The sequence below is a fragment of the Nocardioides malaquae genome, assembly GCF_015070385.1.
Classification (GTDB): domain Bacteria; phylum Actinomycetota; class Actinomycetes; order Propionibacteriales; family Nocardioidaceae; genus Nocardioides; species Nocardioides malaquae.
Map to the genome: position 1 here is coordinate 1 of NZ_JADCSA010000005.1, position 56110 is coordinate 56110.

The 56110-nt window shown below is 69.4% G+C and carries 59 protein-coding genes, 1 tRNA gene and 1 rRNA gene (1 of these 61 cut by a window edge); 47 read left to right on the forward strand and 14 right to left on the reverse strand.

The window, feature by feature from the left end; all coding sequences use genetic code 11:
- Positions 1-70: ribosomal RNA gene (gene rrf, locus IEQ44_RS18485) — 5S ribosomal RNA — on the forward strand; the annotation flags it as partial.
- Positions 71-197: 127 nt separating this feature from the next.
- Here rrf and IEQ44_RS06190 read toward each other — a convergent pair.
- The gene (locus IEQ44_RS06190; protein WP_193637582.1) at positions 198-1346 is read right to left on the reverse strand and encodes a DUF1015 family protein; all 1149 of its coding nucleotides are present in this window, start codon (positions 1344-1346) and stop codon (positions 198-200) included.
- Between the two features lie 48 nt (positions 1347-1394).
- Between IEQ44_RS06190 and IEQ44_RS06195 the strand changes: the two genes are divergently transcribed.
- From IEQ44_RS06195 to IEQ44_RS06305, 23 genes are all read left to right on the forward strand, one after another.
- The gene (locus IEQ44_RS06195; RefSeq protein ID WP_319804523.1) at positions 1395-2435 is read left to right on the forward strand and encodes an HAD-IIA family hydrolase; all 1041 of its coding nucleotides are present in this window, start codon (positions 1395-1397) and stop codon (positions 2433-2435) included.
- Between the two features lie 10 nt (positions 2436-2445).
- Positions 2446-2691 (forward strand): hypothetical protein, encoded by a 246-nt coding sequence (locus IEQ44_RS06200; RefSeq protein WP_193637583.1) that lies wholly within the window; start codon positions 2446-2448, stop codon positions 2689-2691.
- A gap of 6 nt (positions 2692-2697) precedes the next feature.
- On the forward strand, positions 2698-3537 hold the full coding sequence (locus IEQ44_RS06205; protein ID WP_193637584.1) for a TlyA family RNA methyltransferase: 840 nt from the start codon (positions 2698-2700) through the stop codon (positions 3535-3537).
- A 5-nt stretch (positions 3538-3542) separates the two neighbouring features.
- Complete coding sequence (locus tag IEQ44_RS06210) at positions 3543-4532, forward strand: NAD kinase (RefSeq protein WP_227487051.1); 990 nt, start codon at positions 3543-3545, stop codon at positions 4530-4532.
- Positions 4525-6297, forward strand: a complete 1773-nt coding sequence (gene recN / locus IEQ44_RS06215) for a DNA repair protein RecN (RefSeq protein WP_193637586.1) — start codon at positions 4525-4527, stop codon at positions 6295-6297. The genes IEQ44_RS06210 and recN overlap by 8 nt, the downstream gene beginning before the upstream one ends.
- 52 nt (positions 6298-6349) lie before the next feature.
- Positions 6350-7543, forward strand: a complete 1194-nt coding sequence (gene steA / locus IEQ44_RS06220) for a putative cytokinetic ring protein SteA (RefSeq protein ID WP_193637587.1) — start codon at positions 6350-6352, stop codon at positions 7541-7543.
- Positions 7540-8427, forward strand: a complete 888-nt coding sequence (locus IEQ44_RS06225) for a copper transporter (RefSeq protein WP_193637588.1) — start codon at positions 7540-7542, stop codon at positions 8425-8427. The genes steA and IEQ44_RS06225 overlap by 4 nt, the downstream gene beginning before the upstream one ends.
- A gap of 11 nt (positions 8428-8438) precedes the next feature.
- Positions 8439-10103 (forward strand): CTP synthase, encoded by a 1665-nt coding sequence (gene pyrG, locus IEQ44_RS06230; RefSeq protein WP_193637589.1) that lies wholly within the window; start codon positions 8439-8441, stop codon positions 10101-10103.
- A complete protein-coding gene (locus IEQ44_RS06235; protein ID WP_319804524.1) occupies positions 10100-10696 on the forward strand; it encodes an NUDIX domain-containing protein in 597 nt (198 codons plus the stop codon). The genes pyrG and IEQ44_RS06235 overlap by 4 nt, the downstream gene beginning before the upstream one ends.
- Before the next feature lie 7 nt (positions 10697-10703).
- The gene (xerD, locus tag IEQ44_RS06240) at positions 10704-11630 is read left to right on the forward strand and encodes a site-specific tyrosine recombinase XerD (RefSeq protein ID WP_193637590.1); all 927 of its coding nucleotides are present in this window, start codon (positions 10704-10706) and stop codon (positions 11628-11630) included.
- Positions 11627-14224: a DEAD/DEAH box helicase gene (locus IEQ44_RS06245; RefSeq protein ID WP_193637591.1), complete on the forward strand. Its 2598-nt coding sequence runs from the start codon at positions 11627-11629 to the stop codon at positions 14222-14224. Before xerD ends, IEQ44_RS06245 begins: the two co-directional genes overlap by 4 nt.
- Before the next feature lie 344 nt (positions 14225-14568).
- Positions 14569-15411, forward strand: a complete 843-nt coding sequence (locus IEQ44_RS06250) for a ParA family protein (RefSeq protein ID WP_227487055.1) — start codon at positions 14569-14571, stop codon at positions 15409-15411.
- Positions 15396-15779 carry a hypothetical protein gene (locus IEQ44_RS06255; protein WP_193637592.1) on the forward strand — a complete coding sequence of 128 codons (384 nt, stop codon included), beginning with the start codon at positions 15396-15398 and terminating at the stop codon, positions 15777-15779. Before IEQ44_RS06250 ends, IEQ44_RS06255 begins: the two co-directional genes overlap by 16 nt.
- Positions 15776-16717, forward strand: coding sequence for a segregation and condensation protein A (locus tag IEQ44_RS06260; RefSeq protein WP_438861841.1), 942 nt, complete (start codon positions 15776-15778; stop codon positions 16715-16717). Before IEQ44_RS06255 ends, IEQ44_RS06260 begins: the two co-directional genes overlap by 4 nt.
- Entirely contained in the window at positions 16714-17418 is a 705-nt protein-coding gene (scpB, locus tag IEQ44_RS06265) for an SMC-Scp complex subunit ScpB (protein ID WP_193637593.1), read from the forward strand. Before IEQ44_RS06260 ends, scpB begins: the two co-directional genes overlap by 4 nt.
- Positions 17418-18197, forward strand: a complete 780-nt coding sequence (locus IEQ44_RS06270; RefSeq protein ID WP_193637594.1) for a pseudouridine synthase — start codon at positions 17418-17420, stop codon at positions 18195-18197. Before scpB ends, IEQ44_RS06270 begins: the two co-directional genes overlap by 1 nt.
- Positions 18194-19297, forward strand: a complete 1104-nt coding sequence (locus tag IEQ44_RS06275; RefSeq protein ID WP_193637595.1) for a prephenate dehydrogenase — start codon at positions 18194-18196, stop codon at positions 19295-19297. Before IEQ44_RS06270 ends, IEQ44_RS06275 begins: the two co-directional genes overlap by 4 nt.
- Before the next feature lie 21 nt (positions 19298-19318).
- Complete coding sequence (gene cmk, locus IEQ44_RS06280; RefSeq protein WP_193637596.1) at positions 19319-20008, forward strand: (d)CMP kinase; 690 nt, start codon at positions 19319-19321, stop codon at positions 20006-20008.
- Complete coding sequence (locus IEQ44_RS06285; protein ID WP_193637597.1) at positions 20005-20748, forward strand: lysophospholipid acyltransferase family protein; 744 nt, start codon at positions 20005-20007, stop codon at positions 20746-20748. The genes cmk and IEQ44_RS06285 overlap by 4 nt, the downstream gene beginning before the upstream one ends.
- Positions 20745-22097: a ribosome biogenesis GTPase Der gene (gene der / locus IEQ44_RS06290; RefSeq protein WP_193637598.1), complete on the forward strand. Its 1353-nt coding sequence runs from the start codon at positions 20745-20747 to the stop codon at positions 22095-22097. Before IEQ44_RS06285 ends, der begins: the two co-directional genes overlap by 4 nt.
- A 90-nt stretch (positions 22098-22187) precedes the next feature.
- Positions 22188-22261, forward strand: a tRNA-Pro gene (locus tag IEQ44_RS06295).
- Positions 22262-22443: 182 nt separating this feature from the next.
- Positions 22444-22674: a helix-turn-helix domain-containing protein gene (locus tag IEQ44_RS06300; RefSeq protein WP_193637599.1), complete on the forward strand. Its 231-nt coding sequence runs from the start codon at positions 22444-22446 to the stop codon at positions 22672-22674.
- Positions 22675-22680: 6 nt separating this feature from the next.
- Positions 22681-23895, forward strand: a complete 1215-nt coding sequence (locus IEQ44_RS06305; RefSeq protein WP_193637600.1) for a tyrosine-type recombinase/integrase — start codon at positions 22681-22683, stop codon at positions 23893-23895.
- 45 nt (positions 23896-23940) lie between these two features.
- Here the strand turns inward: IEQ44_RS06305 and IEQ44_RS06310 are convergent, their stop codons facing one another.
- Entirely contained in the window at positions 23941-25017 is a 1077-nt protein-coding gene (locus tag IEQ44_RS06310) for a hypothetical protein (protein ID WP_193637601.1), read from the reverse strand.
- Between the two features lie 149 nt (positions 25018-25166).
- On the opposite strand from IEQ44_RS06310, the gene IEQ44_RS06315 reads away from it, so the two are divergent.
- The gene (locus IEQ44_RS06315) at positions 25167-27176 is read left to right on the forward strand and encodes an ATP-dependent DNA helicase (protein WP_193637602.1); all 2010 of its coding nucleotides are present in this window, start codon (positions 25167-25169) and stop codon (positions 27174-27176) included.
- Positions 27177-27447: 271 nt separating this feature from the next.
- Entirely contained in the window at positions 27448-27663 is a 216-nt protein-coding gene (locus IEQ44_RS06320; protein WP_193637603.1) for a hypothetical protein, read from the forward strand.
- Between the two features lie 508 nt (positions 27664-28171).
- Here IEQ44_RS06320 and IEQ44_RS06325 read toward each other — a convergent pair.
- From IEQ44_RS06325 to IEQ44_RS06340, 4 genes are all read right to left on the reverse strand, one after another.
- Positions 28172-28768, reverse strand: a complete 597-nt coding sequence (locus IEQ44_RS06325) for a cadmium resistance transporter (RefSeq protein ID WP_193637793.1) — start codon at positions 28766-28768, stop codon at positions 28172-28174.
- A complete protein-coding gene (gene cmtR, locus IEQ44_RS06330; protein WP_193637604.1) occupies positions 28765-29124 on the reverse strand; it encodes a Cd(II)/Pb(II)-sensing metalloregulatory transcriptional regulator CmtR in 360 nt (119 codons plus the stop codon). The genes IEQ44_RS06325 and cmtR overlap by 4 nt, the downstream gene beginning before the upstream one ends.
- Before the next feature lie 298 nt (positions 29125-29422).
- Positions 29423-30058 (reverse strand): vitamin K epoxide reductase family protein, encoded by a 636-nt coding sequence (locus IEQ44_RS06335; protein WP_193637605.1) that lies wholly within the window; start codon positions 30056-30058, stop codon positions 29423-29425.
- Positions 30055-30717, reverse strand: a complete 663-nt coding sequence (locus IEQ44_RS06340; RefSeq protein WP_319804525.1) for a DsbA family protein — start codon at positions 30715-30717, stop codon at positions 30055-30057. Before IEQ44_RS06340 ends, IEQ44_RS06335 begins: the two co-directional genes overlap by 4 nt.
- Positions 30718-30865: 148 nt before the next feature.
- On the opposite strand from IEQ44_RS06340, the gene IEQ44_RS17860 reads away from it, so the two are divergent.
- From IEQ44_RS17860 to IEQ44_RS06360, 4 genes are all read left to right on the forward strand, one after another.
- Positions 30866-31651 (forward strand): DUF3152 domain-containing protein, encoded by a 786-nt coding sequence (locus IEQ44_RS17860; protein WP_193637606.1) that lies wholly within the window; start codon positions 30866-30868, stop codon positions 31649-31651.
- Positions 31652-31742: 91 nt separating this feature from the next.
- Positions 31743-32192, forward strand: coding sequence for a hypothetical protein (locus IEQ44_RS06350; RefSeq protein ID WP_193637607.1), 450 nt, complete (start codon positions 31743-31745; stop codon positions 32190-32192).
- A gap of 3 nt (positions 32193-32195) precedes the next feature.
- Positions 32196-33512 (forward strand): hypothetical protein, encoded by a 1317-nt coding sequence (locus tag IEQ44_RS06355; RefSeq protein WP_193637608.1) that lies wholly within the window; start codon positions 32196-32198, stop codon positions 33510-33512.
- Between the two features lie 184 nt (positions 33513-33696).
- A complete protein-coding gene (locus IEQ44_RS06360) occupies positions 33697-34269 on the forward strand; it encodes a TlpA family protein disulfide reductase (protein ID WP_319804526.1) in 573 nt (190 codons plus the stop codon).
- 9 nt (positions 34270-34278) lie between these two features.
- Here the strand turns inward: IEQ44_RS06360 and IEQ44_RS17865 are convergent, their stop codons facing one another.
- Complete coding sequence (locus IEQ44_RS17865; RefSeq protein WP_193637610.1) at positions 34279-35250, reverse strand: M56 family metallopeptidase; 972 nt, start codon at positions 35248-35250, stop codon at positions 34279-34281.
- A 2-nt stretch (positions 35251-35252) separates the two neighbouring features.
- Positions 35253-35624, reverse strand: coding sequence for a BlaI/MecI/CopY family transcriptional regulator (locus IEQ44_RS06370; RefSeq protein WP_227487036.1), 372 nt, complete (start codon positions 35622-35624; stop codon positions 35253-35255).
- Between the two features lie 89 nt (positions 35625-35713).
- Here IEQ44_RS06370 and IEQ44_RS06375 point away from each other — a divergent pair, with 89 nt between their 5' ends.
- Both IEQ44_RS06375 and lnt read left to right on the forward strand, forming a co-directional pair.
- On the forward strand, positions 35714-36514 hold the full coding sequence (locus IEQ44_RS06375; RefSeq protein WP_319804527.1) for a cytochrome c biogenesis CcdA family protein: 801 nt from the start codon (positions 35714-35716) through the stop codon (positions 36512-36514).
- Entirely contained in the window at positions 36496-38286 is a 1791-nt protein-coding gene (gene lnt / locus IEQ44_RS06380; protein ID WP_227487037.1) for an apolipoprotein N-acyltransferase, read from the forward strand. The genes IEQ44_RS06375 and lnt overlap by 19 nt, the downstream gene beginning before the upstream one ends.
- Here lnt and IEQ44_RS06385 read toward each other — a convergent pair.
- Positions 38211-40223: a bifunctional copper resistance protein CopD/cytochrome c oxidase assembly protein gene (locus IEQ44_RS06385; protein ID WP_193637612.1), complete on the reverse strand. Its 2013-nt coding sequence runs from the start codon at positions 40221-40223 to the stop codon at positions 38211-38213. The two genes, lnt and IEQ44_RS06385, sit on opposite strands and share 76 nt — an antisense overlap.
- 7 nt (positions 40224-40230) lie before the next feature.
- Positions 40231-40893, reverse strand: coding sequence for a copper resistance CopC family protein (locus IEQ44_RS18030; protein WP_369074437.1), 663 nt, complete (start codon positions 40891-40893; stop codon positions 40231-40233).
- A 138-nt stretch (positions 40894-41031) separates the two neighbouring features.
- On the opposite strand from IEQ44_RS18030, the gene IEQ44_RS06395 reads away from it, so the two are divergent.
- On the forward strand, positions 41032-41943 hold the full coding sequence (locus IEQ44_RS06395) for a cation diffusion facilitator family transporter (protein WP_193637614.1): 912 nt from the start codon (positions 41032-41034) through the stop codon (positions 41941-41943).
- A 9-nt stretch (positions 41944-41952) separates the two neighbouring features.
- Here the strand turns inward: IEQ44_RS06395 and ccsB are convergent, their stop codons facing one another.
- Both ccsB and resB read right to left on the reverse strand, forming a co-directional pair.
- Positions 41953-42936 (reverse strand): c-type cytochrome biogenesis protein CcsB, encoded by a 984-nt coding sequence (gene ccsB, locus IEQ44_RS06400; protein WP_193637615.1) that lies wholly within the window; start codon positions 42934-42936, stop codon positions 41953-41955.
- 8 nt (positions 42937-42944) lie between these two features.
- Positions 42945-44423, reverse strand: a complete 1479-nt coding sequence (resB, locus tag IEQ44_RS06405; RefSeq protein ID WP_227487038.1) for a cytochrome c biogenesis protein ResB — start codon at positions 44421-44423, stop codon at positions 42945-42947.
- A gap of 242 nt (positions 44424-44665) precedes the next feature.
- Here resB and IEQ44_RS06410 point away from each other — a divergent pair, with 242 nt between their 5' ends.
- The 4 genes from IEQ44_RS06410 (at position 44666) to IEQ44_RS06425 (ending at position 47858) form a co-directional block, all read left to right on the forward strand.
- A complete protein-coding gene (locus tag IEQ44_RS06410) occupies positions 44666-45049 on the forward strand; it encodes an ArsR/SmtB family transcription factor (RefSeq protein ID WP_193637617.1) in 384 nt (127 codons plus the stop codon).
- Positions 45007-45828, forward strand: a complete 822-nt coding sequence (locus tag IEQ44_RS06415; protein WP_319804528.1) for a cation diffusion facilitator family transporter — start codon at positions 45007-45009, stop codon at positions 45826-45828. Before IEQ44_RS06410 ends, IEQ44_RS06415 begins: the two co-directional genes overlap by 43 nt.
- The gene (locus tag IEQ44_RS06420; protein WP_193637618.1) at positions 45828-46499 is read left to right on the forward strand and encodes a methyltransferase family protein; all 672 of its coding nucleotides are present in this window, start codon (positions 45828-45830) and stop codon (positions 46497-46499) included. The genes IEQ44_RS06415 and IEQ44_RS06420 overlap by 1 nt, the downstream gene beginning before the upstream one ends.
- A gap of 492 nt (positions 46500-46991) precedes the next feature.
- Positions 46992-47858: a hypothetical protein gene (locus IEQ44_RS06425; RefSeq protein ID WP_193637619.1), complete on the forward strand. Its 867-nt coding sequence runs from the start codon at positions 46992-46994 to the stop codon at positions 47856-47858.
- 28 nt (positions 47859-47886) lie between these two features.
- Here the strand turns inward: IEQ44_RS06425 and IEQ44_RS06430 are convergent, their stop codons facing one another.
- On the reverse strand, positions 47887-48693 hold the full coding sequence (locus tag IEQ44_RS06430; protein WP_319804529.1) for a GTPase domain-containing protein: 807 nt from the start codon (positions 48691-48693) through the stop codon (positions 47887-47889).
- Between the two features lie 172 nt (positions 48694-48865).
- On the opposite strand from IEQ44_RS06430, the gene IEQ44_RS06435 reads away from it, so the two are divergent.
- The 10 genes from IEQ44_RS06435 (at position 48866) to IEQ44_RS06480 (ending at position 56055) form a co-directional block, all read left to right on the forward strand.
- Positions 48866-49198, forward strand: coding sequence for a hypothetical protein (locus tag IEQ44_RS06435; RefSeq protein WP_193637620.1), 333 nt, complete (start codon positions 48866-48868; stop codon positions 49196-49198).
- Between the two features lie 85 nt (positions 49199-49283).
- Positions 49284-50039 (forward strand): hypothetical protein, encoded by a 756-nt coding sequence (locus IEQ44_RS06440; protein ID WP_193637621.1) that lies wholly within the window; start codon positions 49284-49286, stop codon positions 50037-50039.
- Between the two features lie 129 nt (positions 50040-50168).
- Entirely contained in the window at positions 50169-51281 is a 1113-nt protein-coding gene (locus IEQ44_RS06445) for an alcohol dehydrogenase catalytic domain-containing protein (RefSeq protein ID WP_193637622.1), read from the forward strand.
- Positions 51278-52750, forward strand: coding sequence for an NAD-dependent succinate-semialdehyde dehydrogenase (locus IEQ44_RS06450; RefSeq protein WP_193637623.1), 1473 nt, complete (start codon positions 51278-51280; stop codon positions 52748-52750). The genes IEQ44_RS06445 and IEQ44_RS06450 overlap by 4 nt, the downstream gene beginning before the upstream one ends.
- A complete protein-coding gene (locus IEQ44_RS06455; protein ID WP_193637624.1) occupies positions 52747-53202 on the forward strand; it encodes an acyl-CoA thioesterase in 456 nt (151 codons plus the stop codon). Before IEQ44_RS06450 ends, IEQ44_RS06455 begins: the two co-directional genes overlap by 4 nt.
- Positions 53203-53642: 440 nt before the next feature.
- Entirely contained in the window at positions 53643-54254 is a 612-nt protein-coding gene (locus IEQ44_RS06460; protein ID WP_193637625.1) for a hypothetical protein, read from the forward strand.
- Positions 54255-54258: 4 nt separating this feature from the next.
- Positions 54259-55041 carry a M23 family metallopeptidase gene (locus IEQ44_RS06465; protein WP_319804530.1) on the forward strand — a complete coding sequence of 261 codons (783 nt, stop codon included), beginning with the start codon at positions 54259-54261 and terminating at the stop codon, positions 55039-55041.
- 181 nt (positions 55042-55222) lie between these two features.
- The gene (locus IEQ44_RS06470) at positions 55223-55390 is read left to right on the forward strand and encodes a DUF8730 family Cys-rich protein (protein ID WP_193637626.1); all 168 of its coding nucleotides are present in this window, start codon (positions 55223-55225) and stop codon (positions 55388-55390) included.
- Positions 55391-55393: 3 nt separating this feature from the next.
- Entirely contained in the window at positions 55394-55744 is a 351-nt protein-coding gene (gene trxA / locus IEQ44_RS06475) for a thioredoxin (protein ID WP_193637627.1), read from the forward strand.
- The gene (locus tag IEQ44_RS06480; RefSeq protein WP_193637628.1) at positions 55741-56055 is read left to right on the forward strand and encodes a rhodanese-like domain-containing protein; all 315 of its coding nucleotides are present in this window, start codon (positions 55741-55743) and stop codon (positions 56053-56055) included. Before trxA ends, IEQ44_RS06480 begins: the two co-directional genes overlap by 4 nt.
- A gap of 43 nt (positions 56056-56098) precedes the next feature.
- Here IEQ44_RS06480 and IEQ44_RS06485 read toward each other — a convergent pair whose 3' ends face one another.
- A protein-coding gene (locus IEQ44_RS06485; protein WP_193637629.1) for a universal stress protein crosses the window boundary here: on the reverse strand, positions 56099-56110 show its 3' portion. Its footprint extends 858 nt past the window's final position; the window shows 12 of its 870 coding nt (coding positions 859-870); its start codon lies beyond the right edge, outside the window; it ends in the stop codon at positions 56099-56101.

Sequence of the window (56110 nt, forward strand, 5' to 3'; positions counted from 1 at the left end):
GGAAGTTAAGCCTTTCAGCGCCGATGGTACTGCGACCGAGAGGTCGTGGGAGAGTAGGACGCCGCCGGACATACCTTGAAGACCAGGAGAGGGAGCACCCCACGTGAGAGTGCTCCCTCTTCTGGCATTTCTGCGTCCGCATATGTTGCTGGCCCCGCGTCGTCACCTCACGGGGTGGCGGTCACTGAGGTGGCGGGTCACTGGGGCGGTGCCATGAGCTCGGAGTCGACCGAGCGCATGAGGACCCCCAGGCTGGGCTTCGGCTGGAAGGACGTGGCCTTCTCCGGCAGCAGGTGGCCACGGTCCATGGCGCGGTCGAGCAACGAGTAGTCAGGTGCCGGCAAGAGCACGGCGACCTCGGTGTCGTGGGCGGCGGCCAGCGCGTCTTCCACACTGTGGTGGTGGACGACGTCGTCGGAGGCCACCCGCCGCAGGAGGGTGTGGTGGAGGTGCTCGACTGCGCTGACCTCCTCGGGGTCTGGGACCTCCACGGTCATCCAGCGCGTCCCGTCGGTGACCACCACAGTGCCCGGGTGGAGCGCCTGGAGGGCGCTCGACTCGTCGACGACGCGCGGGGGCACACCGGCGGTCGCTGCGGCCTCGGCGAAGAGGTCGAAGGTCAGGCCGGGAAAGGTCCGGTGGATCGCGCCGAGGAAGAAGGGCGTGTCGTCCTGGTCGACGACCATGGTGAGGCCTCGGTCCCACGGCGTGCCGGGGTGCTGCTGCTGGAGCCGGAGGTAGGCGGCGTAGCGATGGTGGCCGTCAGCGATCATCAGGCGCGCCTGCGCCAGAGCCCCGTTGATGGCGGCCAGGTGAGCATCCTCGGTGATGCGCCACAGGCGGTGGTGCTGCCCGGCGCGGTCGACGTAGTCCTGGTCGGGCGCCAGCGCCATCACGCGTTCCTGGACGTCGCGCACCGCTTGGGGTCCGTGGTGGACGAGGATGATGGGCGCGGGGTTGATCCCCATCTCCTCCATCCTCTCGGCGAGCTCGTCCGCCTGGTCCGGGTGGATGGCCTCGTGGGCGAAGACCGTGCGCGCGTCCCCCGGCTCGGCCCGGGTGGACAGCTCGAGGCCTCCCACCAGTCCTCGGATCGTCATCCCGTGGACCGTGTACTCGTGCAGGTAGAGCGCGGGCGTCACGTCGAGATCGACGTATCCCTCCTCCTGCCAACGCACCAGACGCCGGGCCACGTCGCGGTAGGGGCGGGAGAAGGCGCGCGCGGTGGCGGGGTTGGCGACCTTCTGGGGAGAGAGACGTACGCCGCGGAAGGGGCGCAGCTCCACCGGACGCGTCGGTGACGCCGGGATCTCCACCTGCGGGGCCTCCAGTCCGTGAACGTGCATCGAAGCATCGTAGGGTGCCCCGAGGGCGGAGAGCCAAGGAGGCGGAGCGTGTTGCAGGAATCGGTGGTGCCGCTGTCGCAGCGCCACGACCTCGTCATGTTTGACCTGGACGGGGTCGTCTACATCGGTGGCGAAGCCGTTCCCGGCGTGGCTCCGGCCATCGCTGCGTTACGTGAGGGCGGCACCCACGTCGCGTTCGTGACCAACAACGCCTCGCGACGGGCCGAGGCGGTGGCGGAGCACCTGGTCGCGCTGGGCGTGCCGGCGCGCCCCGAGGACGTGGTCACCTCGGCCCAGGCCGCCGCGCGGGTGCTGCTCGCCACACACGGGCATGGCGCTCCCGTGCTCGTGATGGGCGCCGACGGACTGGTCGACGCGGTCCGCACGGCAGGGCTCGTGCCGGTGACTGACCCGGAGGCCTCGGAGGTCGTTGCGGTGGTCACCGGGTTCGGTCCGGACGTGGTCTGGAAGGACCTGATGCGTGTCGCGGTCCGGATCCGGGACGGGCTCCCGTGGGTGGCGAGCAACACCGACCTCACGTTTCCTGCGTCGTTCGGGCTCGCGCCTGGCCACGGGACCCAGGTGGAGATGCTCCGACGGTTCAGCAACCGAGAGCCGGTGGTGGCCGGCAAGCCGGCCCGCCCCCTGCTCGACGAGACGATCCGCCGGGTGGGCGGCGCGCGTCCCCTGATGGTGGGGGACCGGCTCGACACCGACATCGAGGGTGCGCGGGCGGTCGAGGTCGCCTCGCTGCTCGTCCTGACCGGGGTCAGCGGCCTGGTGGAGGTCGTGGCGGCCCAGCCCCGTGAGCGCCCCGACTTCATCGCCAGCACGCTGGAGGGCCTCTTCGAGGCCCATCCGGCACCGACGGTCGAGGAGCGTCCAGAAGCTGGCGTCGTCTCGACGCTCGACGGGTGGCGGGCCGCGGTCGGCCCCGACGGTGTCCTCCAGGTGGAGGGAGTCGGGAGTGTCGACGACTGGTGGCGTGCGGTCTCCGGGGCCGCTTGGGGCCACCTCGACCGCACGGGCCGCGTGGCCGACGTGGCGAGGCTCCTGCCGCCTCACGAAGACGTCGGGACCCGACGGTAACCTCGGAGCCATGAACGAAGAGCACCCTGACGACCTCGACGAGGTCACCGCTGCGCCCACCGGGCTCGGTGACGAGACGGAGCGCGGTGCCGCCTCCGACCGGACCGGGCTCGCCGCGGTCGACCGGGTCCTGGGTCGGGTCGAGACCGTGGGTGAGCTTCCCGTCGCCGAGCGGGTGCCGGTCTTCGAGGCTGCCCACGAGGAGCTGCGTCGCGCCCTGGAGGCGCACCCTGCCCACGACGTGGCAGGACGGTGACCCGGGGTGCCTCCGCGTCGCCTGAGGTTGGACCAGGAGCTGGTCCGACGAGGACTCGCCAGGTCCCGGGAGCACGCCAGCTCCCTCGTCGGGGAGGGGCGGGTCAAGGTCCGCGGTGTGGTCGCGACGAAGCCGGCCACCGGCGTCACCACTGACGTCGCCATCGTGGTGAGTCACGACCCGGACGCGCCCGAGTACGCCTCGCGCGGTGCCCACAAGCTCGTCGGGGCTCTCGAGGCCTTCGCCGCCCACGGCGTCGACGTGAAGGGTGCTCGGTGTCTCGACGCCGGCGCCTCCACCGGGGGGTTCACCGACGTGCTGCTGCGGCAGGGCGCCCGCGAGGTGGTGGCGGTCGACGTGGGTTATGGCCAGCTCGTCTGGCGCCTGCGCAACGACCCGCGGGTGGTGGTGCACGACCGCACCAACATCCGCGACCTCGACCTCGAGCTCATCGGCGAGCCGGTCGACCTGGTCGTCGGGGACCTGTCGTTCATCTCCCTGCGCCTCGTGCTGGACGCTCTTCTGGCGGTCACCTCTCCGGAGGGGGCCCTGGCGCTCATGGTGAAGCCGCAGTTCGAGGTCGGCAAGGACCGGGTCGGCAAGGGTGGCGTGGTGCGCGACCTCGACCTGCGGGCCGAGGCCGTGCTGGCGGTGGCGGACGCCTCCGCCGAACGAGGCTGGGGGGCTGTGGCAGTGACCACCAGTCCGCTGCCCGGTCCGTCGGGCAACGTGGAGTTCTTCCTTCTCCTGCGCCGCGGCAGCCCGCTGGTCGGGGCCTCGGAGATTCGCGACGAGGTGGAACGCTCCGCCTCATGGGGTGCGTCGGGTGAGAGGGTGGAGCCGTGACTGACCTGACGACCCCCCGCCGCGTGCTGCTGCTGGCGCACACCGGCCGCGAGGCCGCTCGGGAGGTGGCGCTGGAGTTCGTGCGCGCCCTCACCGGACACGGCATCGTCGTGCGGATGATCGACACCCAGGCCTCCGAGCTGCACGTCGCCGCGGACGACTACGACCCCGCCCTCGAGCTGGTGCCCGAGGGGGAGGACGTGGGGCACGACTGCGAGGTGGCCCTGGTCGTGGGCGGCGACGGCACGATCCTGCGCGCCGCGGAGTACACGCACCGCAGCGGGACTCCGCTGCTCGGGGTCAACCTGGGCCACGTGGGCTTCCTCGCGGAGGCCGAGGTCGACGACGTGGAGACCACCATCGAGGCCTTGGCCCACCGGCGCTACACGATCGAGGACCGGCTGACCATCGACGTGGACGTCTACCAGGGCAAGGAGCTGGTGACCCGGACCTTCGCGCTCAACGAGGCCAGCATCGAGAAGGCTGCCCGGGAGCGGATGCTGGAGGTCGTGGTCGGCGTCGACGGCCGTCCGCTGTCGCGCTGGGGGTGCGACGGAGTCGTGTGCGCGACGCCCACGGGGTCGACGGCCTACAACTTCAGCGCCGGCGGACCGGTGGTCTGGCCCGGTGTCGAGGCCCTGCTGATGGTGCCGATCAGTGCGCACGCGCTCTTCGCCCGGCCGATGGTGGTCGCGCCGACCTCCGTCCTGGCGGTCGAGGTGCTGGCCGGCAACGAGAGCGCCGGCGTGCTGTGGTGCGACGGCCGGCGCGCGGTCGACCTGCCGCCCGGCGCCCGGATCGAGGTGCGACGTGGCAGCAGCCCGGTGCGGCTGGTGCGACTGCACGAAGCACCCTTCACCGATCGGTTGGTGGCCAAGTTCGGTCTCTCGGTCGAGGGGTGGCGAGGCTCGGCCGAGCGCCGCCGCCGCGTGGCCGAGGAGCAGGCCGGCGACGAGACCGAGGCCCTGCGGGTCACGGAGGGCCACGGTGTTTGAGGAGATCCGGATCAGTCACCTGGGGGTGATCGAGGAGTCCACCCTGGAGCTGGGCCCGGGTCTGACCGTCATCACCGGTGAGACCGGGGCGGGCAAGACCATGGTCGTGACCGCCCTCGGGTTGCTGCTGGGTGGACGGGCCGACAGCGGCGCCGTCCGGCGCGGCGCCAGTCAGGCTCGCGTCGAGGGCGTGGTCGCCGCGGAGCGCCTGCCCGACTTCGCCCGAGACGTCGCGGACCACGGAGGAGACGTGGAGGACGGCCGCGTCGTCCTCGCCCGCAACATCTCTGCCGAGGGGCGCTCCCGCGCCTGGGTGGGGGGAGCGACCGTGCCTGCCAGCAAGCTCGCGCTGGTCACGGAGCCCCTCGTCGCCGTGCACGGCCAGTCCGACCAGCACCGACTCCTGCGTCCTTCGGCGCAGCGCCGCGCGCTCGACCGCTTCGCGGGGCCGGAGCTCGCAGAGGTGCTGGAGGAGTACCGCGCGGTGTGGCACCGGTTGCAGGCGGTGGAGCGTGAGCTCCACGAGGTGGTCACCTCGGCCCGGGAGCGGGCTCGCGAGGCCGACCAGCTGCGCTTCGCCCTCGAGGAGATCGAGCGGGTCGACCCGTCGCCGGGGGAGGACGTGACGCTCGCCGCGGAGGAGACGCGACTCGGTTTCGCCGACACCCTGCGCCTGGCCGCGGAGACCGCGAGGGAGTCCCTGTCGTCCGAGCACGGCACCCCCGACGCGCTCGCGGCTGCCGCGGCCGCCCGGGCCGCGCTCGAGGGCGTACGGGACCACGATCCGGAGGCCGCCTCCCTGGCGGAGCGCCTCGCTGAGCTGACCTACCTGCTGTCCGACCTGGCAGCGGACGTCTCGTCCTACGCTGCGGGGCTCGAGACGGACCCGCTCCGGCTGGCAGCCGTCAGTGAACGGCGCTCGGCCCTGCTGGCGCTCACCCGCAAGTACGGCGAGACGATCGACGAGGTGCTCGCCTGGAGCGGCGAGGCCGCGACGCGGCTGCTCGCACTCGACGACACCGACGAGCTGGTGGGCCAGCTGCGGAGCGAGCGTGAGGAGCTCCGACGCCGCGTCGCCGAGGTCGGTGCGCACCTCACCGAGCTGCGCACCGCCGCCGCCGTGCGTCTGGCCGCGGAGGTCTCCGACGAGCTGACGCTGCTCGCCATGCCGCACGCCCGCGTGGAGGTCGTGGTCCGCCAGCAGGAGGTCACCGATGCGGCGCGAGAGGCGACGGAGGCGTCGGCCGAACCAGGCCCCGGCACCGGGGCCGTGGAGGTCGGCGGACGCCTGCTGCGCTGTGGCGCGTGGGGCCTGGACGAGGTCGAGTTCCTCCTCGCGGCCAACGCCGGCATGCACCCTCGACCGCTCGACAAGGGTGCCTCCGGGGGTGAGCTCTCGCGGGTGATGCTGGCTGTCGAGGTGGTCCTGGCGGCCACGACCACGGTGCCCACCTTCGTCTTCGACGAGGTCGACGCCGGGGTGGGGGGCAAGGCGGCCATCGAGATCGGCCGCCGCCTCGCGCAGCTCGCGCGCCGGGCGCAGGTGCTGGTCGTGACGCACCTGCCCCAGGTCGCCGCCTTCGCGGACCGCCACATCGTCGTGGCGAAGGCGAGTGACGGGTCCGTGACCACCTCGGGTCTTCGTACGCTCGCTGACGGCGAGCGTGAGCGTGAGCTCTCCCGCATGCTGGCGGGGCTCGACGACTCCGACACGGCCCTGGCCCACGCCCGTGAGCTGATCGAGACGGCCAGGGCGACGCGCTGAGGCCCCCCGGGTGCGGCATTGACGCACCCATCTTTGGAACCATGGGTTGGCCATGAAGTTTGCCCCCAGAAATCGCCCGACTCCCGCCGGCTCCGGCGTCAGCGGACCCGCCAGGGTCGAGCGGCGTACCCGTGCCCTGCTGCGCCGTCTGCAGCCCGGGGACGTCGCCGTCATCGACCACCTCGACCTCGACCGTGGCACCGCCCAGGCGCTGCTCGACGCCGGGGTGGCCGCCGTGCTCAGCGCCTCACCCCTGATGTCGGGCCGCTACCCCAACCAGGGGCCGCAGGTCCTGGCTGCTGCGGGCATCCCCGTGGTCGACACCTTGGGGGAGGAGCTCTTCGCCCAGGCGCGGGAGGGGTCGCAGGTCAGCGTCGAGGGTGACGTCGTACGCCTGGCGCCCGACGCCGTGCTGTCCGGTCGAGTTCTGGACGAGGCCACCGTGCGCGAGCTGGCCGAGGAGGCGCGCGTCGGCCTGACCCACCAGCTCGAGAGCTTCACCCACAACTCGACCGAGTTCCTGCGTCGCGAGCAGGAGCTGCTGCTGCACGGGCACGGTGTCCCGGTGCCTCGCACCCGGTTCGCCGACCGCCCGGTCGTGGTCGTGGTCCCGGGGCGCGACTTCCTCCAGGAGCTGCGTGAGATCCGCGGTTTCATCCGCGAGCAGCGCCCGGTGCTGGTGGGTGTGGACCGTGGTGCCGAGGCGCTGCGTGAGGCGGGGCTGCGTCCCGACGTCGTCGTGGTCTCGGCGGACGCCGGTGACGACGAGCTGCCGAGCCCCCGCACCCTCAAGACCGCGCGCGACGTCGTGCTGCGCGTCGACCGTGGCTCGACCCGGGCCGCGGGCGAACGCTTCTCCCGGTGGGGCGTCACGCCGCTGCTGCTCGAGTCGACCGCGACCACCGAGGACGCCGCACTGATCCTGGCCGACGCCCAGGACGCAGCGGTGATCGTGGGGGTCGGCATGCATGCCACCCTCGACGAGTTCCTGGACCGTCAGCGTGCGGGGTTGGCCTCGACCTACCTGACGCGGTTGAAGGTGGGCCATCGACTGGTGGACGCCACCGCGGTCCGCACCCTCTACTCCGGGAGGACCCGGCCCCGTCACCTGGCCGCCGTCACGCTCGCCGGCGCGGTCGCCCTGCTGGCAGCGATCGGCACCACCCCGGTGGGCCAGGAGTGGGCGGACGCCCTCACCGACCAGCTCTCCTCCTTCTACGACCTGATCCAGGGGATGTTCACGTGATCTCGTTCCGTACCCATGTCGTCACCCTCGTGGCGGTCTTCCTCGCCCTCGCCGTCGGCGTGGTGCTGGGCGGTGGCCCCCTCAGCGAGATCGGGCGCGGTGACGACGACACCGCAGCGCTCGAGGCGGAGGTGTCCCAGGTCCGGGCCGAGGCCGACTTCGCGGAGCGCTTCGCCTCGGACGTCTCCTCGACCCTCCTCGACGGTCGTCTCGACGGGCGTGACGTCGCCCTCGTGACGCTGCCCGGGGCAGAGACGTCCGTCGTGGACGGCCTCGCCGACCAGGTCTCCGAGGCGGGCGGCAACGTCACCGTGACCCAGGCCCTCGGCACGAGCCTGGTCAGCACCGCGGAGAAGTCGCTGGTCGACACGTTGGGCAGCCAGCTGATGGCCCAGCTGCCCGACGGCGCGGTGACCGAGGGAGCCAGCACCTACCAGCGGGCCGGTGAGCTGCTGGGCCTGACGCTGGCCACGACGGGTGAGGACGCCGAGGACGTGCCGGCCCGCACCGAGTCGGTGACCGAGGGGCTGCGTGGCGCCAACCTGGTGGAGGACGTCGAGCCGCCCTCGCGCCGGGCGCCGCTGGTGCTGGTCGTCCTCGGTGACGAGGTGACCGGCGACGGGGCCGACGCCCTGCTGTCCGGGCTGCTCACCGGCCTGGCCGAGCAGTCCCGCGGCCTCGTGGTTGCCGCGCGCACGTCCGACGGCGAGGACCAGGTGGCCCGGCTGCGCGAGGCCGACCAGCTCGGGAGCGCCACGTCGGTGGACGGTGTCGAGAGTCCCGCGGGGCAGGTGGCCGCAGTGGTCGCGCTCGCACGGGCGTACGACACGCAGGGCGGCGCCTTCGGCGCCGCGGGTGCGGACGGAACGGTCCCGCTCGGGTAGCATCGAAGCCCGTGAAGAGTCGTAACGCCACCAAGCACGTGTTCGTCACCGGAGGCGTCGTCTCCTCCCTTGGCAAGGGGCTCACCGCGTCCAGCCTGGGAAGCCTGCTGAAGGCGCGCGGCATGCGCGTCACGATGCAGAAGCTGGACCCCTACCTCAACGTCGACCCGGGCACGATGAACCCGTTCGAGCACGGCGAGGTCTTCGTGACCAACGACGGCGCCGAGACCGATCTGGACGTCGGCCACTACGAGCGTTTCCTCGACACCGACCTCAACGCGATCGCCAACGTCACGACCGGTCAGGTCTACTCGACGGTCATCGCCAAGGAGCGTCGTGGCGACTACCTGGGCGACACGGTCCAGGTGATCCCGCACATCACCAACGAGATCAAGGACCGCATCCTCGCCATGGGCGGCGACGACGTCGACCTGGTCATCACCGAGATCGGCGGCACTGTCGGCGACATCGAGTCGCTGCCGTTCCTGGAGGCCGCTCGTCAGGTGCGCCACCAGATCGGGCGCGACAACTGCTTCTTCATCCACGTCTCGCTGGTGCCCTACATCGGCCCCTCGGGCGAGCTGAAGACGAAGCCGACCCAGCACTCGGTCGCCGCGCTGCGCAACATCGGCATCCAGCCCGATGCAATCGTCTGCCGTGCCGACCGCGACCTCCCGGCCGGCATCAAGCGCAAGATCGCGCTGATGTGCGACGTCGACGACGAGGCCGTCGTGACGTGCCCCGACGCGCCCTCGATCTACGACATCCCCAAGGTCCTGCACCGGGAGGGCCTCGACGCCTACGTCGTGCGCCGCCTCGACCTGCCGTTCCGTGACGTCGACTGGACCACGTGGGACGACCTGCTGCGCCGCGTGCACCACCCCAAGGAGCACGTCACGATCGCGATCGTCGGCAAGTACGTGGACCTTCCGGACGCCTACCTCTCGGTGGCTGAGGCTCTGCGTGCCGGCGGCTTCGCCCACGAGGCCAAGGTCAAGCTGCGCTGGGTCGCCAGCGACGAGTGCGCCACGCCCGAGGGCGCGCGCAAGCACCTCGGTGACGTCGACGGCATCTGCGTGCCCGGCGGCTTCGGCATCCGTGGTCTGGAGGGCAAGCTCGGCGCCCTCACCTTCGCCCGGACCAACGGCGTTCCCGCGCTCGGGCTGTGCCTCGGCCTGCAGAGCATGGTCATCGAGTACGCGCGCAACGTCCTGGGTCTCGAGGGTGCCGACTCCACGGAGTTCGACCCCGAAAGCCCGACCCCGGTGATCGCGACGATGGAGGAGCAGAAGTCCATCGTCTCCGGCGGCGGCGACCTGGGCGGCACCATGCGCCTGGGCTCCTACCCGGCCACCCTCGCGCCCGGCTCCCTGGCCCGCGACCTCTACGGCGCCGAGGTGGTCGAGGAGCGTCACCGCCACCGCTACGAGGTCAACAACGCCTACCGCGACCAGCTGGCCGAGGCAGGCCTGGTCTTCTCCGGCGTCAACGAGGACCTCGGCCTGGTGGAGTACGTCGAGCTCCCGCGCGACGTGCACCCCTTCTACATCGGCACCCAGGCACACCCCGAGCTCAAGTCGCGCCCCACCCGGCCGCACCCGCTCTTCGCCGGACTGGTCGGCGCCGCGCTGGCGCGCCAGAAGGAGACCCTGATCCCCGTTGACCAGGACGCGTGAGCGTGACCGGTGAGCTGGCGGACCGGCCGGAGTCGTGGCCGGTGCACAGTTCCCGGGTGCTCCACGCCGACGCGTGGGTGGTCACGGTCGTCGAGGACGAGGTGAGCCGCCCCGGTCACCCCGAGGAGACCTTCGGCCGCATCGCGGTGCGTCACCCCGGCGCCGTGATGATCCTGGCCGTCGACGACGACGAACGCGTGCTGCTGATGCGGCAGTACCGTCACACCTCGCAGCACGTCTTCGTCGAGATCCCCGCCGGCGTACGCGACAGCGAGGGTGAGCCGGCGGAGGAGACCGCGCGACGCGAGCTGCGCGAGGAGGCGGAGCTGGCCGCCGACGAGTGGCGGTTGCTCCTGTCGACCTATCCATCGGCGGGCATCCTCAGCGAGACCCACGACATCTTCCTCGCCCGCGGGCTCCGCCACGCCCCACGTGGTGACTTCACCCTGGAGCACGAGGAGGCCGAGATGGAGCTCTTCTGGGCGCCCTTCGACGACCTGCTCGACGCCGCGCTGCGCGGGGACGTGCGTGAGGGCCCGCTCGTGCAGGCGGTGCTCGCGTACGAGGTGCTGCGGCGCCGCGGCGAGCTCTGAGGGCCCCGTGAGCATCGACCCCTCGCGCGCGGCGCGCACGTACCTCGACCACCTGGCGGTGGAGCGGGGCCTGGCCGACAACACCCTCCAGTCCTACCGGCGTGACCTGCGCCGCTACCTCGACTTCCTGGCCGCCCACGACGTGACCGACCTCGACACGGTGGCCGAGCAGCGCGTGCTCGACTTCGTATCGCACCTGCGCCAGGGCGACGACGACCACCCGGCGCTGGGGGCGAGCTCTGTCGCGCGCACGGTCGTGGCGGTGCGCGGCTTCCACAAGTTCGCGCTGCGAGACGGCATGACGGCGCACGATCCTGCCGCCGCCGTGCGGCCGCCCGCCCAGGAGAAGCGGTTGCCCAAGGCGCTGCCCCTCTCCGACGTGGAGGCGATCCTCGAGACCGCCGGTGCGCCCGGCACGGTGCTGGCGTTGCGTGACCGCGCGCTGCTCGAGGTGCTCTACGGCACCGGCGCGCGGATCTCCGAGGCGGTCGGACTCGACGTCGACGACGTCGACCTGGTCGACCGCACGGTGCTGCTGCGCGGCAAGCGCAACAAGGAGCGGATCGTGCCGGTGGGGTCGTACGCCGTCGAGGCCGTCGAGGCCTACCTCACCCGGGCGCGGCCCGAGCTGGTGACGGCCGGAGGCGGTACACCCGCGCTCTTCCTCAACGCGCGCGGCGGCCGGCTGTCGCGGCAGAGCGCGTGGTCGGTGCTGGTCAGGACCGCTGACCGTGCCGGCGTCACCCGTGACGTCTCGCCGCACACCCTGCGCCACTCCTTCGCGACCCACCTGCTCGACGGTGGGGCCGACGTCCGCGTCGTCCAGGAGCTGCTGGGGCACGCCTCGGTCACGACCACGCAGGTCTACACCCTGGTGACGGTCGACAACCTGCGTGAGGTCTTCGCGACGGCCCACCCGAGGGCGCGCGGATGAGCCCCTCGACCCCGTGGTGGCAGCAGCACGGCGACGACCCCGACGCTCTCCTCGACGCCTTCACGTCCTGGACCGAGGAGCAGTCACTCAGCCTCTACCCGCACCAGGAGGAGGCGGTGATGGAGCTGCTGTCGGGCAGCAACGTCGTGCTCGCCACCCCCACCGGGTCGGGCAAGTCGTTGGTCGCCCTGGCAGCCCACGGGGTGGCGCTGGCAGGCGACCGGGTCTCGTTCTACACCGCCCCGATCAAGGCGCTGGTCAGCGAGAAGTTCTTCGCCCTCTGTGAGCAGCTGGGCGCCGACAACGTCGGGATGCTCACCGGCGACGCATCGGTCAACGCCGACGCCCCGGTGATCTGCTGCACTGCCGAGGTGTTGGCCAACATCGCCCTGCGGGAGGGTGCGGACGCCGACGTCGGCCTGGTGGTGATGGACGAGTTCCACTACTACGGCGAGCCCGACCGCGGCTGGGCCTGGCAGGTGCCCCTGCTGGAGCTGCCGCAGGCGCAGTTCCTGCTGATGTCGGCGACGCTGGGCGACACCACCGAGCTGCGCGAGGACCTCACGCGTCGCAACGGGCGCGAGACCGCGCTCGTCGACGACGCCGAGCGGCCGGTGCCGCTCCACTTCACTTGGTCCACCGAGCACCTCGACGAGACGTTGCGCGAGCTGGTGGAGACCAACCAGGCGCCCGTCTACGTCGTGCACTTCACCCAGGCGGCGGCCGCCGAGCACGCCACCTCGCTGCTGCGCCCGCTCGGCAAGTCGCCGCAGGCGGCCGAGATCGCCGAGCGGCTGGTCGGCTTCCGGTTCGGCGCCGGCTTCGGCAAGACCCTCTCCAAGCTGGTGCGCGCCGGGATCGGCGTCCACCACGCCGGCATGCTGCCGAAGTACCGACGCCTCGTCGAGCAGCTCGCGCAGGCCGGTCTGCTCCGCGTCATCTGCGGCACCGACACGCTCGGGGTCGGCATCAACGTGCCGATCCGCACCGTGCTCTTCACGGGCCTGGCGAAGTTCGACGGCAGCCGGCAGCGGATCCTGCGCAGCCGCGAGTTCCTCCAGATCGCCGGCCGCGCGGGCCGCGCGGGCTACGACACCGCGGGCTACGTGGTGGTCCAGGCACCCGAGCACGTCATCGACAACGAGAAGGCCAAGGCGAAGGCGGAGGCCAAGAACGCGGCCAACCCCAAGAAGAAGTCGAAGGCGCAGCTGCGCAAGCCGCCCGAGGGCAGCGTGGTGTGGACCGAGCAGACCTTCGACAAGCTCGTCGAGGGCCGTCCCGAGCCGCTGCAGTCGCGGATGAAGGTCGACAACTCGATGATCCTCAACGTGGTGGCCCGCGAGGAGGATGCCTTCGTCGTGCTGCGCCGTCTCCTCAACGACAACCGCGAGGACCGCCGCAGCCAGCTGAAGCTGTCGCGCCGGGCCCTGCGGCTGGCCCGGAGCCTGGTGCGCACCGGAGTCCTGACGAGGCTCGACGAGCTCGACGAGTTCGGCCGCCGCTACGTCCTGACCGCGGACCTGCCGGCCGACTTCGCGCTCAACCAACCGCTGAGCCACTTCGCCCTGGCGGCACTCGAGGTGCTCGACCAGGAGTCGCCCGACCACGTGCTCGACGTGGTCTCGGTGATGGAGTCGGTCCTGGAAGCACCCCGGCAGGTCCTCTTCGCGCAGCAGCACGCTGCCCGCGGCGAGGCGGTCGCGGAGATGAAGGCCGATGGCATCGAGTACGAGGAGCGCATGGCGCTGCTCGACCAGGTCACCTGGCCCAAGCCGCTCGACGAGCTGCTGACCGCGCTCTACGAGACCTACCGCCAGACCCACCCGTGGCTGCCCGAGGACGGTCTCGACCCGAAGTCGGTCGTGCGGGAGATGTACGAGCAGGGCATGGGGTTCACCGACTTCATCTCCCGCTACCAGCTGGCCCGCTCCGAAGGCCTGCTGCTGCGCTACCTGACCGACGCCTACCGCGCGCTGCGCCACTCGGTGCCCGAGAGCGTCCGCACCGAGGAGTTCGAGGGTCTCGTCGAGTGGCTCGGCGAGGTCGTGCGCCAGACCGACTCGTCGCTCATCGACGAGTGGGAGGCCCTCTCCGACCCCGAGCACGCGCCGGACCGGGTGACCCACCACGAGCCGCCGACCAGCCCTCGTCCGCTGAGCCTGCGGGAGCGGGCCTTCTCGGTGATGGTCCGCAACGCCATGTGGGCACGGGTGCAGGCGGTCGCCCGCGACGACCTCGACGCCCTGGTGCGGCTGGAGCGCGAGGCCGCCGACCGCTTCGACCCGCCGCGCACCGTCGTGATGGGACGTTCGGCGTGGGACGAGGCGCTCGAGGCCTACTACGACGAGCACGAGCAGGTGCTCACCGACGCGGACGCCCGCGGGCCCTCACACCTGACCGTGGGCCCTGAGGAGCAGGGGGAGCCCGTCGGCGCCGAGGAGGGCGTACGCAGTCGCGTGCGCCGAGTGGTGCAGACGCTCGCCGACCCCGAGGGTCACCGCGACTGGGTCGTCGAGGGAGTGGTCGACTGCGACGCCTCCGACGAGGCCGGGGAGCTCGTCCTGGCGATCGCCGCCATGCGTCGCCTGGGCTGACGAGCGACGCTCGCCCGCGCTCCACAGGCCTCTCCACAGCGCCGAGCCGCCTGTGGACCCGACGGGGGAGCTCTGCACAGATTTGGACCTCGGGTTGTGGCTTTCGGAGGTCGCCTTGTGAGCCCCGAAGCGTGGCCCCTAGAGTCGCGACCACAAGGCGAGATGTCGCCGTGTCGACAATGGAGCGAGTGTGATGACGCGTGGACGGGTCGATCCCAGGTTTTCCCGGCAGCAACGCGGCCGAGATGCCCCCGTCCGTTCCCGCCGTCCCGACCCGCACCCCAACCGGAGACGAGACCCGCGTGAGTGATCCCATCGCCTTTCCCATCCCCGTGACGCGGGAGATGGAGATCGGCCCGACCGGTCGCCCCATGCCGGAGTTCCCGGAGCCCACGCCCGTGACCGAGCACGGTCCGGCGCGCGTCGTGGCGATGTGCAACCAGAAGGGTGGGGTCGGCAAGACGACCACCACCATCAACCTGGGGGCGTCGCTGGCCGAGTACGGCCGCAAGGTGCTGCTCGTCGACTTCGACCCGCAGGGTTCGCTCTCCGTCGGCCTGGGTCTCAACCCGCACGACATGGAGCTGACGATCTACAACCTGCTGATGCAGCGCGACGTCGACTTCGACGAGGTCGTCGTGTCCACCGGTGTGCCCGGCATGGACCTGCTTCCCTCCAACATCGACCTGTCAGCCGCCGAGGTGCAGCTGGTGCACGAGGTGGCGCGCGAGCAGACCCTGCAGCGGGTGCTGGCTCCAGTGATCGACCGCTACGACGTCATCCTCATCGACTGCCAGCCGTCGCTCGGCCTGTTGACGGTCAACGCGCTCACGGCCTCCGACGGCGTCATCGTGCCGCTGGAGTGTGAATACTTCGCCCTGCGGGGCGTGGCGCTGCTCAAGACCACCATCGACAAGGTCAAGGAGCGCCTCAACCCCAAGCTCGACGTCGACGGCGTGCTCGGCACCATGTTCGACGGACGTACGCTGCACAGCCGCGAGGTCATGGAGCGTCTCGTGCAGGCGTGGGGTGACAAGGTCTTCCACACCGTCATCCGCCGCACGGTGAAGTTCTCCGACTCGACCGTCGCCGGCGAGCCGATCACCACCTACGCCACGTCGTCGCCGGGCGCCGACTCCTACCGCCAGCTCGCCAAGGAGGTGCTCACCCGGTGGCACGACGAGTGAGTGTGCCGGCGGCCGACGAGCTGTTCCGGCCCACGCAGAACGCGTCGGGGGAGCCCGTGGTCCGGGCCGTGCCGGACGTCACCGAAGCCTCTGCTGGTGCTGAGACCCAAGCTCCCGGGCGGGCGCAGCGCAGGCCCGCGGCGGCCCGACGCTCCAGTGGTCGGGTGCGCCACGACGAGAAGATGACCGTCTACGTGACCTCGGGCGAGCTGCTGGAGATCGAGCAGGCCCGCCTGGCTCTGCGCAGCGTCCACGGGCTGGCGGTCGACCGCGGGCGCATTGTGCGCGAGGCGGTCTCCCTCGTCCTGGCCGACCTGGAGGAGCGCGGCGAGGACAGCGCGCTCATCCGACGGCTCACCTCCGAGTGACCACCCGGGCGGAACCGGAGACCGATCCGGACGCCGAGGCGGTCCCGGTGGAGCCCGAAACTCCGGCGACCGGCGAGGACCCCGGCTTCGCGGTGCACCTCGACAACTTCGAGGGGCCCTTCGACCTGCTGCTCCAGCTGATCGCCAAGCACAAGCTCGACGTCACCGAGGTGGCGCTCTCGCAGGTGACCGACGAGTTCATCGCCCACGTGCGGGCCTCGGGGCCGGTCTGGGACCTCGAGCAGACCACCTCCTTCCTGCTCGTCGCCTCCACCTTGGTGGACCTGAAGGCGGCGCGGCTGCTGCCCCAGGGCGACGTGGAGGACGAGGAGGACCTCGCGCTCCTCGAGGCGCGCGACCTGCTCTTCGCCCGGTTGCTGCAGTACAAGGCGTTCAAGCAGGTGGCCGCCGTGCTCGAGGGTCGGTTGGCCGAGGAGTCCCGTCGGTTCCCGCGGGCCGTCGAGATGGAGGAGCGCTTCGCCACGCTGCTGCCCGAGGTGCTCATCGGCATCGGTCTCGACGCCTTCGCCCGCCTGGCCGCCAAGGCGTTGGAGCCCAAGCCCGTGCTCGAGGTGTCGCTGCAGCACATCCACACCGCCAAGGTCAGTGTGCGCGAGCAGGCGCACCTGGTGGTGGAGCGGCTGCGGCGCCACGGCACCGTGACCTTCCGCAGCCTCTGCGGCGACTCCCCGGACCGTCTCACGACCGTCGCCCGGTTCCTCGCCCTGCTCGAGCTCTTCCGGGAGTCGGTGGTGGCGTTCGACCAGGTGACCCCGTTGGGAGAGCTCACGATCCGGTGGACCGGTGACGACGACACCGACGTCGAGGTCGGCGACGAGTTCGACGGGACGCCCCCCGAGGAGCCGCCGGTCGCGACCGAGACCAGTCCTGAGACCAGTCCCGTGAGTGGGACCGCACCCGAGGAGGACCCGGCATGACCCAGGAGGAGCAGGACCCCACGGCGCAGGACCCCACGGCGCAGGACCACGGGGTGCCGCCCGTCCGGGAGCTCGCTCCGGCCCTCGAGGCAGTGTTGATGGTGGCGGACCAGCCCCTCGACGCCACCGGTCTGGCCGCGACGCTGGGCCACCCGGTGGTGGAGGTGGAGGCGGCCCTGGGCCGGCTCTCGGCGGAGTACACCGCCCAGGGGCGTGGCTTCGACCTCCGGTCGGTGGCCGGTGGCTGGCGCTTCTACACCCGCGCGGAGTACGCCGACGTGGTGGAGGCCTTCGTGCTGGAGGGCCAGCCGGCCCGGCTCACGCAGGCCGCCCTGGAGACGCTGGCGGTCGTCGCCTACAAGCAGCCGGTCTCTCGTGCCCGGGTCTCCGCGATCCGGGGTGTCAACGTCGACGGGGTGATGCGGACGCTGCTGGCGCGCGGACTGGTGGAGACGTCGGGGGCCGACGAGACGTCCGGGGCGCACCTCTACCGCACCACGACCTACTTCCTGGAGCGGATCGGAGTCTCCAGCCTCGACGAGCTGCCCGAGCTGGCGCCCTACCTGCCCGACATGGACGACCTCGAGGACGAGCTGAGCGCGTGGGCGGGCACCGGTGTGGCCCCCGAGGGCGACCCGGCGGACAATGGTGGCCCCGAGGCATCCGAGCCTTCCGAGCACGACAGCGAGCCCACGACCTGATGAACACGCCCGAGGAACGCCGACGCATCGCGACGGACGAGGACGGTCTCGTACGCCTGCAGAAGCTGCTGGCCCAGTCCGGTGTCGCGTCGCGCCGCAAGTGCGAGGAGCTCATGCTCGGCGGGCTGGTGGAGGTCGACGGTGAGGTCGTCACCCGGCTGGGCACGAAGGTCGACCCGGCCACCGCCGTCATTCGTGTCGCCGGTGAGCGGCTGCCACCGATCACCGACCACGTCCACCTGGTGCTCAACAAGCCGCGCGGCGTGGTCTCCACCATGTCCGACCCCGAGGGACGCCGGTGCCTGGGCGACCTGGTCGCGGACCGTCCCGAGCGGCTCTTCCACGTCGGACGCCTGGACACCGACACCTCCGGCCTGATCCTGCTGACCAACGACGGTGACTTCGCCCACCGCATGGCCCACCCCTCCTTCGAGGTCGAGAAGACCTACGTCGCCGAGGTGGACGGCGAGGTCTACCCCTCCACGTTGAAGAAGCTGAAGCAGGGCATCGTGCTCGACGACGGACCCGTTGCGGTGACCCGGATCAAGGTGGTGGAGGCCGGTCGTGGCAACGCCCAGGGGCGCAGCATCGTCCAACTGGTGATCCACGAGGGTCGCAACCGCATCGTCCGTCGGATGCTTGACCACGTCGGCCACCCGGTCCGCCGCCTGACGCGCACGCACTTCGGCCCGGTCGACATCAAGGGACTGCCCTCGGGGCAGATGCGGGAACTGACGACGAAGGAGCTCGGCGTGCTTCTGGACAGCGCACAGCTGTGACCGAGAACGAGGCCACGGCCCCGACCCCGCCGAGTCGGCTGCGCGGGCCGGTCGAGGTCATCGGCACCGGCCTGCTGGGCACCTCGATCGCCCTGGCCTGCCGCCGGGCCGGCATCGAGGTGCTGCTCACCGACCTTTCCCCCGAGCACGTCCGCACCGCCTGCGGCCTGGGTGCCGGACGGGCGCGTCAGGCCGACGACCGACCCCAGGTCGTGGTGGTCGCCGTGCCGCCCGACCACCTGCCCGAGGTGCTCGTCGAAGCTCTTGACGTGACCCGGGGCACCGACGCCGTGGTCACCGACGTCGGCTCGGTGAAGTCGGCGCCCTACAACGCGGTGCGTCACCATCCGGACGTCCGCCGCTACGTCGGCAGCCACCCGATGGCCGGCAGCGAGCGCTCGGGCCCCCTCGCCGCCCACGTCTCGCTCTTCGAGGGTCGCCCCTGGGCCATCACGCCGCACCTCGACTCCGACGTCGAGGCCGTGGAGACCGTGGAGGAGCTGGTCCGGCTCTCCGGTGCGGTGCCTGTGTGGTTGACGCCGCACGAGCACGACCGCGCCGTGGCGCGCACCTCCCACGTGCCCCACCTGATGGCGGCCCTCACCGCGGGCCGTCTGGCCACGGCGCCGGCCACCCACCTGGCCCTCTCGGGTCCGGGCGTGCGGGACGTGACCAGGGTCGCGGCGGGGGAGCCCACCCTCTACGGCCAGATCGTCACCGCCAACTCCGAAGCCGTGCTCGACCTGCTCGGCGAGGTGCGTCGCCAGCTCGACCAGGTGATGACGGCCATCGAGCTCGGTGACCGCGCGACGCTCGAAGGGGTCCTCGCCCTCGGGGCCGCGGGCACCCGCGCGATCCCCGGCAAGCACGGGGGACCCGCACGACCCATGCAGTCCGTCTGGGTCTCGGTGCCCGACACCGCCGGCCAGCTCGCCAAGCTGCTGGCCGACGCCGTGGAGAGCGAGGTCAACGTCGAGGACATCCGCATCGACCACGACCCCGCCCGTCCCGTGGGTCTCGTCGAGCTCGTCGTGGAGGAAGTGCGCGCCGAGCACCTGCTCGACTCCCTCGAGGCGCGGGGCTGGACCACCCACCGCTAGGCACGGGTAGGCTCTGCGCCCGTGACCACCGCGCCGCAGACCCGCCCCACCGGACTCGTGATCGCCCTCGACGGGCCGTCGGGTTCGGGCAAGTCCAGCACCTCGCGCGGGGTCGCCACCCGGCTCGGGCTGCGCTACCTCGACACCGGTGCGATGTTCCGGGCGATGACGTGGGCGATGCTCGAGGCGGGCGTCGACGTGCACGACGCGCAGGCCGTGGCGGCGTACGCGCCCACCCCGCGCATCGAGTCGGGCACGAACCCCACCGCGCCCACCATCCACGTGGACGGTCACGACGTCGGCGAGGCGATCAGGGGAGAAGCGGTCACCGGTGCGGTCAGCCCGGTCAGCGCCGTGCCCGAGGTCCGCGCCCGGTTGCTGGAGCTCCAGCGCACCATCATCGGTGACGGTGACATCGTCGTGGAGGGCCGTGACATCGGCTCCGTGGTGGCCCCCCAGGCGCGGGTGAAGCTCTACCTGACTGCCGACCCGGGTGCCCGCGCCGCGCGCCGGGCGCTGGAGGAGGGCGGCTCCGACGTCGCCGCCACCGAGGCGTCGTTGCTCGCCCGCGACGCCATCGACTCGACGCGCAGGACGGCACCCCTGACGATGCCCGAGGGTGCGGTGCACATCGACACGACCGACTTCACCCTCGACGAGGTCATCGACCAGGTGCTACGGCTGGTGCAGCAGGCACAAGGCCGGGGATGACGCACGCGGACCTCCCGCGCAGCAGCGACCTCCCTCCCGACACGCGGTGGTTGGCCCGACACGCGCCCAGGGCTGCGCGCCTGGTGCGGAGCGTCTGGGACGTGCGCGTGCACGACCTCGACCGGGTGCCTGCGACCGGCCCGGTCATCCTGGCCAGCAACCACATCGGGCTCGTGGACGGTCCGCTGCTGGTGCTTTTCGCGCCCCGTCCGACCCACGCCCTCACCAAGATCGAGATGTTCTCCTCCCGCGCGGGCGGTCTGCTGCGGCGCTCCGGCCAGATCCCGCTTGATCGCGACGCCGTCGACATGGCTGCCGTGCGTGCCAGCCTGCGGGTGCTGCGCGACGGTGGGGTGTTGGGCATCTTTCCTGAGGGACACCGCGGTGCGGGGGAGTACGACCTCTTCCGCCCCGGCGTGGCCTACCTCGCCCTCGTGACGGGCGCGCCCGTGGTTCCCGTCACCTTCTTCGGCACCCGTGAGCCGGGCGGTGCCCGCAGCTCGCTGCCGCGACGTGGTGGATCGATCGACATCGTCTACGGTGAGACGTGGCAGACGACTCCGCATGAGTGGCCACGGACTCGGGAACAAGTGCGTGCGACCGCGGCGTTGCTCAGGCAGCACCTCCGCGGTGAGGTCGAGCGTGCCCGCAGCCTGACGGGCCGAGATCTTCCGGGACCGATCCCGGACCCCGAATCCCACAACCACCCCTCCGCGGGTTCGAAGCGAGGAACACCATGACCGACTTCCACGACGACGTCGACGCTCCCCAGGGGCCGACGCCGATCCTGGCGGTGGTCGGCCGACCCAACGTGGGCAAGTCGACGCTCGTCAACCGCATCATCGGCCGGCGCGAGGCCGTGGTGGAGGACCGTCCCGGCGTGACCCGCGACCGCGTCTCCTACGACGCCAACTGGAACGGCCGCGCGTTCACCGTCGTCGACACCGGAGGGTGGGACCCCGACGCCCAGGGGTTGGCCGCGATGATCGCCGGCCAGGCGGAGATCGCCGTCAGCCTCGCCGACGCGGTGCTCTTCGTCGTCGACGCCACGGTGGGCATCACCGACGCCGACGAGGCGGTGGTGAAGGTGCTGCGCAAGTCGGGGAAGCCCGTGGTCCTGGCCGCCAACAAGGTCGACGACCTGCGGACCGAGGCCGAGGCCTACGCCCTGTGGAACCTGGGTCTGGGGGAGCCGTTCCCCATCTCGGCGCTGCACGGTCGCGGTTCGGGTGACATGCTCGACGCCTGCCTCGAGGCGCTCCCGGAGCTGCCGGAGGAGCGCTTCGGTGAGTCGGGCGGTCCGCGTCGCGTCGCCCTCGTCGGCAAGCCGAACGTCGGCAAGTCCTCGCTGCTCAACAAGTTGGCGGGCGAGGACCGCGTCGTCGTCGACAACGTCGCCGGCACGACCGTCGACCCGGTCGACGAGCTGATCGAGCTGGGCGGCAAGACCTGGCGCTTCATCGACACCGCCGGCATCCGCAAGCGGGTCAAGGAGGCGTCGGGCCACGAGTACTACGCCTCCCTGCGTACGACCACGGCGATCGACCGCGCGGAGGTCGCCGTCCTGGTCCTCGACGGTGGTCAGTCGATCTCCGAGCAGGACATGCGGATCATCCAGACGATCCGCGACGCGGGACGCGCCATGGTCATCGCCTTCAACAAGTGGGACCTCGTCGACGAGGAGCGTCGCTACTACCTCGAGCGCGAGATCGAGCGTGACCTGGTGCAGGTGAAGTGGGCCCCGCGCATCAACATCACCGCCCGCACCGGCTGGCACGTCGACCGGCTGGTGCCGGCGCTGGAGAAGGCGCTCGAGGGGTGGGAGACCCGCATCGGCACGGGCGCCTTCAACACCTTCCTCGGTCGGCTCGTCGCGGAGCACCCCCACCCGGTGCGCGGCGGCAAGCAGCCGAAGGTCCTCTTCGGCACCCAGGCCTCCGTCGCCCCGCCGACCTTCATCCTCTTCACCTCCGGCAAGCTGGAGGCCTCCTACGAACGCTTCATCGAGCGTCGGCTGCGCGAGGAGTTCGGCTTCGCCGGCACTCCGATCGTGCTGCAGCAGCGGGTGCGGGAGAAGCGCAAGCGCTGAGGTGTCCTGCCGCAGGCGACACGGGGCCCCGAGTACTGGAAGGCCAACGCCCTGCGGTATGTTCTTCCTCGTTGCCCGCGAGGGCGACATCGGGCTGTAGCGCAGCTTGGTAGCGCACCTGACTGGGGGTCAGGGGGTCGCAGGTTCAAATCCTGTCAGCCCGACAAATTTCAGGCTCGGAGATCGTCGATCTCCGGGCCTGAAAGCGTTAGAGATTTGATCTACCCTCCACAAACCCTCCACTTTGGGTCGCGATCCGTCGCGAAATCCGCGCTGCTGCGAGCCGGGATCCCGTCGTCTCCGAAGCCCTCCCAGCCACCCGGGAGCACCGGGACACCTGGTGGCCATGGACACCTCGTCGAGCCCCCTGATGGGCCTGGAACCCCTGCTGAGCACCACCGAGGTCGCCGACTACCTCGGCGTCCCGGTCAAGACGATCTACGAGTGGCGCACCCACGGTCACGGGCCCTGCGCGGTCCGGGTGGGGCGCCACCTGAAGTTCGCCGTCTCCGACGTCCAGGCGTGGGTCGCCCAGCACCGCGAGCCGCAACCGGGACATACCACCCAGCTGGGGTGAGCTGAGATGGCTCGACCTAGGACCCCGGTGGGCACCTTCGGCCGGATCGAGTTCAGCACGCTCAATGGTCAGGTCCGCGCCCGCACCCGGTTCCGGGACGTGGATGGTCAGCTGCGCCGGATCGAAGCCTCCGGCGGCTCACGGATCGCCGCCGAGCACGAGCTCAAGCGCCGGATCGCGAAGCGGGTCGACTTCTCCCCAGGGACTGGTGAGCTGACCCCGAGCTCCTCGTTCGGGCAGCTCGTCGAGGTCTGGCTCGCCGACCTGGACCTGGAGGGAAGACTCGCCCCCAGCACCAGAGAGCTGTACGAGCGCGACATGCGCCAGATCGTGCTGCCGGCCTTCGAGCACCTTCTGCTGCGGGAGATCTCGGTGCGCAAGGTCGACCAGTTCCTCAAGACGCTGGGCTCCACGAGGAGCTACGCGATGGCCAAGCACGCACGGACCGTGCTGAGCCTCGCCCTGGGTCTTGCCGTGCGCTACGACGCGATGCGCGAGAACCCGGTCAGGGAGACAGCCCGGCTGCGCAGGCCACCGTCACCGACTCTGTCCCTGACCGTGGACGAGGTCGAGGCCATCCGGCGAGCGGTCCGCGGCTGGCGCCGCGGCTCGGGTCTGTCCGGGCCGCGACCAGACGGGCAGCTGGAACAGATCATCGAGGTGATGCTGGGGACCTCCGCCCGCATCGGGGAGGTGCTGGCCGTGCGCAAGTGCGACGTCGACGTCACCGTCACCCCGGCCACGGTGCGGCTCTGCGGCACGATCGTCTCGCCGAAGGGCAAGCCCACCCACCGTCAGTCCAAGGCCAAGACGGCCTCGTCCACCAGGACGGTGTCCGTGCCGACCTTCGCCGGCGCGGTGCTGCGGCAGCGGCTGGTCCTCCTGGCTAACGAGGAACCGGAGCACCTGATCTTCTTCAGCCGCAACCACACGCCGTTGACCACCAACAACGTGAGACCACAGCTCCGCACCATCCTGGAGCAGGCCGGCATCGAAGGTGTCACGCCGCACGCCTTCCGCCGCACGGTCGCCACCACGCTGGACCGAGCCGCCGGCGCAGACCTCGCGGCGGAGATGCTCGGCCACACCTCCTCGGAGATCACCCGCAAGCACTACATCCAGCCCGAAGAGCAGGTGGACCCACGGACCGCCGACATCCTCGAGGCGCTGGCCCCGCGAACGGACCCCGAGGACGCGTACGACTCACCACCGGACGAATGAACCAGGTCAACCCACGGGCGTCGGCCAGGTCGGACACCGACACGTTCACAATCCCAGCCGGTGTTGGTACCTCGGGGACTGGTGCACGAGGGTGGCGTGCAACTCCGCACGGCTCCTGATGCTGTCAGCTGTCCGACTCTGAAGCGGCGCGGGCTGCGCCGGCGCGGTGGTGATCTGCAGCCGAGAGCGGATCAGGTCAAGGATGGACTCCCGTTGGAGGTCCGACGCCGGGCGGTACCGCAGCGCCCTTCCCGGGTCAGCGTCCTCATCCACCTCGAGCGTGGGCCTGGGCACCCGGACGAGGTACGCGCGCCGCCTCAGGCCCTCCTCCACGACCTCGGCCACGCGGGCATCCACCCGGGCGAAGAGCAGGTCGAATCCGTGCAGCACCCGAGGGTCGACCGCAGCCGGGGACTGGGTGACGGACCGAAGACGGGAAACCGCGTGGGCGCCTTCGGCCGCAGCCAGGTCGCCTCGGCCGACCCGTCCGCCGAGGCCGCCCACCAACTGTTGCACCGCTTCGTAGGCACGCTCTCGGGCCAGCCACGTGGCGTGCAGCTCAGGGGCTGCCACGGCCGCGAACGAAGCGAGATCTGCGGAGAGCAGCCGTTGGGAGTCCGCCACGAGTCGCAGGTTGAGGACTGAGGGGAAGGTCCTGAGGCGCACCATCAGGTTGTGCTCAGCCTGCAGCACCCCGAGGAGCCCGGGCCGGGCGGGACCTCGGATGGTCTTCACCGGCGGCTGCCAGCCCTGGATCTCCACGGCGTAGTTGGGCGGCTCGAGACTCGCATCAAGGGCGCATGCCAACGCGGCCCATCCCAGTCGGTCCGCCCCGGCGAGCCGCTCCCACCCCGGGATCAGCTCGTAGCGCTGGTCCAGGACCACCAGGGCACGCGCGACGGCGGCCACGTCGGCCACCACGGCCCGGCACTGGTCAGCGTCGAGGCGGGCGTGGCTGATCCCGGTGGCGAAGTCGTGTTCGCCAAGAGCGGCGGCCTTGGCCGCCCGTCGCCACAGTTCCACCAGCGGCATGTCCGCAGGGGTGGTCAGCTCCTCCAGCGTCGGCAATGCGGTGCGGGAGGCGCTCAGCGTGTCCGCCAGCGCGCCACTGAGTGCAATCAAGGCGCTGTGATCGAGATCCGCTGGGCGGAACGGATCTGCTGGGGCCCTAAGAAGATGGCTGATCGACACAGGGCTGAGCCTTCTCGTCCGATGAGCTGCTCGCCGCCGAAGATCGGATCCTGCACCGATCGCAGGACACCAGTGCACCTGTGCTTGACCTCGACGTCATCCAGAAGGTCACCCGCAGGGAGGAGCGTCTGAACGCCCTCAGTAGGGATCAGGTCGAGGTCCTGGCTCGGCTGGCTGTGTCTGGACGTCGGGTCGACCTTCTGATCGGGCCGGCGGGCGCGGGGAAGACCACGGCGATGCGTGTCTTGCATCGGGCCTGGACTGACCAGCACGGGCACGGCACGGTTGTGGGCCTGGCCCCGAGTGCTGCCGCCGCTCAAGTGTTGGCCGAGGACCTCGGGATTCAGTGCGAGAACACCGCCAAGTGGCTGCACGAGCACGACGCCGGTCGGGCGAGGTTCTGCGCTGGGCAACTGGTGATCCTCGACGAGGCGACCTTGGCCGGCACGCTCACCGTGGACCGGCTCACCTCGCTCGTCGCCGACGCCGGGGCGAAGGTGCTGCTCGTCGGGGACTGGGCTCAGCTGCAGTCGGTTGAGGCTGGCGGGGCGTTCACGCTCCTTGCTTCGGTCCGCGCCGACACCCCGGAACTGACCGAGGTCCATCGGTTCACGAACGAGTGGGAGAAGGCCGCGTCCCTCAATCTGCGCTTTGGGCGCACCGAAGTGATCGGGAGGTATCTCGAGCACGACCGTGTCCGCGGCGGGACGACCGCAGAGATGATCGATGCCGCCTACGCGTCCTGGCGGGCTGACGTCTCACGGGGGCTGGACAGCGTGCTCATCACGGAGTCGACGCAGTCGGTGACTGAGCTCAACCAGCGTGCCCGGGCCGAACGCCTCCTGGACGGCGACACTGTCGCCGGCGCTGAGGTGAATCTCGTCGATGGCACGAGCGCGTCCGAGGGCGACATCGTCATCACCCGGCGAAATGAACGGCGTCTCCAGACCGGAAGCGGGAGCTGGGTGTGCAACGGCGACCGATGGATCGTGCAGCGCGTCCTCACGGACGGCTCCATCTGCGTCCGCCGCCTCGGGCACGGCGGGGGAGAGGTGGACCTTCCCGCGGCGTACGTTGCGGAACGCGTCGATCTGGGTTACGCCGTCACTGCGCACCGCGCTCAGGGCATCACCATCGATACCTCCCACGTCGTGGTGACGAGCACGACGACCCGCGAAAACCTCTACGTCTCGATGACTCGCGGCCGGCGCTCCAACATCGCCTACGTCGCGCTCGACAAGCCCGACGACAGTCATTCCACCCCGGAGCCCAACGGGATCACTGCCAGCACCGTGCTCTTCGGTGTCCTCAAGCACTCCGGTGCCGAACTCTCGGCACACCAGACAATCGAGGCAGAACAGGCGCGATGGTCATCGATCGCGCAGCTCGGTGCGGAGTACGAAACCATCGCAGCCGTCGCGCAACAGGAGCGTTGGACAGGCCTGCTGAGGAACTCTGGGTTAACAGAGGATCAAATGGAACGGATCCTCGATTCCGACTCGTTCGGACCTCTGACCGCCGAACTCCGCCGCGCCGAGGCCGGTCGCCACGACCTCACCCGCCTCATGTCCGACCTCATCATCCGCCGCTCGCTCGAGGATGCTGACGACGTCGGCGCCGTCCTGATCAGCCGACTCCACCACGTCACAGCAAGCGCAAAGCGTGACAGTCGGCGTGTGGAGCCGAAGCTCATCGCGGGTCTGATTCCACTGGCCGTCGGGCCCATGGGCGAGGAGATGGCGACCGCACTTCAGGAGCGTCAAGAGCTCATCGAGTCACGTGCCATGGTCTTGGCCGCAGCTGCGGTCGAGAAGGACGAGCCCTGGCTCAGCCAGATGGGAGGCAGACCGATGGACGCCAACGAGCGGAAGGCATGGCTGCGGGCGGTGCAGACGGTCGCGGCCTACCGGGACCGCTACAACGTTGACGCTGACACCGCGCTTGGAGGTGAAGCTGGGACGGACGCACAGAAGCTGGACCGGGCTCGGGCCCGGCAGGCGGTCCGGAGGGCCCAAGAGGTTGCTGCCAATGACCTCCACGATCAACCGCTGCGAGCGCCGGCTTTGGGGGCTGCGCTGACGATGAAGTAGCCAACCGGTGCACAGGGGACCTGGAGAGCGACTTGTCCACAGGTACGGACGATGGCCGCGCGCGATCGGAGGAACGTGTGTACCAAGACAGTAAGCCGACCCAACGGAGACGACAATGCTTACTGCCCTGTGGAACGTCAGTGCCGCCATTCGCGGTTACCTGCGTCTGTACATGCCCACCAACGTCGTCCTGAACCTGCTTCGTAGGCCGCCTGCGCTGAAGTGGGCCATCCCCGTCTCGCTCGCGGCAGCGGCGGCGTACCTGTTCACCATGAGCCTTTGCGCGACCATGGTCGAACGCGGCGCTCCGGGCTTCCTCAACGTCATGGTTCTCGTGTTCTTCTGGAACGCCGTGAAGTTCGCCTGGACCGCTCTCCTCGCGCCAGTCTGGATCGTCCACGGTGCCGTGGGAGCACGGCGAGAGGGGGAGTGCCTCGTTGTACGCGGGCAGTCGGAACATGCGGTCGCGGAGGCGAGTTGTAGCTAGGCGGCGGCTAAGTCCGAGAGGGGCAATGCGTGCGCAGGACGACGCCGCTGAGCGACGACTTGAAGCATCCAGGGAGATCGGCGCCCCACCTGGTCGGGGGAATTCGGTAAGGCGCTGAAGGGCGGGGCCCACCGGCACTTGTCCGGCCAACCCAAGTCTGAATCTATGCCTGTGCCCTTCTGGCGCCCCCGGCTGCCGGGATGACTCGCGCTCTCCTCGTTGAGTGGTGAGTCGCAGATGACGTTGATGAAGTCTCGCCTCGCGTCCCCCATTGCCCCACCCGGTTCACCCGACCGGGTGGGGCAATGCCCTTCCGTCAAGGGTCGACTGCCGGCGCCTTGCTTGGGTGGTCAGCAGGATCCCCACATGCCCGCGGCCGTCGTCCTTCGCCTGACGCTCCGCCTCGCTGTGAAGGCGCCTCGGCTCGGCGGGAGAGCGTTCTCCTGGCGGAGGTGACCGCGACTGGGCGGCGCTAGCTGCACGTGCTCGATCGCGGGCCAGGCGGGTGTCAGAGCCCGAAGGCTCCGCCGGTATAGAGGATGACCAGGCCCAGGCCGATGAGGACGATCGGAAACAGGATGTGCTCCCAGCGTTCCAGGACTTCGTCGATTCCGGGTCGGGTGGCGACGAACCTCGCTGCGACCACCAAGGCGGCGACGAGGACGAGGAAGACGACGCAGTAGGCGGCTGTCGCGGCGGGACCCACGCTCAAGAAGACGGGGACGTAGACGCCGATGTTGTCGCCGCCGTTGGCGAAGGTGACGGCGGCGACGGTCCACACTGCGACGGCCTTGCCGGCGACCTTGGCGCCGTCGTCGTCATCATCGTCGCGCCATGCCTGCCACGCGGCCCAGAGGCCGAGGACGAGCGGGACGAGACCGAAGTAGGGGATCGCGGCCTCGGGCAGGAAGGCGCCGGCGCCGAGCGACACGAGCACGGCCGCGACGAGGATGCCGGCGAACCCCACGTACTGCCCGGCCAGGATGCGCGACGTGGTTCCGGGCCGTCCAGCTCCTCGGGCGAAGAACAGCGACAGCACGATGATGTCGTCGATGTTGGTGGCGATGAACAGGCCGATGGCCTGCGCCGCGGAGGTCAGCATCAGGCGTCGACTCCTTGGGTGCCACACCCGGGCAGGACGCATTCCTGGTCGATGCAGGGTGCGCTCTCGTCGACGGCGAGGGTGACGTCGATGAGCGCGGTGAGAGCCCGGGTGAGGTGCGGGTCAGCGACGGCGTAGCGCGTGTGTCGCCCTTCGGGTTCGGCCACGACGATGCCGCAGTCGCGCAGGCACGCCAGGTGGTTCGACACATTGGACCGGGTCAGGTCCAGGTCGCGGGCGAGGTCGCCGGGATAGGCAGGGCCCTCCAGCAAAGCCATGAGCAGGCGAGAGCGTGTGGGGTCAGCCATCGCCCGGCCCAATCTGTTCATCACGTCAAGACGGTCAGCAATGGTCAGCATGTGCTGAACAGTACAGCATGCGCTGAACATTGAATTGCATCGTGCGCGCGATCGCTGTTGGAGTCTGCGAGCCCGCCTTCGGCCTCCTGCTCGAGCCGAAGTCGGGATTCCGTCCATGTCGGGGTCGAGCCTTCTGGTTGCCGTCAGAACGAGCCCGGGGTTGGCTGACCATTTTGGTCAGGCCCGTTCGTCTGGCATGCCCCCGCTCCCGCTGCTCGCCGTTCGCCTGCACGTCCGTGTCCGGACCGGCGGAGAGCACGCCCCCGTGTGGGGGGCTACATCGCAGGGATCTGCGCGCTCACAGGAGGGTCGACCAGTAGTCCCAGAACCGGATGCCGATCAGCACCAGCACCGTCGCGTACGTGGCAAGCATGGCGGGTGCAGCCCACGCGATCAGCGTTTGGGTGGATCTGCTGGAGGCGGCTCGGACGCCGAAGGCGCCGCTTCCCAGGTTGCGTAGCGTCACGCTGATGAAGGTCGGGATGACGACGGCCCACACCACCATGCAATACGGGCACAGGGCGCCGATGCGATACAGACTCTGAAAGGCCAACCACGCGACGAAGGCGATGCCGAAAGTAACGCCCGCTTGTAGGCCGAGCCAGTACCACCGGGCGAACGTGGCTCCGGCGAGGATGGCTGCGCCGGTGGCGGCGACGACCGGGAAGGTTGCCACCCCGATGAGCGGGTTCGGGAAGCCGAATACTTCTGCTTGGTCGGTGGTCATGACGGAGCCGCAGCTCAGGACGGGGTTGATGCTGCAGCTCGGCACGTAGGTGGGGTCGCCGAGCAGCACGATCTTCTCCACCATGAGCGTGCCGGCCGCGAGCAGGCCGATCATCCCGCCGACCAGCAGCCACCAGGCAAGTGACCGGTCAGCCCTCCATGGCGACCGGACGCTGGCACTAGGGGTGCGGTCGTCGAGTGCCGTCACCGACCCAGCGCCTCGTCGAGGGCAGTGTGGAAGTCGTCGGCGCTCTGCGGCTCAAGGAGCTTGCCGTCGACATAGAAGGTGGGGGTTCCCTGGACTCCGAGCTTTAGGCCGTCCTCGACGTCCTTCTGAATGCGCTGAGCGACCTGCTCGGATGCGTAGTCAGCGTCGAACTGGTCCATGTCCAGGCCGAGCTCCTCGGCGTATCCGCGGAAGACCTCATCCTTCGGGGTTTGCTGTTCTCCCCAACCCGACTGGGTCTCGTACATCATCTGATACATCTCTTCGAACCTCCCCTGACGTGCCGCCGACTCGACGGCACGGGCGGCGCGTTCGGCGTTGAAGTGGCCCGGCAAGGGGAAGTAGCGGGCCACGAAGGTGACCTCACCGTCGTACTTCTCGCGCAACTCCTCGATGATGGGGAAGGCCGCTCCGCAGGCCTCACATTCAAAGTCGAGGAACTCGACGACCGTGACCTCGCTGCTGCCCTCCTCTCCGATGACCCGACTGTCGTCCCGGACGAGGGCAGAGTCCCCGCTGGACGTCTCCACGGCCGCCGCGGGTCCATCATCAGAGCCGGTTCTGGCCACGAGCAGAAATATCACTACAACCATCGCGATCACAGCGGTGATCGCGATGGAAGCCTTCGTCTGGTTGCGCACCCGTACCTCCTCGTTGATCGCTGCCGAGGGCTCCTCGGGCCAACTACTAACCACGATAGTATGCGGGACGCGCGGGGATCACATTGAGATGACCATGGGACAGGTGGCACGCACCCTCTGTCCACCCGGGGCGCAGAGAGGGGATGCCGTGAACGGTGGTGGCCGACACCGGAAGCCTGCCCGACCCCAGTACCGCAACACCGCGATCACGATCCCCGCGCTGGTACTCATTGCAGTGCTCGTCGCGATCTTCATGCCTCCGGGTCGATGGTGGACGCAAGTACTCCCGGTGCAGGAGCGTGAACGCGAAGATCACCCGGTGGCGAGGTCCGAACACTCCAACCAGATATCTCCAACCCAAGGGCCATCTCGCGTCGGCGGTGACGACGAGAAGCGCGAGGCGGATCCCAAGCGGGCGCGTCCGCGCGTGCCGCCCAGAGGACCCGGAACCTTCGAACTCATGGCGCCGGACCGGGTCGGCCCGATCGTCGATCACAGCTACTCCGTCGAGATCGAAACCGGTATGCCGCTTCGAGCAGTGAGCGCCGCGAACCTGATCGACACGATCCTGACCGATGAGCGCGGCTGGGCGACGCGGGGGCACACCTTCACGCGGACCGACGTGGATCCCTCTATTCGCATCTTGATCGCTACGCCCGCCACCACTGACAAGCTCTGCGCCCCGCTGCAGACCCTCGGCCGCGTCTCTTGTCGCAACGGCGAGCTGGTCGTGCTCAACGGTGTCAGGTGGATCCGCGGAATTCCGGATTATCGCGGGGACCTGGGCGGCTACCGCCGATACCTGGTCAACCACGAAGTCGGTCATGCCCTGGGACAGTCGCACGTGTCCTGCCCAGGCCCTGGGATGCGTGCCCCGGTCATGATGCAGCAGACCTACGGCCTCCAAGGATGCCGACGCAACCCGTGGCCCTGAGCCTGTGACCGGCGTGCGGACAACGTCTCCTATGCGCCATAGTAGACGCCGCAGGAGCCTATACATCGTCCGTAGAACCCTAGGAGAACCTGTGCACAGCTTGCGCCTGATCGCCGCGGCCCTCATCTCGATGGTCGCCCTGGCTTCCTGCTCGGCGGATGAGCAGACCGAGGCGAAGGAGGGTGTAGCCGGACCATCTAGCCCGCCCGCCGCCACTCCGTCTGCGCAGGAGTCATCTTCTCCTCAGCCCGCGGAGAGCGAGGAGCCCGAGGCGCCGATCGCCCCGACGGTCGAAGTCCGAGTGGTAGGGGAGCAGGTCGCGCCGAATGCGGCGGCAATCGCGCTGGGAGTCGGGGAGACCTTGGTCTTCGACATCAGCTCGGACCGGGCGGGCGAGCTGCACGTCCATTCCAAGCCCGAGCAGTACGTGAAGTTTGCGGCCGGCGCGACGCGGGCGGAGATCACCGTTCACACACCCGGCACGGTGGAGGTCGAGGAGCACGAGACCAGCGCCGTCGTCGCGGTCCTGGAAGTTCGCTGACCCATGCTCTCCGCGCACGGTCTGGGCGGGGGAGACGACCTTCCGATCCCCGCGTCCCTGGCGATCGCAGGTGGCACTGCCGCGCTCACCATCTCGTTCGTCGTGCTGATGCTCGCTTGGCGCAAGCCCAGGTTCGACGATCCCACCGGCGAGTACGTCGTTCCACGCTCGCTGGCGTCCTTCCTTGACAGCCGGGCGCTGACGGTCACACTCCGCCTGGCCGGGTTGATGTTCCTCGGTTTCATGCTGTGGCCCGCACTGTTCGGACCCGACCTTCTCATCAATCCCACGTTCGGGGTCGTCTATGTGTGGCTCTGGGTCGGACTCGTTCCTGCCTCGCTGCTCTTCGGACCGGTGATCCGCGCGGTCAGCCCAGTGCGGACCGTCCTCGAGCTGCTCGACCGCGCGATGGGGCGTTCGCCGGACACGCTCCGCCCGTACCCCGCCAGCCTCGGTTACTGGCCTGCCGCACTAGGGCTCTTCGCCTTCGTGTGGTTGGAGCTCGTTGCGCCGGGTGCGGCCGAGCTCGGTGTCCTCCGGGTCTGGTTCGCGATCTATGCTGCCGCGATGCTGATCGGCTGGGCCTTCTACGGCACGGTGTGGTTGGTTCATGCCGACCCCTTCGAAAGCTACTCGACGCTCGTAAGTCACCTCTCGCCCTGGAGTCGCAGCGTCTCCGGGCAACTGGTCCTCGTCAGCCCGCTTCGCAACCTCGCACGCGTCAAGCCGAAGGCAGGACTCGTCGCCGTGGTTGCGGTGCTGCTTGGCAGCACCGCGTACGACAGCTGGAGCAGCTCGCTCACTTGGGTCAGGTTCGTGCAGTCCAACAACGTCGACGTCACACGCCTCGGCACCGCCCTGATGGCCCTCATCATCCTGGTGGTCGGCGTCAGCTTCACCCTTGCCTGCGTCGCTACCGCGGTCAACGACCAAGTGATCAGCCGCCGCATGCTTCCCCGAACCATGGCCCACTCGATCTTGCCGATCATCGTGGGGTACATGGTCGCCCACTACCTCACCTACCTGGTCGAGATCGGTCAAAGGACGCTCATCCAGCTCAGTGACCCCATGGCCGACGGGTCAGACCTCTTCGGAACCGCCGACTGGGGCATCAACTTCTGGCTGTCGCAGAATCCCACCGTGCTGGCCAGCATCAAGGTGAGTGCGATCGTGGTTGGTCACGTGCTGGGCGTCATCGCCGCACACGACAGGGCGCTGCGCGTACTCCCAGCGCGCCACCAGGTCACGGGGCAGCTCGCGCTGCTCCTGGCGATGACGCTCTACACCTTCATGGGGCTCTTCCTGCTCTTCGGCGCCTGAGCCGGCCCCACCGATCCACTACTATCTAACTTAGTAGTAGTCGGCGCACCTGCGTCACCACGCGTGCGACACCGTCAGGAGTAGCTCAAGCATGTATAAGACCCAGGCCAAACGCGCCCGTGAAACGGTACCGACCGACGCCGAGCCCGTGCCTCGGCGCACCCGAGGAGGCCGTCTCGTCCTGGTGGGGGTGGCCGTGCTGCTGTGCGCCACGTGGGTGTGGACGGAACGGTCGAAGACCGAAACGAATGGTCTGTCCGCCGGGGAGTCAGTGATTCAGGAGTACGAACCGGAAGACCGGGTCAGGGTGGGCGAGTTCTCGGGACGGCTTCTCGATGGCGGTCGCGCCAGTTCGGCGGACCTCGGCTCGAAGCCAGTCGTGTTCAACGTCTGGGGGTCGTGGTGCGTGCCCTGCCGAACGGAAGCGCCTGCGCTGGTACGTCTTGCCGAGGAGACCAAGGATCGAGCGACGTTCATCGGCATCAACACCCGGGACAGCGAGGCCTCCGCCAAGGCTTTCGAGAGTCGCTACAAGGTTCCCTATCCGTCCATCACTACCGAGGACAACAGTTCGGTCACGCTGGCGCTCGGCAGCGCCGCGGTCACGGCCGTGCCGACGACGATCATCGTGGATCACCAGGGGAGGATCGCCGCCCGTGTCGTGGGGCCCGGCACGTACACCACGTTCCGCACCCTGCTCGACGAGGTTCTCGACGAAGCCCCGCGGGAGGCGACCCGAACGGACAGGGGTGACTGACGTGGCCCGTCAGTGGGTGGTCGGCCGGGCCACGGCAACGTCACAGCACCCTTGCTTGGAGGCGCCCAGCGCCGGAAGAAAGGCGAGCCCGATGGGCGCGACGAGCAAGGCGCTGGTCGCAAGTCCGACGCCGACGCCGACGCGAAGCCTGACGGAATCCCGGTGACGGTCCCCGTCCACAAGGCGGCGGATCCGACGGCTGCGGCCGGCCGAGGCCGCTGTCGGAGTGTCCGGCCCTGCCGTGCCCACGAACGTGGTCAGCGCACCGGCCATCGCTGCGCGCTGGCCGACTCCTTGCGCGGCGTCATCGGCTTGCATCTCGACGAGCTGCTCGATCTGGGCGTGGGCGGTGGCGAAGAACGGCAAGTCGTGGAAAGCGCGCCTTAGCACCTCCGTCAGCATCAGAGCCAAGTCGTGCCGGGCCCGAAGGTGTCGGCGTTCGTGGGAGAGTGCCGAGCGCAGCTCGTCCTCGCCGAGCGCCGCAAGAGCCGCGGTGGTGACGACGATGGCCCCGCCATGACCCGGAACGCTGTACACGAGAGGAATCGGCAGATCCACCACCGTGTAACCCTCCGGGTGGGGGCGCCCAATGAGGGCCAGCGTCTCCAACTGCATGCGCCGATGCTGTCGGGACGACAGCATGACGCCCAGGAAGACCCGGGTCAGGTTGATGACGAGGGCAACCGTCGCAACCAAGGCTCCGACGGCGAAAATGGTGCCGGCCGGCGTCTCATAGTGATCGGTCACATCCAGATGGGTGGTGCGCACGAGGTCACCGATGTGGCTGGCCCCCGGCAGCACAGGCACCGCGAGCGTGAGGCCGCCAAGAATGAGCGCCCAGGCGACAGTCGCCGTCAACGACTGCCACGCCCAGATCCCCCACGAGGGCTGGTTGAGAGGCCAGTCGGCGGCCAGCAAGACGCGAGGACCGAGGGTTGTCAGGCCGACCGCGAGCAGAAGCAACAACAGGGGTGCCGTCACGGCTAGTCCTCCAGCGCGGCCAGGGCGGCGCGGACTTGCGCCAACTCCTCATCAGACAACTGTCCAACGAAATGGAGCAGTGCTCCACCCCGGTTAGTGCTTGTGGAGAGGACTTGTCCGAGCAGGCTTGCGGTGTGCGCCTCCCGACTGAGCGTCGCGGTGTACAGGTAGGCGCGGCCCTCCTTGTGGCGACGAACCAGGTCCTTTCCGTGGAGGTTGTCCAGAACCGTCATCACGGTGGTGTAGGCGATGTCCCGCGTCGATTGAAGATGCTCGACCACCTCCCGCACGGACGCGGGCCGGTCCCAGTCCCATAACGTCTGCATGACCGCGGCCTCCAACTGGCCCAGCTGCCGCACCCGGTCCCGCTTCATCTGGTCGCACCTCCTGACTGACTGCTCATCAGCCCACTGTACTATGCACGTTAGTACTCACAGTCTGTCTGCCCTGCGAGGTGCCGGTCGTGTTCGTGAAGGCCTCGCTGCTAGGGGCAGCATCCGTCGCGCAGGCGTCTGTCCAGGACGCGGTGCTCACCGGACCACTCCTTGCGGCGCTGGTCATCGCGGCGCTTGCCGGTCTGATCTCCTTCTTCTCGCCGTGCTGCCTGCCGTTGGTGCCCGTGTATCTCGGGTATGCGGCTGGCCTGACCGGCACCTCGAGCGGCGAAAGTCGCACGCCACGGCTCCGCGTGCTCGTGGGAACCGGTCTCTTCGTGCTGGGGTTCGCCACAGTGTTCACCGGCTACGGCGCGGCGTTTGGTCAACTCGGCAGCGCGCTGATCAGGCATCAAGAGCTCCTAGTCCGGGGTGCAGGCCTGCTCACGCTGGTCATGGGGTTGCTCTTTCTTGGAGCCCTCGGCCGTGTTCCCGGGTTGAGTCGCTCGATCAAGCCTTCCTTCAGCCCCAAGGTGGGCCTGGCTGGTGCTCCCTTGCTCGGAGGGCTCTTCGCCATCGGTTGGACCCCTTGCATCGGTCCTGCGCTGGCTGCGGTCCTCACGCTGTCGACCACGAGCGGCACCGCCGGTAGAGGCGCCTTGCTGACCTTCGTCTACAGCCTCGGGCTGGGGGTCCCGTTCCTCCTCGCGGCATCGTCGATCGGCCGCAGCGCGCACGCTTTCACGTGGGTGCGCCGGAACATGCGTGTCATCACCGGCGTCGGGGGAAGCTTTCTCGTCCTCATCGGCCTGGCCCAGCTCACGGGTCTGTGGTCCGAAGCGATGGTCTCGCTGCAAGTCTTGATCGGTGGATGGCAGACCCCCTTGTGAGCAGCAAGGCGCCGGGTGGGGACGTTCCGGCGGTTGCCCGGGGGGGTGCGGTGACGGGCGTCCCGCGTGGGACGTCGGACGTTTCAACTACAAGGCGGCGGCAGCTCCTGTCGAGTGCCACATGCCATGCGCTGGCCGGGGTGGCCGGCATAACCACGGCCCTTGCCTTCGATCCCTTCGCGGTGCCATACGCTGCAGTCGTCGGAATCGCGCTGTGGCAGACGATCCCCCTGCGCAAGGGCGCTCGGCATGCCGTGAGTGTCGGTGCCTGCTTCGGCCTCGGCTTCCTGCTGGTCCTCACCTGGTGGCTGGCTCAATCTTTCGGTCCTGCTGTCTGGTTCGGCCTCGCGGTCGTGCAGTCGATGTGGTTCGCGCTGCTGAGCGCATCCGTGGTGCTGCTGCGGCGGCTTCCTGGACATCCCTTCTGGTTCGCAGTGGCCTGGGCTGGCATGGAGCACCTTCGCTCGAGCTGGCCCCTGGGCGGTCTGCCATGGGGCCGGCTGGGTGTCACCACGGTCGACACGGCGCTGTCCCCTCTCCTGCCGGCTCTGGGCCTGACTGGTACCGGATTCGTGTTGGCACTGGTGGCGGGCATTGCTTCCTGCGGAGGACGCTGGGCTCTGGCACACGCGGGCGCAAGACGGCCGCCCCGAGCGCGCCTCGCGCAGCAGGTCGTCTGGCTTGGGTGTGCTGCGGTCACGGTGCCGCTCGGGATCGCGTTGGTCCCTACCTCCAGTCCCGCCGTGGCTGAGGGGACGCGACAGCCAGAGACCATCCGCTTGGCCCTGGTCCAAGGTGGGGTTCCTGGCGACGGGCGACAGTTGGCTGCCCATCACCGCCGCGTCACCACCAACCACGTTGAAGCCACGGTCGATCTGGGTCACCGTGTGGAGGAAGGCCTCACTCCGGCGCCCGACCTCGTGGTGTGGCCCGAGAACTCCACGGCCGTCGACCCGTTCGAGGACGCGGAGGCACGAGCGGGGATCGTCGCAGCGGTGGGGAGCATTGACGCACCCATCCTCGTCGGTGCCATGGTCGACGGCCCTACCGCCCGACACGTACTGAACCAGGGCGTCCTCTGGGAGCAGGATGGGCATACTGGCGCTCGCTACACCAAGCGCCATCCGGTGCCCTTTGGCGAGTACATCCCCGCTCGGGGTCTCCTCGGACGACTCTCCCCGCGACTGGAGCGGATCCCTCGCGACATGCTCCGCGGCAACTCCACGTCGCCGCTTCAAATCGGCGACACCCTGGTCGCCGTCGCCATCTGTTACGACGTGGCCTACGACGACGTGATCCCCGCGCAAGTGCGAGAAGGCGCACAAATCGCGGTGGTGCAGACCAGCAACGCTAGTTTTACCGGAACGGCGCAACCCCAACAACAGCTCACCATCACCCGGGCGCGGGCACTGGAGACTGGACGCTCCATCGCAGTCTCCTCTACGAACGGGGTGACAGCCGGCATCGCTCCCGACGGTCGGGTGATCGCCCGGGCGCCGCTGCGCCGGACCACGGTCCTGACCATGGATCTGCCGCTCCATCACACGCTCACACCTGCAGTGCGGTGGGGCCACCTGGTCCCTGGTGGCTTGTTGGGCGTGTTGGTGATCGGCCTGGGCGCAGCCGTGGTCCGCGCCGTGCGCAACTCCGGAGGTACGCATCGACCCAACCCAGACCCGGCATCCGAGGCAGTCGGCTATGGCGTAGGCGGAGACGAACGGCCCGACACGTCCGGTGGCCTCGCGTTGAGCCGCGCGAAGTACTCGTTGTAACGGACGAGGTCCAGGTCGCGGTCGCGATCAGCCTTGCGGTCCAGTCGCCGCCGCTCGCGCCGGTCGGCCTTGACCCACGAGACGATCAACGCAACTCCCAGGATCGCCAACGGGTAGTCCCCCAGCGCCCAACCCAAGGACGCACCTAAGTACTGGTCGTCTAGGAGAGTCCGGCCCCACGAGCGATCCAGGACTCCGAACCATGTCGGGGCGAGCACTTGTTGCGTGGCCATTAGCGAGACCGAGAACAGAGCATGGAACCCGAACGTCACCAGGATCACCAGGACCCGGAAGGGATGGGCCAGTCGGCGGGGCCCCGGATCGATGCCGACGACACTGTTCGCCAGGAGATACCCGGTCAACACAAAGTGGAAAGTCATCAGCAAGTGGGCGGTGTGGGAGCGCAGCGCCAGTTCGAACAGCGAGGAGTAGTAGAACGCGGCAAGGCTGATGACGAACAGCGCGGCCGCGACGGGGGCCGAGCTCAGGATGCGTGCCGGCCAGGAGTGTACGAAACCCAACAGCCACTCCCGGGGACCACGAGAGCCGTCGGTGCGTCTAGTCAACGCGCGAAGCGCCAGCGTGACGGGGGCCCCTAGGACCAGGAAGGTAGGAACAGCCGTGGCGATCGTCATATGTTGCACCATGTGCATGCTGAAGAGCACACGACCGTAGACACCCGGTGCTCCGCTCGTGGCCCACACAAAGAGCGCCCAGCCGCCCACCCACGCGACCGTTCTGCCGAGGGGCCACCGGTCGCCGCGGTCTCGCAACCGCAACACCGCTCCGACGTACCAGCCGGCGGCCAGTAACGCCACAGGCAACCAGAACGAGTCTGGTTTCCACGCCGTGAACCACTCGGCGGCGCGTAGCGCTTCGGGCATATCGGTCCCAAGAAGTGCCTGGGCGACGGTCAAACGCTCCGCGGCGCCGGACGGGGCTGGGGGAGGGGTCCGACTCAGGGCGACGCCGGCGCCCGCTGCGGCCACCAGCACGACGAGCTCGACCACCACGATCCTGTGGAAGGCACGCGACTGTCCCTTCCGCAGGTGGCGGATGCCGACTCGGCGGTGCCACCACCCGAACGCCGCCACGACGAACAGTGCCGCGGTCTTGGCTCCCAGCACGAGTCCGTAGGGGGAGCTCAGCGCCTGAGGCCCGTAGAGTCGGAGGCCGGCGCCCAAGACGCCGGAAATGGCGACCAGCAGCAGACACCAGCCTGCGAGCGTCGAATAGCGCTCGACGGTGTCCACCAAAGCCGGCCCGCAGAGGGCCGAGCGAACCAGCACGACGGCGACTAGGCCGCCGACCCAGACCGAGATGCCGAGCACGTGCATCGCCTGCAGGTTGACCGCGTCGTTGTGGTTGAGTGAGCCAGCCGCATGGCCGGCCAGGGCGATCGGCCATAGGGCCATCAGAGCGGTCACGGTGTAGACGCCTACCGCCCCAGTTTGGCGGGCCCGCAGAGCCCCGACCGCCACGATCGAGGCAAGCGCCGAACTGATGGCCAAATACCGACCGAACTCGACCTGGGTGGCAAAATCGACGACCTGCGGGGCGAAACCGGGGGCAGTGAGGGGAAGACCCGCGACCTCTGAATAAGTGAACCCGAGCAGCGCAACTCCGCTCCACAACCAGGCGGAGGCGGCCATCGCGACCACGTCCAACAGCTTGCGGCGTGCTCCCTCGACCACCTGCGCCTTGGACGGCTCCGACGGTGGCACACACGTCGCAGCGACCACAAGCGCGCCCACCGTCACCAGGGCGGCAATGTCGCGGATGGCCTGGGTGATTGGGAGGCCGAGCCGTGTGACCGGACCAGCCGTGGAGAAGCCCTCGACCTCCTCCGGGCGTAGGCCCCCGGTCAGCGCGAGGAGCCCCAGGGCGACGACAGGAGCGACAGAGAAGACGAGCACTACCGCCGTTGCGCGGCTCATCCGTCGACTATTGGTTGTCGCGGGCACGAGTAGAGTGGTCCTTCCTGCGCCCGTTCCAGACGACGCCGAAAAGGATCAGGACGAGCAGCACGATCACAGCCGGGGCCGTAAACCCCCACCCTTGGTCGCTCGCGTCTTCTCCATCCGCCGCGACCTCGAGCTGGCTCGCGGACGACGTTTCTCCGAGGGACCCGGGGGACCTGTTCGAGGGGGATGTTTGCGCTGCGGGGGCTTGCGGGGACACGATGAAGTTCAGGGAGCCGGTGATGGGGTGACCGTCAACCGACACCACCCGGTAGTCCAGTCGCCACCGCCCCGCTTCGCGTCCCTGGTCGGGCATAGGCATCACGACCATGGTGTCCCGCGCCCCTCGCGAGACGGGCGTCTCGACGCCTCCCGACCCAGTGACCGTCAGGAGCGCCTTGGCCATGTCCGGGTTGATTGCCTCCGAGAACTCCAACGTGAGCTGACGTGGTGGTGACACAAGAGTCGCGCCGTCAGTTGGGTTGGAGGAGACAAGGTCGGCATGAGCCTGGGCGGGTGCCTGGAACGCAGCCACTCCTGCGAAGAGCGCGGCGAGGACGAGGGTGTAGCGCCACACCCCCACGCGACGCGTGTCCCCTCCGTTAACGCGGCGATGATTCGCATCTTGGCGGACAGGGTGGAGCACTGAACTCTCTCCTTGAGCAGCGACGGTGGGACGTCGCTCTGGGCAACAGGACCAGGAGCCAATCTACTATGCTGCTTCGTAGATGGACGCCCTAGGTGTCTGCGCAAGTCCGGCGAAGGCGTATAAGGAGGCAGCTCGGTGGGTGCGGGACACGGGCATGGTGCGTCGACGGAGTCGGCGGCGGGAAGGCATCGGTGGCGGCTGGCCGTCTCGTTCGGTCTGGTCGCCGCCTTTTTCCTCGTAGAGCTCGTCGCGGGTCTGATCAGTGGGTCCTTAGCCCTCCTCTCCGACGCCGGGCACATGGCGGCTGACGTGGTGGTCCTCGGCGCAGCCCTGGTGGCGACAAAGGTGGCCGTCCGCCCGGACAGCACCGGACGGCGCACCTACGGCTCCTACCGTGCCGAGGTCTTCGCCTCGGGGGTTGCGGTTCTCGTCATGCTTGGTGTCGCGACGTACGTCGTCATCGAGGCGATCTCCCGGGCTGGCGACTCGGTGGAGGTGCAGACCGGCCCAATGCTCGTGGTCGGTGCCATCGGGCTCGCCATCAACCTCGTCTCCATGCTCCTGCTCCGGGCAGGAGCCGAAGAGTCCCTGAACGTCAAGGGTGCCTATCTCGAGGTCATTGCGGACGCGGCCGGAAGCGTCGGCGTGATCGTTGCTGGACTTCTCGTCATCTGGACAGGCGCGGGATGGTGGGACACGGCCGTGGCCCTGGCGATCGGTGTCTTCGTGGCGGTGCGCGCGGTCGGTTTGGGCCGGCAGGTCTTGGCGGTGCTCGGCCAGCATGCACCGGAGGGACTGGACGTTGACGGCGTGGCCAGCGATCTGGAGTCCCTGGACGGCGTTGCCGACGTCCACGACCTGCATGCGTGGACGTTGACGTCCGGCATGAACGTCGCTACCGCGCACCTGGTTCTGCAGGATGGAGCAGAGACCGCTCCCGTGCTCCAGTCCGCCCAGCAACTGCTTCGAGACCGGTACGGAGTGGCCCACGCGACGTTGCAGGTCGAAGAACGAGCCTCGGCACACTGCGCCGAGCTGTCCTGGTGACCGACGCGGTCACACCCCTGCGTACGAGTGGAGACCCGTGATCCACAGGTTCACGCCGAAGAAGTTGAACAGGAAGGCCAGGTAGCCGAGCACGGCGAACCACGCCGCTCTGGCGCCACGCCAACCCGCGGTCGACTGGGCGTGCAGGTATGCGGCGTAGAGAACCCAGGTGATGAAGGCCCAGGTCTCCTTGGGGTCCCAGCCCCAGTACCGGCCCCAGGAGTTCTCGGCCCAGATGGCACCGGCCAGGATCGCGAAGGTCCAGACGGGGAAGGCGAACATGTGCGCCGCATGCGCCACCTGGGACAGGGTCTCCGAGCGCGGGAGACCACCGGCGTACCGGCCCAGAGGCGCGTCCCCGTCACCCGCGCGTCGCTCCCCGCGACTCCGCACCAAGAACAGGATCGTCGCGACGACGCCGACCGAGAAGATGCCGCCGGACACGATGGCGGCTGCGACGTGGATGACCAGCCAGTACGAGTTGAGGACCGGGACCAACGCGTCAGCGGGTGTGTACAGAACGGTGATCCCGAGACCCAGCGCCAACAGCACGAGAGAGACCACCCAGACACCGAACGCCGAGATGGGTTGCCGGGTCAGCACGAAGAGGTAGGCGGCCGCCACGGCCACGGCCACGGCGCTCGCCAAGGTGAACTCGTACATGTTCCCCCAAGGGGCGCGGCCCGCGGCGAGCGAGCGCGTCACGAGCGCGGCCACGCTGAGCAGCCACCCGAGGACCGTCAGGGAGGTGCCGATTGCGCTGAACCGCGTGAGCGCGGGGGTCCGGGAGAAGGACGTGTCCAACTGGGGGACCGACTCGCCGTCATGCCCGCTCGCCCGCCCCGTTCCGACCGGCACCGAGGCGCGCGCGGGAGCGGTCGCGACGCGGCGGGCGGTGTCGGCGGCGTAGGAGAGCAGCGCCAAGACGTAGACGGCGATGGCCGCGTAGACGAAACCGTTGGACAATCCCGCAAGAAGTTCGGTGGATGGCATAGAAGGGGTCACTCCTCAGAGGCGCGAGGTTGCTGGCCAAGGGCGGCCACCACGTCATGGATGTCATTTGGAGGCATTGGCCAACGTGTGAGCGACTGCCCCCCTATCGAAATCTTCGTGCCATCACCGTCGCTGTCGAGGCGAACCCAGACCCGTCGACGGCGGAACGCGAGCGACGTGGTGAGGCCCACCAGCAGTAGCACTCCGGCTACGAGGGAGATTTCCTTGCCGGGATCGTGCGCGATCTGGAAGTTGGCGAACCGGTCCAGGCGGTCGAAGGTGATGCTGCCAGCCCCGCCCGGCAGGGTTAGCGTGTCGCCCACGCCGAGGGCGCGCACCACCGGCTTTCCCTGCTTGTCAGTGACCGGCTCCATGTCAGCGGTGTCCAACTCGTACACCGACTGCGGGGGACCGGACTCGAGACCGAGGTCCCCCAGGAATGGCGTGAGGACCAGGCGCGGGTTCAGGGCGTCGGGGAACGCGGAGTAGGGGCCCTTCACCCCGTTCGCGGCGGTGGGCAGGAGCAGACCGCGAAAGCCCATTTGAGTGGGTTGCGCGTCTGGCGCTTTGATCACTCCGTCGGAGGTGTAGGACCCGTCCAGCGGCAGGAAAATCACCGTACCCGAAGACACGACCTCACCGCGCCCGTCCCTCACGGTCACCACGGGGGCGTAGCCGTGCCCGGTCAAGAAGGCCTTGGTCCCATTGATGTTGAGCGGGTGATTAGGGCGGACCTCAAGACGCTGCGGCTCTTCCGATCCCTCACTCGTGTAGGACACGGCGGCCTTGAACTCCCGCGGATCGCCGCGTTGGGGGCCGTCCATGGCGTACCGCACTTGGAAGTCCTCCAGGGTGAAGGAGAACGGTTCCAAGTTGTCGGTGTCTGTCCACACCGAGGGCGTGAAGGCGTCGTAGCTCGACGACACATTCGTGAACGTGTCGCCTTCCGCCAGTGCGATCCTGCCTTCGAATCCGAACAACCGCCCCGCGCCGATCCCCACCAGGAGCACCAGCAGCGACAGGTGGAAGACCAAGTTGCCCACCTCGCGGACGTAGCCACGCTCCGCGCGAACCTCGGTCTCAGTGACGACCACTCGATATCTCCGGCGGCGCAGTGCGGCGGCGGCCGTCGCGAGCTGCTCGCCGCTGCGCTCAACAGGTGTGCGCCACTGCTGGTGGTGAGCGAACCGCCCCAGGTGCCGCGGGGCAGCCGGAGGCGCGGTACGAACGGCGCGCCACAGTTGGGCGCATCGAGGCAGCACGCAGCCAGTCATAGACACCAGCAACAAGAGATAGATCGCGGCGAACCAGGGGGAGGCGTACACCTCGAAGAGCCAGAGCCGGTCCAACCAGGGATAGAGGTCTGGGTGGTCCGCTGCGAACGTCGGGACGGCCACTGGGTCGCTGGCGACTCCCCGCTGTGGCAGCAGAGACCCTGGCACCGCCGCCGCCGCCAGCAGGGCCAACAGGATCACGGCCGTCCGCATGGACCTGAGGGTTCGCCAGAACCAGCGAGCCCACCCCCAACCAGCCGGAGCCCTGGGTCCGGGGTCGGGTCCTCCCGGACCGAGTTGCTGATCTTGCACTGTTAGGGACATGACCTCGACATCCGGTGCGGGCGACGCGCGCCTCGGGCGACGTCAGGACGCTGCGACTTTACTACTAGGTGTCTTAGTAGGTCACCTTCGGTGGTTGACGAGCGCTGGCATCCCCGACATATCATCGTCGCATGACGATGAAACCGGCACCGATCGATGACGCTACGGTCGATGAAACTGTGGCCTTGACGGCGGCGGCTTGCCTCTTCCAGGGGTTCTCCGACCCGTCGAGGCTGGCCATCGTCCGACACTTGGCGCTGGGCGAACACCGGGTTGTGGATCTGACGGGTCACCTCGGCTTGGCACAGTCCACGGTGTCGCAGCATCTCGCCTGCCTCAAGGGCTGTGGACTGGTCACCTCGCGTCCCGTGGGCCGCGCCTCCGTCTGGTCCTTGAATCACGTCGACACTGTCTTGGAGCTTCTTTCTGCGGCGGAGCGGCTCCTCGCCCTCACCGGCGACGCCGTCACCCTGTGCCCGAACTTCGGTGCCGTCAGCCTGGAGGGGACTCCATGACCGTCCACGTGCACACCCCCCTCGACTTGGACCCGGGCGAGAAGGCCCGACTTGGCCGCCGGGCGCAAGTCCTTGCCGGGGCGTCGGTGGCCTACAACGTCGTCGAAGCGGTCATCGCCATCACCGCCGGTCTGGTCGCCGGGTCCGTCGCACTGGTCGGGTTCGGTCTGGACTCCGTTGTCGAAGTCTCCAGCGGCCTGATCATCATCTGGCAGTTCCGCCACCGCCTCCCGGAAACCAGGGAGCGCCAGGCGTTGCGACTGATGGCGCTCTCCTTCTTCGCCCTCGCCGCATACGTGACGTTCGAGTCGATAAGGGCTCTGGTGACCGGGCACGACCCGGATTCGTCCGCGGTCGGGATCGGCCTGGCGATCGCCTCCCTGATGATCATGCCGTTCCTGTCCTGGGCGCAGCGTCGGACCGGCAAGGCACTCGGCTCCAACGCGGTGGTGGCGGATTCCACGCAGACGTTGCTGTGCACCTACCTGTCCGCCGTGCTTCTCGTCGGCCTGGTCCTTAACGCGACGCTGGGCTGGTCGTGGGCGGATCCGCTCGCTGGACTCGTCATCGCCGCGGTCGCTGTGAGGGAGGGTAGGGAAGCCTGGCGCGGGGAGGGGTGCTGCGGCTCGATCGGCACTGCCTCGCAGACCGTCGATGGCGCAGTCGGTGCTTGTGGCTGCAGCGACGGCTGCTGCGGCATTGTCAGTGGGTCCGCCGATGACGCGGACGGGCCGCAGACGTTGACCCTCGGTCCCCACCGGACGGTCGAGGGCGCTTGATGTCCGCCGCCGCATTGGCGCTCTTCGCCCTCTACCTTCTCGTGGCGTTCGGACTTCGGACGTGGCTACAGGTTCGTGCTACCGGCGACTCCGGGTTCCGGGGCATCTCCGGGCGAACGTGGAGCCCTGAATGGTGGGCGGGAGTCCTGTTCGTGCTGGCGTTGGTCGCTGGTCTGATGGGTCCGGTCTCGGCACTGTTCGGTCTCCAGCCGGTGAACTCTCTGGATGACGCGACTGTTGCGTGGGCGGGTGTCATCGTGACTGTCGGCGGAGTCGGTCTGACCTTCGCCACCCAGACCGCCATGGGCTCGAGCTGGCGCATCGGAGTCGCTGAGGACGAAGCCACTGCGCTGGTCACCAGCGGGCCGTTCGGACTTGTGCGTAATCCCATCTTTACCGCGATGGCCTTGACCGGAGGGGGACTGGTGCTCATGGTGCCAAACCTCGTCGCGCTTCTAGGACTGGTGACGCTCGTCGTGGCGCTGGAGCTGCAAGTGCGGGTGGTCGAGGAGCCTTACCTTCGTCGGCTGCACGGCGCCGAGTACGAGCGATACGCTGCCTCCGTGGGCCGGTTCCTGCCCCGCTTGCGCGCACTCAGGGACGTTGTTCGGGGAACCGCGCTTTCCCCCCGGCGAGTGCCACCGCCGAAGCGAAGCACCCTGGAGCGATGAACTGCGACGCGGGGTCATTCAGCAGGACTTGACCAAGGTCGTGTCAAAGCCCCCGAAAGGCGACGACCATGGTGCTGCTGCGAGCCACCTCCTCGCGCAAGTAGGCCCACCACCGGAATCACTCTCCATAAACCCTCCATAAACGATCGGGCCGGGTCGGTTGGAACGGGCTATCATGGGAGGTGTCCGTGGGGCGGATAGCCCCATTCCACGCGGGTTTCGGCGTTTTCCCGAGCCTTTCGGAACTGCCAGAAGAGGGCCTGATTCCTCCAAGGGGTCGCAGGTTCAAATCCTGTCAGCCCGACAGATTCAGGCTCGGAGATCGTTGATCTCCGAGCCTGAAAGCTTTGGAGAGCCGAGCACGATCGGTGCCGTGACCTCGCTCCATCGCCTGAGGTCATTGGACGCCCGCGGACACAGCGATCCTTCGCCCGTATCGTGGTCGGCCGCAGAGGGTTTCCGAGACGTGGGGACTCCAGTACCTTCGTGCGGATGAGCATCCGCATCCGTGTCTCCCTCGTCTCGGTCGCCGTGTCGATCGGCGCCAGCGCGTCCCTCGTGCCCGTGGGGACCGCCGTCGCACCCGTGGAGGCTGCGGAGACGGCCGAAGCGCGCGTGGAGCGCACGATCAAGGGCAAGGCGATCACCGAGTCGAGCGGTCTGGCGCGGTCGACGTACTCCCGTCCGGTGCTCTTCACCCACAACGACTCCGGCGACTCGGCCCGCGTCTTCGCAGTCAGCAAGGCCGGCAGGACCCGGGCGGTGCTGCGGCTGAAGGGAGCCTCCGCCGTGGACTGGGAGGACATCTCCACCGGACCCGAGCACTCCGTGTGGGTCGGTGACATCGGCGACAACGGTCGCTCCCGCGAGCAGATCACCGTCTACCGCTTCACCGAGCCCAAGCGGCTCCCGCGCCGCGGACGCACCGTCAAGGTGGCGACGAAGAAGTACACGTTCACCTATCCGGACCGCCCCCGGGATGCCGAGGCGCTGCTCGTGCATCCCAGGACCGGGCGACTCTTCATCGTGACCAAGTCGGCCGAGGGCGACCCCGGGATCTACCGAGCTCCCAAGAAACTCTCCAGGTCCTCCACCAACACGCTGAAGAGAATTGCCGACGCGCCGCTGAAGATCACCGCCGGGACGTTCTCGCCGGACGGGAAGACCCGAGTCCTGAGCAGCTACACGACGGCGTACACGTACCGGAAATTCGCCGGGCGGCCCGCGTCGGTCACCCTTCCGACGCGCCGGCAGGGTGAGTCGCTCGAGGTCAACCGTCGCGGCACCGAGGTCCTGCTGGGCAGCGAGGGTGAGAAGAGTCCGGTGCTGGCGATCGCGATGACCACGCCGCCTTCCTAGTGCGCCAGGGCGCCTCGGTCTGAGAGCGTCAGACGTGACCGCTGAGCTGTGCCAGCCTGGCGGCGAGCGCGTCCACCATGGCAGAAGCCTGCTTGGCCGGGAGCTCGCTCGAGCGTCCACCACCCTGGCTGGAGACGGGGAGCACGTCCACCGAGAGCTTCGCTCCGCCCGCCAGCGCCCGCAGCTCGTCGACCTTGGTGCCGAACGGGCTGCCGCTGCCGGGGGAGTAGTAGTCCATGACGACGTCCAGGTCGTCGGCGTACAGGTCGGTCTTGGTCACGGCGATGACCAACCACACCGGCTTGTCGCGCCGCACCGCCATCGAGGCGATCCGGTGGGCCGTGATGGACCAGTCCTCGAGCTCCGCTGCGAGCTGCTCCTCGCGGGTGGCCGTGGCCGGACCTGTGGTGCCCGCGGGCCGGCGAGGAGTCGCGTGTCCATTCGCGACGACGTGGATCACCCCGTCGACCGGCTCGTCGTGGAAGACCTGGTCGAGCGCGGCGAGCCGGGTCGCGGCGTTGTCACCCGGGACGACCAGGAAGCGGAAGCCCTGCAGTCGGGCGGAGCGGCGCGTACGACGCTCCATCACGGCCGACCCCACCTCCCCGGCGGTGGCCTGCGTCGTACGCCCGGAGAGACGGTTGGCGAGCTGGCTCTTGCCGACGCCGGTCATCCCCGTGACGGCCACGGTCGGGTAACGCCGCCGGAAGAGACGGCCGACGCGTTCCGGGGCCGTGGACAGGCCGGCGAGCACGCCGCCGGCAACGGTGGCGCCGATCGCGGAGCGTCCGGAGCTGGGCAGCATCGACCGGATCGTGGTGGCTGTGCGGGACACGGGGCCTCCTGGGTCGAGGGATGGTGGGCCGTCGGAGCGACGCGACGAGCCTACGGGGCATGGCACGACCGGGCCGTACGCCCGGCCGGGGCCGACTGCGCCGGGCTGGAATGTCGGTGGATGCCCCTAGCGTCGACCCCACGCGAGACGACGCGACGCGAGAGGTGGCGAGATGCACGTTCTGGAGTGGTCCCCGACCGGGACCGACCAGCACCCGGAGTGGGACGAGGACGGACACGAGTGGTCCGAGGTCGACTGTGGGTGCTACCTGGGCCCGCCCTCGGGACCGGGTCTGTCGGGACACGAGTTCACGCCCTTCGACGACGCCGGACGTTTCGTCCGGAGACCCTGCGGCCGACCGGGCGTCTGGCGTGGGTTGTGGCAGTGCGGAGGTTGCCCTGACACGCACACGACCTTGGTCTGCGACGAGTGCCGGGCCCATCACGACTCTGACGCCGAGCTCACGACAGGTGCGGTGCTGGTCTGGCTGCCGGCGCATGACTGATCCAGCGACCGGCGGGTCGCCCTTGCCCGCCGCGGGGCAGGGGAGGAGTCTGGAGTCTCCAGCGCCGCACCCTCGGGAGGCCGTCATGGCCACTGTCGTCCGCACCGCCAGCCGCCGTGTCGTCGCCGCGTTGGCAGCGACCCTCGTGGCACTCCTCGTCACCGGGTGCGGCGAGGAGGAGCCCGCCACCGATCCCAGCAGTGAGCCGACGGTGAGCCCCCCTCCTTCCGACGACCCCACGACCGCGCCCACCACCGAACCCAGCCCCGACCCGACGGCCCCTGGCCAGCCCGCCCTGTGGCCAGCGTCCGACGTGATCTTCGACGACCCTGTGGAGGCCGCGCAGGACTTTCTCGACACGGTCCTGGAGGCCGGTGAGGCGGGTGAGTTCCGTCAGGGTGACTCGCGCAGCGGTGAGGTGGACGCACTCTTCACCGGCGAGTCCGGTGACCGGTCGATCGTGCGCTCCACCCTCCTGCTGCGCCAGCTGGGCGCGGACGGGGGCTGGTTCGTGATCGCTGCCGTCAGTCCCCACGCGGCCATCACGACTCCGGAGTCGCTCGCGCAGGTGCCCGCCGCCCGCCTGTCGGTCGAGGGCGTGGGCCGAGGGTTCGAGGCCACACTCAACGTGAGTGCCCGGGTGGCCGGGGTCGCTGGGGAGCCCCTCGACCTCCAGATCGCCCAGGGAGGACCCGCCGCCAAGGCGCTCCCCTTCACCACCACCCTCGACCTCTCGGGCGCCGCCGCCGGAGACGTCGTCACGCTCATGGTGCGCGGAGGCACCGGGCTCGAGACCGACCCGGGAGACTTCGGAGCCATTCCGGTCGTCATCGGCGGCTGACGTGGCGATGGCACCAGAGGGTTGGTGTGATCGCACAACGCGCCCTGTGGACGTGGCCCCTTGTGACGACCGTCGGCTGTGGTTAGCGTCCCAGTGGCCCGTGCTCGCGGGCACGATGCGGAGGTGTGCATGAAGACCAGGGGCGCCGTGCTCCGTACGCTCGGGGCTTCGCGCCCCTACACCGCCTCGCGGCCCCTCGAGGTGGTCGAGCTGGGGCTGGACGAACCCCGGGGCAGTGAGCTCCTCGTCGAGGTCGAGGTGGCGAGCGTCTGCCACTCCGACCTGTCTGTCGTCGACGGTTCACGCAGCCGCCCGGTGCCGATGGTGCTGGGCCACGAGGCAGCGGGACGTGTGCTCCACGTGGGCTCCGAGGTCCACGACGTCTCCGTGGGGCAACGGGTGGTCCTCACGTTCCTGCCGCGGTGCGGCGAGTGCCCCGGTTGCGCCACCGACGGGGTGGCGCCGTGCGTCCGTGGCTCCGCCGCCAATGCCGCGGGCGAGATGCTCGCGGGTGGGAGCAGGCTCGCCGAGGCAGGCGTGCCCGTGCGCCACCACCTCGGTGTCTCGGGCTTCGCGACGCATGCCGTGGTCGACCGCCGATCGGTGGTGGTGGTCGAGGATGACGTCCCGGCCGAGGTTGCCGCCCTCATGGGGTGCGCCGTGCTGACAGGTGGGGGAGCGGTGCTCAACGCCGCACGGCCGTCGCCGGGCTCCACCGTGGCGGTCGTGGGCCTGGGCGGGGTGGGCATGGCTGCGCTGCTCACCGCGCTCGCGCTGGACGACGTCACGGTCGTCGGGGTCGACACCTCGGAGGCCAAGCGAGCGCAGGCTCTTGCGTTCGGCGCGAGCCGAGCCCTCTCGCCCGACGAGGCGGCCGACGACCTGAAGGCCGACCACGTGGTCGAGGCGGTCGGACGCGGCGTCGCGTTCGAGCTCGCGATCGCGTGCACCGCAGTCGGAGGCACCACCGTCACCGTCGGCCTGCCCGCACCGGGCGACACCGCCACCGTCTCCCCGTTGGGGCTCGTCGCCGAGGGCCGCACGATCATCGGCAGCTACCTCGGTTCGTCCGTGCCGGAGCGAGACCTGCCCGTCTTCATCGACATGTGGCGCCGTGGCCGGCTTCCGGTCGAGCAGCTCATCAGCTCGACGGTTCCGCTGAGCCGCATCAACGACGCCATGGACCGGCTCGCCGACGGAAGCGAGCTCCGCCAACTCATCTCCCTCCAGGAGGGGCCGTGAACGACAAGTCCGCACTGCTCGCCGACGTGCCCACCGACCTGTACGTGGCGGGCCGGTGGCGTCCTGCCGCCTCGGGCGAGAGGTTCTCCGTCAGCGACCCTGCCACCGAGCGTGAGCTCCTCGCCGTGGCGGACGCCGGGCCCGGGGACGTCCGGGAGGCGCTCGACGCCATGGCCGAGGCGCAGCACGATTGGGAGCGTACGTCCGTGCGCACCCGCGCCGAGGTGCTGCGGCGTGCCTTCGAGCTGGTGACCGCGCGCGAGGAGGAGTTCGCCCGCACCATGACGCTGGAGATGGGCAAGTCCCTCGCCGAGTCACGCGGCGAGGTTGCCTACGGCGCGGAGTTCCTACGCTGGTTCGCCGAGCGCGCCACCCAGTCGTCGGGCAGCTTCAGCCCGGCCGCCGCGGGAGGTCTGCAGGTCGTCGTCCGCCGCAAGCCTGTGGGCCCCTGCCTCTTCGTCACGCCGTGGAACTTCCCCCTCGCCATGGGCACCCGCAAGATCGCGCCGGCCCTGGCCGCCGGCTGCGCCGTCATCCTCAAGCCAGCGCAGCTGACCCCCTTGACCAGCCTCCTGCTCGCCCGGGCGTTCGAGGACGCTGGACTCCCGCCGGGGGTGCTCCAGGTGCTGCCCACGTCGAGTGCCCGTGCGGTCGTCGAGCCGGTCATGGCCGACACCCGCCTGCGCAAGGTGTCCTTCACCGGCTCCACCGGCGTCGGTCGGACCCTGCTGAAGCAGGCGGCCGACCAGGTGCTCCGCACGTCGATGGAGCTCGGGGGCAACGCGCCCCTCGTCGTGCTCGACGACGCCGACCTCGACGTGGCCGTCGAGGGTGCCGTGGCCGCCAAGCTGCGCAACATGGGCGAGGCGTGTACGGCCGCCAACCGGCTGCTCGTCCACACCGATCTTCACGACGAGTTCGTCGAGCGCCTCACCGAGCGGTTCGACGCGCTGACGGTGGGGGACGGACTGGAGGACGGCACCGACGTGGGGCCGCTGATCACCGCTCAGGCGCGTGACGGTGTGCACGACCTGGTGACCGACGCCGTGGCAGCGGGCGCGCGAGTGACCACCGGAGGCACCGTGCCCGACGGGCCGGGCCACTTCTACCCACCCACGGTGCTCGTCGACGTCCCCGCCGGGGCGCGGATCCTGCAGGAGGAGGTCTTCGGCCCGGTGGCGCCGGTGGTCCGGGTCCGCGACGAGGAGGAGGCACTGCGCCTCGCGAACGACACTCCCTACGGCTTGGCGTCCTACGTCTTCACCCGCGACGTGGCCCGCGGCCTGCGGTTCGCCGACGGGCTCGAGGCGGGCATGGTGGGTCTCAACGTCGGCGTCATCTCGACCCCCTCCGCTCCCTTCGGCGGGGTCAAGCAGTCTGGTCTGGGGCGCGAGGGTGGACCCGACGGACTCGCCGAGTACCAGGAGATCCAGTACATCGGCACCCCCGACCTGCACGGGCCGTCATGATGGACGGCAGCGCGACCCTGGACGACTATCCGGTGCGCGTCACCCAACAGGTGCGTTGGTCGGACGTCGACATGTACGGGCACGTCAACAACATCGTCTACTACGGCTGGTTCGACACCGCGATCAACACCTGGCTGCAACGCGAGGCGGGGATCGACCCCGTCACCGCGGACGCCATCGGTGTGGTGGGGGAGTCCGCGTGCTCCTACGAGAGCGAGGTCAACCTCGGCGACGAGGTGACGGTCGGGCTCGCCGTCGTGACCCTCGGGGCCAGCAGCATCACGTATGCCCTGGCCGCCTTCGTGGGAGAGCGTCGCGCAGCGCTCGGCCACTGGGTCCACGTGTACGTGGCTCGGGACGGCTCCGGCGTCACGGCCGTGCCCGAGGAGATTGCGCGGATCGCCGCGACAGCCCGGGGAGATGTGCCGCAGGTCGTGCTCCGCAAGTTGTGAGCCGCCTCAGCACCCCGTTGACCGGCTGACCGTCGGCTCCTGCTTCGACCCGTGGCGAGGGCTCGGGGTGAAGGCCCTGCATGTCACGAAAGTGACGTCTGAACTGGGCGTTCACTGCAATGTTTCCCGGGACATGGCGGCCGGTGAGGTGGTGCAATGAGCATGTGCAGACCGCTTCGGTCGCACTGAGGTGGGTGAGTCTGATGCAGTGTCAACGCTGTGGCGGCCCCGTCCAGGGAGCCTTCTGTTCCAACTGCGGAGCCAAGGTCGGCCCGCCGCCGGGGGGCGCTCAGGGCCCACCGCCGGAGCGGCCGCAGGGCCCACCGCCCGGACAGCAGTGGGGCGGTCCGCCACCAGGGCCGGGCACCGCTCGTCCGTGGGCAGCGGGTCCCGGCGGACCTCCGCCAGGACCGCCTCCCCCCAAGCCAGGTGGCTCGAAGGTGTGGATCGTCGTCGTGATCGGCCTCCTCGTCGGGGGTCTGCTCGCGGGCGTGGCGGCAGCCATCTTCTTGTGGTCCAGGTACTCGGGCGACGCTGACGAGGCAGGGAGTCCTGCAGTGGCGAGCGCCACGCCCGCGCCCACACCGAGTGCCTCCCCGGAGCCGACGAGGACGAAGCGACCGAAGGCGTCCGGGCCGGGCGACGTGCGTGACCTGAAGGCGGGACTGTTCTGCCGGGACCTCAAGGCGGACGGGTACTCCTACTCGGCTGCCGTCGACTACTGGCGGATGCACGGTCAGCCGGATCAGATGGACGCCAACCGCGACGGCATCCCGTGCGAGACGGTGTATCCGGCGGACCGGGTGCGCGACTACTGGGGCGACCGCATGCCGAACCCTGACGCGCCCGTGTATGAACCGCCGGTGGACGACAACTACATGGACCTTCCCGGTGGTCTGTTCTGCCGTGACCTGTACTCCTCCGGCTACAGCTACGGGGACGCGCTCTCGTACTGGTACTACTGGGGCATGCCGGATCGCATGGACGCGGACAAGAACGGCATCCCGTGCGAGACGGTCTACCCGAAGTCCACCGTCGACATGTACTGGTGACGTCGTGGGCCGGCAGTGGCGCCTCTTCGTGGCCAGCGTGGTTGCCGGCATGGTGGTGGTGGCGGGGGTGACCGGACTGGTGGTGGCTCTCAGCGCCTGGCAGGAGGGACGCGAGTCGCCGCCACCCACCCCGGCCTCGGCCGCGCCTGAGGCAACGCCCGACACGCCGTCCGGGAGACCTGAGCCGCGGCGTACGCCCTCGCCCAGCGCGAGTGCCGAGGCGCCGGAACCCGCGCCGTCACACCCCGTCCGGAAGAAGGTGAGCTACGCCTTCCCGATCGAGGGCTGTGCGGGGTCCTACGCGGCCGAGCACCACAACTATCCCGCCACCGACATCTTCGCTGCCCAAGGATGTGCCTTCGTCTCGCCCGTGGCGGGGGTGGTCGACGAGGTCGGCACCGTGGACCGGTGGTCTGCCTCGGACAATCGTGGTGCGGACCGTGGGGGGAAGTTCGTCTCCGTCGTCGGCGTGGACGGTGTGCGCTACTACGGCTCCCACCTCTCGGTCGTGGCGTCGGGGATCCGCCCCGGAGTCAGGGTGCAAGACGGGGTTCGTCTGGGCTCTGTGGGCGAGACCGGGAGTGCGCGTGGGACCGGTCCCCACGTGCACTTCGGGATCAGCTGGCCAGGGCCGCCCGACCAGTGGTGGGTGCGACGCGGCGTCGTCGCCCCGGCGCCGTTCCTGGATGCCTGGCGCGCGGGTCGCAACGCCTCGCCCGTCGCAGCCGTCGCAGAGGCGGAACGCCGCCTCGGTCCGCAGTCGGGGGAGTGCCGTCAGTACTGCTGAGCGTCACGACTCTGGCTCCCTCGTCGCCCACCCGCGCATCCATCCCCTGTCAGCCGAGAGCGCACGTACTTGAACTTATCCCCCCGGGGGGGTAACCTTCCTTTATCCCCCCTGGGGGATAGTGGTCTCCTCACGCAGGACCGGCCGCTCACCTGTCTCACGGACTGGAGGAGAAGGAGCCATGTGTGCACCCATCACCTGCCGCCAGTGCGGCAAGGTCACCTGGAGCGGCTGCGGCCAGCACGTCGCCGAGGTCAAGGCGATGGTCGGACCTGACCAGTGGTGCGACGGTCACGACCAGGTCGCGGACACCCGCAGCAACGTCTTCGGCTTCCGTCAGGGGCGTTGACCGATGGCCACCCAGGTCCTGACGGGCGACAACTTTGAGTCGACCGTCCTGGACAACGACATCGTCTTCGTCGACTTCTGGGCGTCGTGGTGCGGTCCGTGCCGGATGTTCGCCCCCGTCTACGAGGCCGCCTCCCAGGCGCACCCGGACATCGTGTTCGGCAAGGTCGACACCGAGGCCGAGAGGACCCTGGCGGCAGCGGCGAAGATCTCCTCGATCCCCACGTTGATGGCCTTCAAGCAGGGCAATCTCATCTTCTCCCAGCCCGGCGCGATGGCGGCCCCGGCGTTCGACCAGCTGGTGGAGGCCGTGCGCGCCTTCGACGTGGAGCAGGCCGCCCGGGAGTCAGCGTGAAGCACGCCACCACGCGGGCAGCCCGCCTGCTCGTGGCCCTGGCGACGGCGCTTCTGGCCACAGGGTTCCTCACTTCCTGCGGCAGCGACGGCGACTCCGGGTCTGCCGAGGGTGCAGAGGTGGGCGTCGAAGCCTTCGCAGAGCGCCTCGACGACCTCGATCCGGATGCGACCTACGCGGTCTACTGCCGAAGCGGCAGCCGTTCCGGGGTGGCCGTGGACCAGCTGGTGAGCGCAGGTTTCGACGACGTGGCGCACCTCGGCGGCGGGATCGGTGCGTGGCAGTCGGCCGGGGGACCGGTCGAGCCCTGAGGCGAGGCCAGAAGGATGCCGAGGTCCTCGACCTCGCGGCGCGTCAGGCGGGCAC

What these genes read in the sequence shown, in the direction of transcription:
- IEQ44_RS06190 (WP_193637582.1), bottom strand. Translation starts at nt 1,346, where the DNA reads ATGCACGTTCACGGACTGGAGGCCCCGCAGGTGGAGATCCCGGCGTCA.
- IEQ44_RS06200 (WP_193637583.1), top strand. Translation starts at nt 2,446, where the DNA reads ATGAACGAAGAGCACCCTGACGACCTCGACGAGGTCACCGCTGCGCCC.
- steA (WP_193637587.1), top strand. Translation starts at nt 6,350, where the DNA reads ATGAAGTTTGCCCCCAGAAATCGCCCGACTCCCGCCGGCTCCGGCGTC.
- IEQ44_RS06245 (WP_193637591.1), top strand. Translation starts at nt 11,627, where the DNA reads ATGAGCCCCTCGACCCCGTGGTGGCAGCAGCACGGCGACGACCCCGAC.
- IEQ44_RS06250 (WP_227487055.1), top strand. Translation starts at nt 14,569, where the DNA reads ATGGAGATCGGCCCGACCGGTCGCCCCATGCCGGAGTTCCCGGAGCCC.
- scpB (WP_193637593.1), top strand. Translation starts at nt 16,714, where the DNA reads ATGACCCAGGAGGAGCAGGACCCCACGGCGCAGGACCCCACGGCGCAG.
- IEQ44_RS06270 (WP_193637594.1), top strand. Translation starts at nt 17,418, where the DNA reads ATGAACACGCCCGAGGAACGCCGACGCATCGCGACGGACGAGGACGGT.
- IEQ44_RS06285 (WP_193637597.1), top strand. Translation starts at nt 20,005, where the DNA reads ATGACGCACGCGGACCTCCCGCGCAGCAGCGACCTCCCTCCCGACACG.
- der (WP_193637598.1), top strand. Translation starts at nt 20,745, where the DNA reads ATGACCGACTTCCACGACGACGTCGACGCTCCCCAGGGGCCGACGCCG.
- IEQ44_RS06300 (WP_193637599.1), top strand. Translation starts at nt 22,444, where the DNA reads ATGGACACCTCGTCGAGCCCCCTGATGGGCCTGGAACCCCTGCTGAGC.
- IEQ44_RS06305 (WP_193637600.1), top strand. Translation starts at nt 22,681, where the DNA reads ATGGCTCGACCTAGGACCCCGGTGGGCACCTTCGGCCGGATCGAGTTC.
- IEQ44_RS06320 (WP_193637603.1), top strand. Translation starts at nt 27,448, where the DNA reads ATGAGCCTTTGCGCGACCATGGTCGAACGCGGCGCTCCGGGCTTCCTC.
- cmtR (WP_193637604.1), bottom strand. Translation starts at nt 29,124, where the DNA reads ATGCTGACCATTGCTGACCGTCTTGACGTGATGAACAGATTGGGCCGG.
- IEQ44_RS06355 (WP_193637608.1), top strand. Translation starts at nt 32,196, where the DNA reads ATGCTCTCCGCGCACGGTCTGGGCGGGGGAGACGACCTTCCGATCCCC.
- IEQ44_RS06370 (WP_227487036.1), bottom strand. Translation starts at nt 35,624, where the DNA reads ATGAAGCGGGACCGGGTGCGGCAGCTGGGCCAGTTGGAGGCCGCGGTC.
- lnt (WP_227487037.1), top strand. Translation starts at nt 36,496, where the DNA reads ATGGCAGACCCCCTTGTGAGCAGCAAGGCGCCGGGTGGGGACGTTCCG.
- IEQ44_RS06385 (WP_193637612.1), bottom strand. Translation starts at nt 40,223, where the DNA reads ATGAGCCGCGCAACGGCGGTAGTGCTCGTCTTCTCTGTCGCTCCTGTC.
- ccsB (WP_193637615.1), bottom strand. Translation starts at nt 42,936, where the DNA reads ATGCCATCCACCGAACTTCTTGCGGGATTGTCCAACGGTTTCGTCTAC.
- resB (WP_227487038.1), bottom strand. Translation starts at nt 44,423, where the DNA reads ATGCGGACGGCCGTGATCCTGTTGGCCCTGCTGGCGGCGGCGGCGGTG.
- IEQ44_RS06410 (WP_193637617.1), top strand. Translation starts at nt 44,666, where the DNA reads ATGACGATGAAACCGGCACCGATCGATGACGCTACGGTCGATGAAACT.
- IEQ44_RS06420 (WP_193637618.1), top strand. Translation starts at nt 45,828, where the DNA reads ATGTCCGCCGCCGCATTGGCGCTCTTCGCCCTCTACCTTCTCGTGGCG.
- IEQ44_RS06425 (WP_193637619.1), top strand. Translation starts at nt 46,992, where the DNA reads ATGAGCATCCGCATCCGTGTCTCCCTCGTCTCGGTCGCCGTGTCGATC.
- IEQ44_RS06435 (WP_193637620.1), top strand. Translation starts at nt 48,866, where the DNA reads ATGCACGTTCTGGAGTGGTCCCCGACCGGGACCGACCAGCACCCGGAG.
- IEQ44_RS06440 (WP_193637621.1), top strand. Translation starts at nt 49,284, where the DNA reads ATGGCCACTGTCGTCCGCACCGCCAGCCGCCGTGTCGTCGCCGCGTTG.
- IEQ44_RS06445 (WP_193637622.1), top strand. Translation starts at nt 50,169, where the DNA reads ATGAAGACCAGGGGCGCCGTGCTCCGTACGCTCGGGGCTTCGCGCCCC.
- IEQ44_RS06455 (WP_193637624.1), top strand. Translation starts at nt 52,747, where the DNA reads ATGATGGACGGCAGCGCGACCCTGGACGACTATCCGGTGCGCGTCACC.
- IEQ44_RS06470 (WP_193637626.1), top strand. Translation starts at nt 55,223, where the DNA reads ATGTGTGCACCCATCACCTGCCGCCAGTGCGGCAAGGTCACCTGGAGC.
- trxA (WP_193637627.1), top strand. Translation starts at nt 55,394, where the DNA reads ATGGCCACCCAGGTCCTGACGGGCGACAACTTTGAGTCGACCGTCCTG.